This window comes from Lewinella sp. IMCC34183 (assembly GCF_003390915.1).
Taxonomy (GTDB): Bacteria; Bacteroidota; Bacteroidia; order Chitinophagales; family Saprospiraceae; genus Neolewinella.
Genome location: NZ_QMEM01000008.1, coordinates 57,672 through 113,734, shown reverse-complemented (window position 1 = coordinate 113,734; position 56,063 = coordinate 57,672). Strand labels below are relative to the sequence as shown.

Genomic DNA, 56,063 nt, shown 5'->3' with positions numbered 1-56,063 from the left:
GTACGTTCCCGGCCGCATCGCGTTGGTAGCCGGTACCCACCAGCGTACCGTACGGCATGCCGGGGGCAGCAACGAACTGTACTCCGTAGCCGTCCAGCTCAATTGCGGCCTGCTCTCCGCCCAGGGAGGTTACCGTGTTCCTGTTCATGGCCAGGCTCAGCCGGGTACGCCAACTCACGCTGGCCGTCCGCACCGGCACGAGCGAAAGCGCGACTTCCACCCCCTGGTTCTGCATCTCGCCGCCGTTGACGGTGATGAAGGAGTAGCCACTCGCGCCACTAAGGGGCTGGGTGTGTACCAGATCGCGGGAGTTGATCGTATAGTAGGTCAGTCCCAGGCCGATGCGGTCGCGGAAAAAACCCAGGTCGAGCCCCAGTTCGGTCGTTGAGACGGTCTCGGTCAACAGTCCGGCGTTGGCCTGCAGCGCCGGTAAGCCCGCCCCGTAAAGGCCGTCGTATTCCTGCGTGGCGAGGTAGCTCTGGCGGGTGCGGTACGGTACCGGATCGCTGGCTACCCGCGCTACACTGGTGCGTAGTTTACCGTAGGTAAGCAGTCGGCTGTCGAGCAACTCGCTGAATACGAAGGAGGCCGAGAGTGCCGGTGAGAGATGACTGTTGTAGCCTGCCTCCAGGGCGGAGGTACGGTCGTTGCGCAGAGAAGCGTCCAGAAACAGCGTGTTGCGCCAGCCGATGCCCGCGTAGCCGTACACCGACTGCATATCGACGTTTTGCACGAGGTCGGTGCGCATCGAATCGATGTACCACAGGTTTATGGTATCCACTCCCGTCAGGTCCATTTCCGGGTTCACCTTGCGCCGCTCGGAGGTGTAGCGGTCCATCCGCAGGTTTCCGCCCAGTCCGGCCCGCAGGGCCAGGTTGTGCTTCAGGTCGGTGGTATAGTCAACTCGCAGGGAAAAGTTGTCGTTGCTGCGGTCCACCCGGATCATCTGCCGGTAACCGATGTGCGCCGTGGAGTAGGTGGCGATCTGATCGTCCACCGAGAAGTGGTAGCGGTCGGTATTCACGCTTCCGGTTACCGTTAGTCCCTGAAGGACCTGGTACTCCAGGCTCAGGTTGCCGTAGCCCCGGTTACGCTTCTCCGTGCTCTGGTTATTGTCGATGGACCAGAAGGGACTTTCCCAGTATACCGCGGAGGGCTTATGCGGGGTGTACAGGTTCCAGGTCTTGTAGCTATTCTGCTCTTCTCCCTGGTAATCTCTTAGTCGGTCAATATCCAGTTGTCGCTGAAACCACTGGTTAAAATTGGTCTGTACGTTTACCGGATCGCCGAAACTGCCGAGTCCGATCGCCGGGCGGCCCTGCCCGCCGACATGGGCCAGCCCGCCGCGTAGCGAGGCCGACAGTCGCCGGCCGATACGTTGGGTAACGTTGGCGTGGACGGTATTCCGGTTGAGGCGGAAGCCAGGATAGACGCCCGAGTTGCTGTTGTTGGACGCCGACAACCGGTACGACCGGGACTTCCCGCCACCGGAGATGGCTACCGTGTTGTTGATCGCGATTCCCGTGGTATAGAAATTACGGACGTTATCGGGTCGCGGTGACCAGGGGCGCAGCTTTCCGAATTCCGCCCCCGGGTACCAGCTGTCCCAGTGCCGCACGGGTTGGCCGGTCATTTCAGGCCCCCAGCTCTGGTCGCTACGGTACTGGGGCATAGGCTGCCCGTCAAAAGCCGACCACGTGGCGGGGTGTACCCCCGGCCGGTACGTGAAGGTGCTGAACTCCTGGCTGTCGCCCCCGCCGTACTGGTTCTGGTACTCCGGCAGCAGGGCAACCTCGCTTACGCTGAGTCCGGAGGTGACAGCTACCCCGAACCCCGCGCCCTCGCGGCCCGACCGGGTGGTGATGAGGACGACGCCGTTGGCGGCACGCATTCCGTACAGCGCCGCGGCGGCACCTCCCCTGAGCACCGATATCGCAGCGATGTCGGCGGGGTTCAAATCCATGATGGTGGTGCCGAAGTCGCGGCCGCCCGCGGCGACTACCGTACTCGGATCGTTATTGTTGTCGTTGGCGAACGGAATGCCATCCACCACGAAGAGCGGCTGCTGATCGGCGGTAAACGAGGTATTCGCCCGCAGCAACAGGTGGGCCGAGCCACCTTGCCCGCTGTTGTCGTTGATTACCCGCAGGCCCGCCACGCGACCGGTGAGGGCGGCAATCGAATTGAGTTCCTGCGCGGCGGCGACCTTCCCCCCCTTCACCCGGGGCACGTCAAAGGTCAGCGAATAGGGGTCCCGCAGGATTCCGAGCGCGGTCACTACCGGCTCCTCCGGGCGTGGCTCTGCTTCCAGGGCTATCTGGTAGGTGTGCGTGGAATCCAGCCGGATGGTCCGCTTCTGGAAGCCCGGGCGACGCACGTATATCCGCTTCGTGCCTTCAGGTACCGTGAGGGTAAAGGTGCCGTCACGGTCGGAAACCGCAGCCTCCTGCCCGGGGGGAAGCTCCACGGAGGCTCCGCCGAGGGGATTGCCGTCCGCACTGGTGATTGTTCCGGAGATGGATTGCTGACCGATGCCATGTCCGGTAAGACCCAGGACCAGCAGGAGAACAGGAATAACGCGCCGCATAAAACGTGGGTTAAGATGGTAGATATCAAGGCAGTAAATACCTGCTTTGATGGCTATTTAACCCTAGGGGACGGCCCGGTAATATGCACCGGTAAAACCTTAACTTTTGTGCAGAATATTATCCGTCGTGCTATTCTCGTACACCGGTCCTGCCGAGGGTCGGAGCATAAAAAAACCGGGGGAGAAGCAACTTGCTTCTCCCCCGGTGCGTCGGTCACCCAGGGGTGACCAGTCGGTAATATATACTACTCTACGTCCCACCAGATGCGGCCGTCGAGGGTATCCTCTCCACCGAACTGCCGTTCGATTGCGGCATTGTAATTCTCGCGGTTCAGGGAGAATTCCGTGACGGTATAGCCGCGACGCCGCGGGATCTGGTCGGTCAGCAGGGCGGCCGGGGCGGGCATCAGGTCGGGGTAGCCGAGGCGGCGGTATTCCGCCCAGCCCTCGAGGCCCTGGAAGTACAGGGACAACCATTTCTGGTTGCCGATGGACATCTCGAAGTTGTCGCTATCGTAGGCCACGTCTTCCTGTGCCAGGTAGCTGTCGATGGCGGTTTGGTTGGTGATCCCCCACTGGTTCATGCTCGCGGTGATGGCGGCGTTGTACAGTTCCTCCGCGTCGCCGTCGATCCAGCCGCGGGCGGCGGCCTCGGCCTGGTTGAAGAGTACCTCGCTGTAGGTGAGGATGACCGCGGGAGCGGTACGACCTACGAAGTCAAGTCCCGGAAAGGAGGTATCGGCGTTTTTCTGCTGCAGGGCAACGGCCTCCGTGACGCCGTACACCTTACCCACGTACTGGGGGTTGGCCGTATTGGCCGTGTTGGCGGTAGGGCGGGCGTACACCATGAGGCGCGGGTCGTTCAGTTCCTGCAGGGTGTTGACCACCGGAGCGCTGACGGCGTAGTCGGAGCGCGTCTGGTAGTTGACGAACCAGGTATTGTCACCCAGACCGCCGGTACCGGCGTAGACCAGCTGGGCGTTGTCGTCGTTGGAGGTGAATACCCCCCGGCTCAGGGCCAGCTTGGTCCATTCCTCGCCGAGTGCCGGCGCAACGTTGGCTACGCGCAGTCCGGCCCGCAGGATCAGGCTGTTAGCGAAGAGGCGGTACGCCTCCATATCGCCGTTGTAAATCAGGTCTCCGGTCACAGTACCCGCTTCGATCATGTCGCCGGCCATCACCAGTTTTTCCACGGCGCTGCGGTAAATCTGCTCCTGCTCGTCGTAGACGGGCGAGAAGTTTTCGGCGCCCTGCAGGGCCTCGCTGTAGGGTACGTCGCCCCAGATGTCCGTAACATTCAGGTAGCCCCACTGGAGCAGGATGGTTGCCAGGGCGATCTGGTTGGCATTGGATCCCGAATCGTCCACCCGGTCGGCGGAAGCGGGGTCGGTGTTCAGGTTGATGATGGTCTGCAGGTCCTGCAGCCCGTCGCTGTATATGCCGTAGAAGGAACTCTCCACGGAGTTGTAGCGGGTGACGTCGGTATACTGCGTCTGGGACAGGTACTGGGCGTAGTGCTGACCGATGGTCGAGAGTCCGCCCTCGCCCACCAGGTCGGCGACGAGGCTGCCCTCCGCCTCCGTAAAGAGGTAGGAGGTAGGTACCTCGGTGGGGGAGTTCGGATTGGTGTTGATCTCGGCGAAGTCATCCGTACAGGAAGACAGTCCGAAAGCAACGAGAGTCGCAAGAAAGATGCGTGTCATTTGGATTATATTTTAGTTGGGGAGGATGCTAGAAGCCTACGTTGAGGCTTACGCCGAAGCTCCGGACACTGGGGTTCTGTCCGTTCTCAAAGCCCTGGACGTTACCGTTCGAAAGCGCGGCCTCGGGGTCGATGTTGGGGGTATTCTTGTGCAGAATAGCCAGGTTACGACCGGTGAGGCTGACGGTGGCGTTGCCGATGAAGTTGTTCTCGAACCACCGGGCGGGCAGCGCCCGGCCGATCGACACCTCGCGGAGCTTGATAAAGCTGGCATCATAGATGAATGCCTCGGGGTAGCCGTAGAGGGTTTCGAAGTAAGGACGAATGTCGATGTACGTCTCATTGGGGGTACCGTCCTCGCGGACACCCTCGACGAGGATTCCGCCACCGTTGGTCGCGGGATCACGTACGGGGTTGCCCTTCGCGTTGTTGCCGGCGGTACTCGCCAGCACGCCGGAGTAGCTGCCGAAGAGGTTAGAAACCGAGTAAAGCGAGCCGCCCTTCCGGAAATCGATCAGGGTCGACAGGTTAAAGCCGTAGATCTGGAAGTCGTTCAGGAAGCCACCGGTGAAGTCGGGGTAGGCGCTGCCGAAATCGAGGTTCGTCTCCCGGATGGGGTATCCTTCTTCGTCCACGAGTACGTCTCCGTCGTCGTTGCGGGCGTAGCCGGCGCCATTCAGCGAGCCGTAGGGTTCGCCCTTTTCGGCCAGGAAGGTCACATTCCAGCTGCCGTCGATCGAGAGGCGGTCTACACCCTCGGCCAGTTCCACGACTTGGTTGCGGTTGCGGGCAAAGTTGACCGAGGTGTTCCAGGTAAAGTTCTCGGTCTGTACCGGGGTACCGTATACCCGCAGCTCGATGCCCTTGTTGGAGAGCAGTCCGGCGTTAAGGTAGGTGCTTCCGTAGCCCGAGGTACCCGAGATACTGACCGGGATGATCAGGTCGCGCGACTCGATGTTATAGTAGGTGAAGTCGAAGCCCGCGCGGTCGTTGAGGAACCGCATGTCCAGACCGACCTCCCAGGTGGTGATGCGCTCCGATACCAGGTCGAAGTTGTTCAGGGTGTTGGACACGCCGAAGCCGGGCCGGCGGCCGAACGGTCCCCGGTTGATGAGGAAGTTGCGGGTGTTGTAGGGGTCGGTATCGTTGCCCACCGTGGCTACGCCGCCGCGAAGTTTACCGAAGCTGATGATGTCGCGGCCGCCGATGAGCTCGCTGAAGACGAAGCTCGAGGATACCGAGGGGTAGAAGTAGCTGTTGTTGCCGGCCTCCAGGGTCGAGGACCAATCGTTACGGGCCGTGGCGTCCACGTAGAACAACGAGCGCCAGCCGAGGCTTACGCGGCCGTAAACCGACTGCACCTCCTTCTCGCTGCGGAAGTTGTCGATGATGGGTCGGGAGATGGACGACTCGATCGTGTACAGTTCGGGTACGTTCAGTCCGCCGTCGGTCTTGCTCCGGTTGAAGTCATAGAAATTCTTCCGGAGGTTGGCTCCCGCCTGGGCGTCAATGGTGAACTCGCTGATCGAAGTGGAGTAGTTGAGCAGTGCCTCGTAGTTGTTCTCGCGGCTGGTGATGTTGCGCGTCTCGTAGTAGTCCAGGGCCGTGGGCGTCCCCGAGGCAATCCGGCTGTTGGTCCGGAAGGTGAAGTAGTCGGTACGCACGAATCCCTGCAGCGAGAGGCCCGGAAGGATATCGTACTGCAGGCTCAGGTTACCGAAAACGCGGTCGCGCTGGTCGCCGCTGAGGTCCTTGTTGATCGTCCAGTAGGGGCTCTCCCAGTACAGGGCATCCAGGTCCTCGGGGCCGTTGATGTTCCAGCTGCGGGGCGAGCCGTCGGCCTGCTGGTAATTTTTCAGCCGGTCGATGTCGAGCTGCCGCTGCCACCACTGGTTGAAGTTGGTCTGCACGTTGACCGCGTAGCCGGTTCCGTAACCGATACCGGGCCGGCCCGCGCCACGGGTATTGACGTAGTTGCCGTTGATGGCGGCCGTCAGCTTGCTGCCCAGTTTCTGGGTGGCGCTCACGTTGATCGTGTTGCGCTTCAGCGTGGAGGTCGGGTACACGCCGCTGTTGTCGTTGTTGGTGTACGAAAGGCGGAAGGTGGTCTGGTCGTTGCCCCCGGCGATCGATACGTTGTTGTTGAACTGCACGCCGGTTTCGTAGAAGTCGCGGACGTTGTCGGGAGACGCTACCCAGGGGCGCAGCTCGCCGAAGTTCTCCCCGGGGAACCAGCTGTCCCAGTGGCGGACGAGGGTGCCGTCCAGCTCGGGGCCCCAGCTGCCGTCGAAGGAGTAGTCGACCAGGGGCTGGCCCTGGAATTCCCGCCACTCCGCCGGGTGAATGTCTTCGTCGAAATCGAAGGTGTTGAAGGTGGGGCGCGTGCCACCGCCGTACTGGTTCTGGTAGTCGGGCAGCAGGGCCACCTGGTTGAACTGTACGCCGGAGCTGATGGTCACGCCGACCCCTTTGCGGTTCTGACCGCTCTTGGTGGTGATCAGGATGACGCCGTTGGACGCCCGCGAACCGTAGAGCGCGGCGGCGGCACCGCCCTTCAGTACGGAGACCGAAGCGATGTCGTTGGGGTTGATGTCCTGGGCGAGGTTACCGTAGTCCTGGCCACCGTCGCCGGAAGCGGCACCACTGCCGTTAAAGGAGCTGTTGTCGATGGGCGTACCGTCGACGACGAACAGCGGCTGGTTGTTGCCGGTGATCGAGGTAGCCCCGCGAAGGAGAATGCTCGACGAGCCGCTGAGGCCGTTGTTCGAGTTGTTGATCTGGGCGCCGGCTACGCGACCGCTCAGGCTGCTGACCAGGTTGGTCTCCTGCGCCTTGTTGAGGTCGGCACCGTCGACCTGGGCCACGGCGTAGCCCAGCGATTTCTCCTCACGGGAGATACCGAGCGCCGTCACGACCACGTCGTTGAGCTGGACGCCCTCGGCGAGGACCACGTCGTAGGTAGACGCCGCGGTCAGCGGAACCCGCTGGGTGGCAAAGCCCGTATAGCTGACGATAAGCTCTTCCCCGCCCTCAGGAACGGAAAGGGAAAAGGTACCGTCGAAGTCGGTGACCGTACCGGTGGTTGTACCTGCTACCAGGATAGATGCTCCGATGAGCGGCTCGCCCGTAGCGTCCGTGATTGTCCCCGAAATCGATTGCTGGGCCAGCAACGATCCAAGGGTCCCGAACACTAACGCGAGAACGGTTAGAAATCTCTGCATTTATGGTTAGTTGAAAGGTTAGGAAGTAGTAAGGCGGACGACGCACCAGGACGGCCGTCGTAAAGATTTGGCGGAAGCACACGGTAAGCCAATGTTACCGTGGCGTGTGTAAAGGATGCACAAAGCTACAAAAGATAGTTTTCGATTTTCCCGAATTATCCATCTACTTTCCCTCATTTGCGTACAACCCCGCACCCGCGCGCCCGCCTCATTTGATCCCCACGCCCCCGCTACTCCCCCGGCAGGCTCTCCGCAAGGTCGGGAAACCCGGGGCCGGGGCGAAAGGGGCCCTTTAGGCAAAATAAGCGCATCTTTGACCCGAAAATTACCCCCATGAACGTCTTCCGAACAGCAGTTTTCTGCCTCACCCTTCTGCCGGTTTCGCTCCTCCACGCTCAGGAGTTCAGCGGCGGGTTCCGCGCCGGACTCAACTTTATCTCCTTCGACGCCGACTCCGAGATGGGAGCCGACGGCATGGACCTGGAGGAATTCAACCGCACCACCGGCTTCCACGTCGGCGCCACTTTCGCCTACGCCATCACCGACCTGTTTGGCCTCAAGGCCGACCTCATGTACAGTCAGAAGGGCGGTGAAGTGCTCTACAACGGGCCGTCCTATTTCTATCTCTACTCCCTCGACCCGTCCGTGAACAACGACCGGCTCACCGGTACGGTGACGAGTGAACGGGACGTACTGAACAGCTACATCGACATTCCCCTGGTCGCCTACCACAAGATCGGCCCCGTCGAACTTGAAGCCGGGGTCTCCGCCGGCTTTTTGGTGAACAGCCGGGCCAGCGGATCGGCCGAGTACACGAACCTGATCAACAACCAGGGTCAGGGCATCGAGCCGATCAGCGTCAACTACGACTTCAACTACTTCAATAACGTTACCCAGCAGCAAGCGGTGATCGAGTCGGACCCGAACAATACCTTTCCCACCGTCATCGATGCCTACTACAACTCAGAGGACGACCGCCCCCTCTACCGGCGCCTCGATTTCGGCCTGGTGGGCGGCGCCTCCTTCTTCCTCAACAGTGGCCTGTACCTGGGTGTACGCTACCAGTTCGGCCTGACGGATGCCACCCGCGGAGAGAACGACTTGCGCCTCACCCGTACCGATGGCGTGAGCGAGCGGGAATACAACGTATCCGACAAGGACTACAACCGCGTGATCCAGGCCAGCGTAGGCTTCCGCTTCTGAGAACGTTCCGTTATGAAAAATTTGCTCAACCAGCTCTATGCCCGCGCGCCCCTGAGCCGCGCCGATGCCTATACTACTCTGAAGCGGATCGCCAACGGCGAGGCGGCCGAACCGGAGATCGCGGCCGTGGTGTCCGCGATCAATATGCGCCCGCCCCACCTCTCCGAGATTCAGGGCTTCCGCGACGCGATGCTGGAGCTGGCCCGCCCCCTGCCGCTCGACGGCCGGGAAACGATCGACATCGTCGGCACCGGCGGCGACGGCAAGAATACCTTCAATATCAGTACCCTGTCGTGCGTGGTCGTGGCCGGCGCCGGCTACCCCGTCACCAAGCACGGCAGCTACGGGGTAAGCAGCAACGTGGGCAGTAGCGATGTGCTCCAGGCCCTGGGCTACACCTTCACCAATGACCGCGACACCCTGATCGGCCACCTGGATCGTGCCGGCATCTGCTTCCTCCACGCTCCCCTGTTCCACCCCGCCATGAAGAACGTGGTGCCCGTGCGTAAATCGCTGCGGGTGCGGACCTTCTTCAACCTGCTGGGGCCGCTCATTAACCCCGCCCGCCCCCGTTACCAGCTCTTCGGTACCTACGACCGCGAGGTCAGCCGCATCTACGATTACCTCCTGCAGGGAGAGGAAACGCGCGATTACCTGATCGTTCACGCCCTGGACGGCTACGACGAGATTAGCCTTACCGGGGGGGCCAGCGTGCGCGGACGCAGGTGCCAGGCCATTTACGAACCCAGCGATTTCGGGCTTCCCGCCCTGCAGCCCGCCGACCTGTACGGTGGCGAGACCGCCGCGGAGGGCAAGGCGATCTTCCTGGCGGTGCTGGACGGCGAGGCTACCCCCGCCCAGACCGACGTGGTGTGCGCCAACGCCGGCCTGGCGATACGGGTGATTCATCCCGACCGGAGCCTGCCGGATTGCGTGGCGGAAGCCCGCGAAAGCCTGCGCAGCGGCGCGGCCCGTGGCGTCCTGCGGAAACTGCTGGACGCGTAGAACCTTGGCCGGGGCGAATGCCTTATCTTCCCGTTTTCTAAGCAATTTATCCATGGCCAACATTCTCGACCGCATCATCGAACGCAAGAAACTTGAGGTGAAGGACCGGCGCGATCGGGTCAGCCTGGATGCGCTGCAGGATTCGGCGGCCTACGAGCACAAGCGCCACAACCTGTGCCAGGCCCTGGAGTCCAATAAGAACTTCGGGCTGATCGCCGAATTCAAGCGCAAATCCCCCTCCCAACAGGACATCAACCTGGCCGCCGACCCCGCCACGGTCGCCCGGGGCTACGCCGCCGCCGGGGCCGCGGCCATCAGCTGCCTGACCGACGAGGAATTCTTCGGCGCACTGCCCGACGATATCCGGCAGGTGCGCGCGGCGGTCGACATTCCCGTTATCCGCAAGGACTTTCTCATTGACCGCTACCAGCTGCACGAATCCCGGGCCCTGGGAGCGGACGCCGTACTCCTCATCGCCGCGGTGCTATCCCCCCAGCAGATCGACGAGCTGGCCGCGGAGGCCGACGAGCTCGGGCTGCAGGTAATCTGCGAAGTGCATAGCGAGGAAGAGGTGGCGCGCATCAGTCCCAACGTGGACATCATCGGCGTCAACAACCGGAACCTGGGTGACTTCTCGGTCAGCATCACCAACAGCCTCGAGCTCGCGGAAATGCTGCCGCCGGGCATCATGCGCATCAGTGAGAGCGGTATCGACGACCCCCAGTCGATCGTCAAGCTGTGGCGGTCGGGTTTCCGGGGATTCCTCATCGGCACCTACTTCATGCGCCAGCCCGACCCGGGGAAGGCCTGCGCCGAGTTCATCCGGAAGACCCGGCAGATCGATGACATTTACAAAGACGCCATAGCATGAGGGTAAAGGTCTGCGGCCTGCGCGAGCCGGAAAATATCGCCGCCGTGAACGGCCTGGGCGTGGATTACCTGGGGTTGATCTTTCATCCGGATTCTCCCCGCTTCGCCGGAACCCCCGCGCTGAGCGAATGGATCGGCAACAACAGCGACCTCTTTACCGATACCGATCTCGTAGGTGTATTCGTGAACGGCGAAGTAGACTACCTGCTGAACAGCGTCCACGATTTTCACCTGGACTGGGTGCAGCTACACGGTGAGGAAAGTCCGGGCTACTGCCAGGAGCTCAAGCTCCTGTGGAGTGTCAACACCCTGCGCAAGGCCTCCATATGCAAGGCCTTTGCCGTCACCGAAGACTTCGATTTTCAGCGTACTGCGCCCTACACCGGCAGTTGCGGACTCTTCGTATTCGATACCGGCGGTCACCGGCTGCCGGGGGGTACCGGTAAGAAGTGGAACTGGGACAAGCTCCGGGAATACAACGGCCCTACCCCCTTCCTGCTGAGCGGAGGCATCGGCCCCGACGACGCGGAGGCCATTCGGGCCATCGATCATCCCCAGTTCCGGGGAATCGACCTGAATAGCCGCTTCGAGGATGCGCCCGGCATCAAGAATGTGGCGCTGCTCAAAGAATTCCTTTCCCGCCTGAGCTAGTTATTGCCTTTCGCCTATGTCGCGTATCGTTATCGTCGGAAACGGTCACCTGGCGTGGCACCTGGGGGGTGTCCTGGGCCCCGAGCGCGCCCGGATAGTGAGCCGCGATCCCGGTTCCGCATCGGAACATCGGCTGGTCGTTTCGGACTACGAGAGTTTGCGGCACGAAGGGCCCGAGGCCGTTTTCCTGGCCGTTCCCGACAACCACATAGCTACAACGAGTGAGCGGCTGACCGGGTACCTGCCCGCGGATATTCCCGTGTTCCACACCAGCGGTGCCACGCCGGCGGCGCGCATCAGCGCGTTTTTTGACCACCGGGGCGTCCTCTGGCCGATCCGCTCGCTCCGGCGGGGCGAGGTGGTGACCGACTGGCGCGACCTGCCGTTGGTGATCTACGGCAGTACGGATACGGCGGCGGAGTACCTGCGGCACTTGGCCGGTCGCCTGAGCGATACGGTGGCCTGGCTTGACGACGGGCAGCGGGCCCAGCTGCACCTGGCGGCGGTCTTCTCCAATAATTTTGTTACCGCGTTGTACGAGGTGGCTTACCAGCTGTGCGCGCAGGAGGATATCCCCTTCGAGCTGCTCCTGCCCATCATTCGGAATACTGCCGGCCAGCAGGACGGCCGCCGCCCCGCCGACCGGCAAACCGGTGCCGCCGCCCGGGGCGATACGGCTACGATGGAACGCCACCTTTCGCTGCTCGACCGGCCGGCGTATCGTCAGTTGTACCGCGAAATCAGTGCGCTAATCCTCCAGTATCGGCTGCCCCAGGACGACCCGGACTTCAGGGGTGATACGGACAATAACCTTCAGGATCAACGGATCCCGTAGCTGGGCGTGGGTTTGCCGCTGGAGGCGGTACGCCGTACGGATCGCGGTGAAGACCGTGGTAAGGGCCGCTTCACCCCGGTGAGCGGACATTCGTTGCTTGATAAGGTCCTCGGTCCAGTTGCTGTGTTTGCCGACCAGCTCCACGTTCAGGGCCGGATTAAGTGCGAGGGTCATGGAAAAGCTGGTGATCTCCAGTCCGTAGCCTTCCAAGATCGGGAAGATCTTCATCCATTCCTCAATGATTTTGTTTGTTTTGTCGCGGGTGCCCTCCCCTACCGTACTGGCCAGACCGGAGAGTGCATTGCGGGCCCCGGATAGAATGTCGTCGATCATCTTTGCTGAATTTGGTCTAAGATCGGGCACGGGAAGCGTACGGTAGCATCTCATCGACGGCCCTTCCCCCCGAACGGACGAATGGCCCGTAGTGACCGTCCGCGGACCAAGTCTGACAGCAGATCATGATCCGAATAGCTCCCCGGAACTCCGGCTACACCGCTCCGGCGTACGCGCCGAAGGAATGTGAACGAAAGGGCATCAGGAATCGAAAGTTTTCCTTACCTTTGCGCCCCGAAATCAATTTTTTCACCAACATCCATTTCAGATGTTCGCAATCGTAACCATAGCCGGTCAGCAATTCAAAGTTGAGGAAGGTCAGGAGATCTTCGTCCACCGGCTAGAAGCCAAAGCCGGCGATTCCGTCAGCTTCGATGCGGTCCACCTGCTCGCCGACGGCGACAACGTGACCGTAGGCACGCCGATGCTCAGTGGCGCCTCCATCGGCGCTACCGTCGTTGAGCCGCTCGTCAAGGGCGACAAAGTAATCGTCTTCAAGAAAAAGCGCCGCAAGGGCTACCGCAAGAAGAACGGTCACCGTCAACAGTACACCAAGCTGAAAATCGACTCCATCGCGGGCTAGTCACGGCCCCTTATTCCTAACTATCCCCTCGGGGAGCCAAAAATTTAGATACCATGGCACACAAAAAAGGTGTAGGTAGTACCGACAACGGCCGCGACAGCAAATCCAAACGCCTCGGCGTGAAGCTGTTCGGCGGGCAAGTAGCCCAGGCCGGCAACATCATCATCCGCCAACGGGGTACCAAGTACCACCCGGGCGAGAACGTCTACATGGGTAAGGACTTCACGATCCATGCCAAAGTAGACGGCAAGGTGAGCTTCCGCAAGAGCCGCCTGAACCGCATGTTCGTCAGCATCGATCCTTCCCTGGAAGGCGAGAACGGCAGCAACGGCAACGGTAGCAGCAGCAACGAGCGCACCGCCGCCCGCCGCTCCAGCGATAGCAACGGCACCCAACCCGCTAACGCCGGCAAGCCCGCCAAGTCGCAGGACGCCAAGGCCGCTCAGGGACCCGTCCACATGGATGATGCCCCTGAAATGCCCGGCGTAGCTCCCGGCATTACCGACGAGGCCGAGCTGGCCGCCGCCAATGCAGACCAGGGCGGTGCCCTGAATACCGCGGAGGTTACCGGCAGCGATCGCCCCGAAGAGGTGGTGACCCCCAGCGGCAAGACCTACAAAGTGAACGACCTGACCGTCATCGAGGGCATCGGCCCCGGTATCGCGGGTATCCTCAGCGCCGCCGGCATCAAGAGCTGGCAGGGACTTGCCGACACCGACGTCGACTTCCTGCAGCAGCAGCTCAACGATGCGGGTGGCAACTACAAGACCCACAGCCCCAAAACCTGGCCCGCCCAGGCCGCACTCGCCGCCACCGGCAAGTGGGGAGAACTGGAGGAAATGCAGGACAAGCTGCAGGGCGGCCGCGAAGAGGAGTAGTCCCCTTCCCCACCCTAGCGAAAACGAAGACGCCCGGCCGAGATGATCTCGGTCGGGCGTTTTGTATTAAATCCACACGTGCCCCCAGGTGGTTTGACTCCTGCTAAGAACATGGTTGGGATAGCTGGCCTGGTTCGGTAATCCCCTTGTCTTCCCCCGGCAGAACCGGGTTCGGAATCCTGACAAGTCGAAGGAGTTGAGGCCCGCCCTAGACAGGCCGAAGTCACTTCCCAATTTAAATAAATTGTAGGGTCAACCAAGTTTTAGGACCCGTGTGGAATAGCTTCAACGCAGCACCCCCCCGGAGGGTTGTCCCGCGGGAGGTCAAACCGGGGCCGGGAAACTATATCTCCCAACCAATTGTTTTTTACTTACCTTTGCGGCGCGAGCCGGGACTCTTTGCTTCTACCGATCCACGCCTCGCCCGATATTCCCGACTGCTCGGGTATCAATCCCATTCGGACGGAAGCATTTATGACCCACCAACCGGCCCCCGCGCCGGCCCTGCTGTGGTACCCCCCGCGACCCGGGGCAACTAATTCCCCTTTTCTTTATGGACAGCAAACGTCCCTCTTCCCGCTCCGGCAAAGGCCGCAGCACTAGCAAACCCCAGCGTTCCGGCGGCAAGCGCCGCAGCAGCGGTGGCGGCGGAAACCGCGACCGTCGCGGATCCGGCGGCGGCCGCTCCAACCACAACTACATTCCCCTTCCCGCCGACATGATGGTGCACGAAGGCGTCGAACTGAAGACCGTCGAGTACCACGCGGAAACCAAATTTGCCGACTGGCCGATCAACGCTAAACTCAAAAGCGCCATTAAGGCGGCCGGTTGGGTGTACCCCACCGAGATCCAGGAGAAATCCTTCGAGCACGTCGCCGCCCTGAAGGACGTGATGGGGATCGCCACCACCGGCACCGGCAAAACCGGCGCCTTTCTGATCCCGCTGATCGACGCCCTGCTCGAAAGCGAAGAACCCTTCCAGACGCTGGTCCTGGCCCCGACCCGGGAGCTGGCCCTCCAGATCGAGGACGAGTTCCGCGCCCTGACGCTCGGCATGAAGTACAATGCGATCACCCTCATCGGTGGCCGTAACATCAACACCGACATCGTCAACCTGAAGAAGCGCAGCTACCACCTCGTGGTGGCCACGCCGGGTCGCCTGAAGGACCTTTACCAACAGGGTAAGATCGACCTGCAGGAAGCCAGCGTACTGGTGCTCGACGAATTCGACCGCATGCTCGACATGGGCTTCCAGAAGGACGTTATGTTCCTTACCGACAAGATGGGCGAGCGTGACCAGACGATGCTCTTCTCCGCTACTCTCGACAAAAGCCAGCAGAAGCTGATCGACCACTTCCTCACCGACTACCAGACCATCAAGGTCAGCAGCGGAGAGGCATCGGCCGAGCACATCAACCAGTCCGTCCACTTCGTCGAGCCCGACAACAAGTTTGACGAACTGATCGAGATGCTGCAACAGCCCGAAATGAAGCGGGTACTTGTCTTCGCCGAAACGAAGCACCGCGTCAAGAAGGTGACCAAGAAGCTCAACCAGGCCGGTATCTCCGCCGACGAGATCCACGGCAACAAGAGCCAGAACTACCGCCAAAAAGCCCTGAACGCCTTTAAGGCGGGTAAGATCAAGGCGCTCTGCGCTACGGATGTCGCCGCCCGTGGACTGGACATCGACGACATCACCCACGTGATCAACTTCGAAGCCCCCACGGACTACGACACCTACATCCACCGCGTCGGCCGTACCGGTCGCGCCGGGAAGGGTGGCGAAGCCATTACCTTTTACGATAAGTAGACCGACCTCCGGGGCCCTGCCGCCCCGTTATTGCACTGCCCCGGTTGCGGACTGATCCTTCAGTACCCGCACCGGGGCATTGTTATGTTAGTGATGCCCCGGACCGCGAAACCGGCGCGTTACACCTCCCCAATGCCGATCGTGTAGCTATAAAAAAAGCGTCGCCCCCCAATGAGGGAGCGACGCATCACAACTAATCGTTCGATCAAAAAATTCGGGCAAGCACATTACCCGTGTCTTTAGCTAAGCAGCTGAATTTGGTTTTTTACGGTAGTGGGGGTACCGGGAGTAGCTTATAGTTGTCAAAGTAACAATTAAAATTTCGGTCGTGCAAGCTTTTCGCGGTTTATTTGTCAAATTGACTAATAAATCGCTGGCAGGACGTCCGTTTACGCAGGCAGGCATCTCTCCTACTCCATACGGGTGAGGATGGAATCGAAGCTGAAAACGATGTTGATGATGGTGATCTGAAAGATGACGGAGTTCAGGGACACGCCGGCCTTCGGGGTCCCGGGGTCGCAATCTACGTGCTCGTCGCTTTCCAGCTTCTGGTGGATCTCGGAAGTCGATTTATAAAGCAGAAAGATGCCTCCGGCGATCAGGATGAGGCTCTGCCCGCTGAAGCCGCCGCTGGCCCACCCCCAATCGAATTCGAACCACGGCTCCTTAAGCGATACTAGCCAGAAAACGCCGAACAGCAGAGCGATACGGAGGACCATGGCCAGCACCAGCCCGATATTTGGTGGCCTTTTTCCGGTCGGCATCCGATTTGAGCTTGCCGCTCGCGATGGAGATAAAGATGATGTTGTTGATAACCAGCACGATCTCGAGAAAGGTGAGGGTGAGGAGGGAAAGCCAGACGGCTCCGCTTCCGAAATCGGGAATTTCAAATATGGACGGGCGAGTAATTGGGCGGCCATAATTTGGCCACTACGGGCAAAACTACGCCCCGGGGCATTTGTTTGTGGTGCCTATGAAGGAAACAAAATTCCGCCGCCTGCGCCGAGATGAGCTCGAAGAGGTCCGGGACCAGTTCGTCAAGTTTCTCAGCGTCAACGGCATCGATGCCGAAAGCTGGGTGCGCATCAAGGCCGAGGATCCGCAGCGGGCCGACGGCCTCATCCTCCAGTTCAGTCAGATCGTCTTCTCCGGGGTGATCGAGCGGGTGGAGTACCTCGTGCAACGCAAACCCCACGACCTGCGCACCTACCGCACCGGGCCCGACAAGATCGAAATGCGTGGCCTGCTCATCAGCGGGGAAACGAGCGTCGACCTGACCGACAGCGACCTTCCCCCGCAGCAGATCTTCGAGCAGCTCAAGGCCGACGGCGCGGCTCCCAAACTGTACTCCGCAGAGCGGGCCTACTTGCCCATCGGCCGCGACCAGGATGTCTTTCTTCGCATGGAGGAGGGGGCCCTTATCGATTCCGGAGAACTCTTTCACTTGCTCGACGGTCTTAGGTAAGGCACGGTACGGTCGCGTGTGCGAAAGTTATTACCTTATCTCTCCGCCCGTCAACCTATTTCTATGCTGCGCTGCCTCCCCCTGCTGGTCACGTTTCTTTTCTGGTCGGCCTGTGATGGTCCGCAGGACAGCACCACCGCACCCACTACGGCCGCCACCGCGGTACCGCGCACCAACACGGAAACGGCGATCTACAAGGAAGCCGACCAACCCGTCGACGATCGCATCGCCGATCTGCTGGGGAGAATGACCGTGGAGGAAAAAGTGGCCCAGGTGATCTCGGTGTGGGCGGCCAAGCACGACATGGAAACCGAAGCCTACGCTTTCGATCCGGAAAAGGCCCGTCAGCTCATTCCCCACGGCATCGGCCACGTCGCCCGACCGAGCGAACTAAGTGGAAACGGGGAACCGGGGCGGACGGCCGCCGAAACGGTAGAGTACGTCAATGCCATCCAGCGCTACCTCGTCGAGGAAACCCGCCTCGGCATTCCCGCCCTCATGCACGAGGAAAGCCTGCACGGACTGGCCGCCCGCGATGCGACCAGCTGGGGCCAACCCATTGCCGTGGCGGCCACCTTCAACCGCAAGCTCACCCGACAGCTTTACGCTACGGCCGCCCGGCAGGCGGCAAGCCGGGGTGCCCACGTGGTCCTGACGCCCGTGGTAGACGTAGCCCGCGATCCCCGCTGGGGCCGCGTCGAGGAAACCCTCGGCGAAGACCCCTACCTCGCCGGTGAACTGGGCCTGCAGGCTGTCCTCGGGTTTCAGGGCGACAACGACCGGTGGGATCCGGGGGAAGTATTTGCTACCCTGAAACACATGGCCGGTCACGGTGAACCCGAAGGCGGCAATAACATCGCGCCCGCCAACATCAGTGAGCGCACCCTCCGGGAGGTGTTTCTCTACCCCTTCAAACATATCGTGGCGAACAGCAACGTCCGCAACATCATGGCCAGCTACAATGAGGTCAACGGCGTCCCCAGCCACGCCAACGGCTGGATGCTTAACGACCTGCTGCGGGGGGAATGGGGGTACCGCGGAGCCGTGGTTTCCGACTACTACGGAATCGAGGAACTGAGTACCCGCCATGCCGTAGCTGTCGACCTCAAACAGGCGGCCATTCTGGCCATCAGCAGCGGCGTGGATATCGAACTGCCCGATGCCAAAGCCTTCCCTCTGCTCGTCGAGGCCGTTAACGACGGGGAGCTCAGCGAGTCCATCCTCGATACCGCCGTTGGCCGGATCCTGCGGCAGAAATTTGACCGCGGACTTTTCGAATCACCCTACCTCGACCCGGCCGCAGCCCTTTCCAACACGGCGGTCGACGACGCGCTCGTCCGGCAGGCCGGAACCGAATCCATGATCCTGCTCAAAAACGACGGCCTGCTGCCGCTGAAGGAAGGACTAACCATCGGCGTGGTCGGCCCCAACGCCGACCTCACACTGCTGGGCGGATACTCCAGCGACCCCCAACACTTCGTCACGGTCCGGCAAGGGTTGGAGGCCTATGCGGGGAAGCACGGCGGAAAAGTGATCTATTCAGAAGGAACGCGGGTAACCGAGGCCGGTAGCTGGTACAAGGACCCCGTGATGGTGGTGCGGGAGGAAGACGACCGGGCCCGCATAAAGAAGGCCGTCTCGGACCTCGCGGAGGTGGACGTGATCGTCCTCGCCGTCGGCGGCAACGAGCTCACCAGCCGCGAAGCCTGGGCCGAATCACACCTGGGCGACCGTCCCTCCCTGGAGCTGATGGGCACCCAGAACGAACTCATCGATGCCCTCGCGGCCCTGGACAAGCCCATGATCGGCCTCGTATTCGGCGGCCGCCCGCTCAACATCAGTAATCTGGTAGAAAAATCCACCGCCGTCTTCCAGTGCTTCTACCTCGGACAGGAAACCGGGCACAGCATATCCGACGTACTCTACGGCAGCGTGGCCCCCAGCGGCAAGCTACCGATCAGCATTCCCCGCTCTGCGGGACACATTCCGGCCTACTACAACTACAAGCCGACGGCCCGCCGGGGGTACCTGCTGGAGGACGTCAACGCCCTCTATCCCTTCGGCTACGGCCTTAGCTATACCACCTTCGAGATCGGTGAACCCCGCCTGGGTGCGGCGCAGATGGTGCCGGACGGCAACACTACCGTGTCAGTGGACGTAACCAATACGGGGAAACTGCGGGGCAAGGAAGTGGTGCAACTTTACATCCGTGACGAGTTCAGCTCGGTCACGCGGCCGGTAAAGGAGCTGAAGGGCTTCCGGAAGGTAGAACTCGCCCCGGGGGAATCGCAAACCGTGACCTTCGAGATCGGGTTTGACCAGTTGAGCTTCCTGACCTCTAGCATGGTGTACGCCGTGGAACCCGGTACCTTTCGCCTGATGGTTGGGAACAGCAGCCGGGACGAGGACCTCAAATCGACCACGCTTGCGGTAGTCACCCAGGCGAGGTAGCCTCTCACTAAGGCACCGGCCCGGCGTGGAGCCGAGCCGGTGCGCAAAACAAAATACAGCAGGATAGCTCGTATACGACAAAGCGGTGGCCCGGCGCCGATTGGCCGGACCACCGCTTGCAAAGGGGATAGCTTAGGTTAGATCATTTAAAGGTCGCTGATGCGCTTCTGCACCTCGTAGAGACGCGTATTCTTATCCACGTCCTCTATCCAGGGATCGTGCTCGAGGTAGTTAGCCGAAATTAGTTTGAGGGAGTGGATACGGCTTTTGCTGTCCTTGATCGGCTGCACGTACTTCACCCAGAGGCTTCCCTTGGAGCGGACGGCGTAGATCTTGTTTTCCTTGATCTCGTGCACTCCGGCGATTTGCCGGCAGATAACGACGTCGCCGTCGTTGATGACCGGCTCCATGGAGTTGCCGTTGATGGGGAAGGCTACGAAGCCGTCTCCAAAGAGATCGGGCAGGGAGAAGAACTGCGCCTCTTCCCGGAGGAAACTGTCACCGTCGACGCTGGCGCCGGCGAAGGCTTCCACGGAGGTGAAAAGGATATTCTGCTTGACGGCCACGCCGCTGATGTCCGCGACCTTGGGCAGGTCCATGCCGAAGGGGGTACCGTTGCCCTCGAGCAGGTACTCCTGGTTGACGTTGTACTCGCTGCACACCCGGCGGGCCTGCTCGTAGTTGATGCAGCGCTTGTCGTCGGGGTTGAGGTAGGCCCGGATGATGTGGCCGTAGGAACGATTGTTGAGGATCCGCTTGGCGAAATCACCCAGTCCACGCCCGTTGCGGTCGTTCTTGATGATCTCGCCGCGATCTTCCAGTATCTGGAAAACCTCGCGGAAACGATCGTTCAATTCGCGGCGATCTTCGGTTATCATATTTCGGTATCAGTTTATTTACGGACAAATTAAAACATTTTCAAACAGCCGCGCAAGTTTTCAACAAGAATTCTTAAATAATTGTAGGTATTTAGGGGCCGTACGGGTGGATTTGTTGGTTTTCCACCGTTCCGCTTTCACCGAAATTTTACTGTTTTCCTTCCCGGAGGTATAGGTCCTATTCTCCCAGCATGGTCCGCGCGCTGAGCCCGGCCACGTAGGTAAGCCCCTCTCCCACCGGCCGGCCCCGTTGCTGTAGCAGGGCGGCCTTGATGCCCGCGATTACGCGGGGGGGCTTTGCCGCTATGGCGTCCGCTGTTTGTCCCACCCGGTAGCGGAGTTGCGCGCCGTTACCGAGCGCTTCGGCCACCAGGCCCATGGCCTCCGCCTCCCGCCCGTCGAAGGTGCGGGCGGTGAAGGCCAACTCGGCGGCTACCCCGGGATTGACGATACCGGGCAACCGCTGCAGCGTCCCCAGGTCCGCCACGATGCCCAGGTCGACCTCCTTTACCGAAAAGCGCGCATCCTTGGTGCAGTAGCGCACGTCGCAGGCCGTGAGGATGTCTACCCCGCCCCCGATGCACGCCCCTTCCACGGCGGCGACGACCGGCTTGCGGCAGCGTTCGATGGCCGTCACGCAGTCCTGCAATCCGGCGATGAACGCCGTCACCCGTTCCCGCAGTTCCCCCCCGGTGCCGCGAAACCGCTCCTGCATCTCCTGCAGTACCGTAATGTCCATGCCCGCGCAGAAGTGCCGGTCATTCCCGCGCAGGACGACTACCCGAACCTCCGGATCCGCGTCCGCCCGCTCGCAAGCGGCGCGCAACGCTTCCCAGCCCGCCAGATCCAGGGCATTGGCCCGGTGCGGACGGTTGAAGGTGAGGTAGGCAATGTGTTGGTGCAGCTGGTAGTCCATAAGGGGGATTGATCAGGTCCGCGCGCCGCGTACCAGGCGCATCCGGTCGCCGTGCAGGTGGTCCATTCCGTCTACGTATAGGGTGGTCCCGCTGGTGTAGCTGGACATAGGTCCCGCCAGGTAGAGCACCGCGGCGGCAACTTCTTCCACGGTGCCGTGACGGCCCATGAGGTTGTCTTCCTCCATGCTGTCCAGCAACTGCCGCACCGGTTCCGCGTAGGTGTCCAGTCCCGAGGAAAGGATAGTGCCGGGGGCCACGCAATTGATCCGTACGTTATGGTGGGCCCACTCCTGTGCCAGGCTCTTGGTCAGGTTCTCCACGCCGGCCCGCGCCGCGCCCGTATGGGCCATACCCGGAAAGCCGCGGAGCATATTCACGATGATGTTGACGATGTTACCGCCGGACTGGGGAAGGAAGAAGCGCTTGGCCATGATGCGGCTCACGTAGAAGGTTCCGTTCAGGTTGGTACTGATGACGGCGTTCCAGCCGTTGTCGCTCAGGTTTTCGGCCAAGCCGGGGAACTGTCCGCCGGCATTATTGACCAGCAGGTCCAGCTGTCCGAACTCGTCGGCGATGAAGTCCGCCAGCACTTCGACCTCCCCGCTGTCGCGTATGTCACAGGGGCGCTGCACGCAGGTGCCGTATTCGCGCAGGGCGGCTGCCGCCGCCGCCAGGGGTTCCGGTTTACGGGAACAGATGCATACGCGGGCCCCGAGCCGCAGCAGGGCCTCCGCAATGGCGTAGCCGATACCGGAGCGGCCACCGGTGACCAGGGCGGTCTTGCCCGCGAAGAGGTCGGGGGCAAAGTAGCGGGCGGGCGAGGTAGCGGGATCCATCAGGCGGGAAATTTATTCAGCAGGGCGGCCTGGGCGGCAATCGCTTCGTGGAGTTCCCGTCGTAGCCGCGCGATCAGCTCGGCGGCGGGAGGATTGTCGCGGATGGACGCCACGCCGTGACCGGCACTCCACAGGTTCTTCCAGGCTTTGGCTTCGTGTTCGGCGCCGAAGTCGGCCTTGGCCTTCTGCTCCCACATGTCTTTCGTGATCCCGGCCGCCTCTAAGCTACTGGCCATCCAGTTGGCGGGAATGCCAGATACCGAAGCGGTATACACGATGTCGCGGGTGCCCGACGCCATGATCATTTTCTTATATTCCTCGTCGGCGATAGCCTCCTGGGTGGAGATGAAGCGCGTGCCCATGTAGGCCAGATCGGCCCCCATTTGCAGGGCGGCGGCTACGTCGCGCCCGGTGCTGATGGCCCCGGCCAGCAGGATCACCCCGTCAAACATCTCGCGGATCTCCGCCACGAAGGGAATCGGGTTGAGGGTACCCGCGTGGCCGCCCGCGCCGGCGCAGACCAGGATCAGTCCGTCGACCCCCGCGTCGATGGCCTTCTGGGCGTGGTAGGTATTCGTCACGTCGTGGAAGACCAGACCGCCGTAGCTGTGTACGGCATCCACCACTTCCTTCACTGCTCCCAGGCTGGTGATGACCAGCGGGACCTGTTGACGAACGATGACCTCCAGGTCGGCCTGTACCCGCGGGTTGGTCTTGTGGACGATCAGGTTGACGCCGAAGGGCGGCAGGGCTTTTTCCCGTCGTTCCGCTTCCGCGGCCAACTCGCCCTTGATTTCGACGACCCACTCCTCGAAGCCTTCCGTACTCCGGTTATTTAGCGCCGGAAAAGTACCCAGCACCCCCGCCTTACAGCACTCCAGGACCAGCCGCTGCTGGGATACGATGAACATGGGCGACACCACCACCGGAATATCCAGGTGGAGGTCCGCCAAAATTTCGGACCGACTTTTCATGCCGGCAAAGTAGCGAATATTCGCTAAGCAGTGAGGTACTCCAGCTGCCGGATTAAGGCTTCCTGGCCGGTACCGTGGGCGGACCGTAGGTACGCCTTCATCCGTGTAATTCCGCGACAGTCCTGCGCGCCTCCGCATCAGTCCTGCAAAAATCTGTGGCCATCTGTGCTCGAGCGTAGCGAATCCGTGCTAGCCGCAGGCGATCTGTGTGAAACCTTCCCCCTACACTGACCCGCTTGCTTTCGTTCTTTTCCCTTGATGGAAAAGAACCAAAAGATCAAGCCGGTGCGCCCGCCTCTTCGGGCCCCGAACCCCAAACCGGCTAAAACCTACAAACTCGCGTCGGCAGCTCCCGCTCCGATGGTGTCCGCGGCCGACTGTTGCCGGCGGGCTTCCCGCAGTGTACCGCCCGGCTCATACAATGTAGGTTTCTTCACGCCGGTTCGCGGCCCGGTCCACGGGCGGTCGCAAGGGCGGGGGGCGCTGACCACCGGTGTCTTCGATCCGCTCGGTGCATGCCGGTCAAACGAATAGTGCCGATCGCTTTCAGAGGTGCGCGTCAGTACCGCGGGCAGACCGCAGGTCAGGCCCCCTCCGTGCAATCCTGCATCAGCCGTACACGCCTCGCGTTAGCCCTGCGCGAATCTGTGAAGATCTGTGCCTAAGCGCAGCGCCTCCGTGCCGCCGCAGGCGATCTGTGTTAAACCCTTTCCCGCCATTGACTTCCGTTCTTTTCCCTTGATAGAAAAGAACCAAAAGATCAAGCCGGTGCGCCCGCCTCTTCGGGCCCCGAACCCCAAACCGGCTAAAACCTACAAACTCGCACCAGCCACGCACCCTTCGATCAACCGCGTACCCGAATAATGCCATCATGCTACCGCGGCACCTTCACCGGCTCATACAGTGTAGGTTTTTTCACGCCCGTTCGCGGCCCGGGCCCCGGGCGTTCGCAAGGGCGGGTTGCACCGTCCACGTGTGGCTTCCGTAGGTTTTGTGGCAATTGGTCACGCGGAGAATGCCGATCGCCTGGGGCAATGTGCTTCAGTACCGTGGACGGACCGCAGGTCTGGCCTGAGCCTTGTAATCCAGCAGCCGCAGGCGATCTGTGTGAAACCTGCCCCCCGGTTAACTCTTCGCCCTTAGTCCATAGTTTCACGAAATGATGCGGAGCAACAACCAGCAGGAAACTGCAGCCAACCAAGTACTCCGCACCCGCGTCCCCGCCCCAAAAAGGTATCTTGCCGCCATGGAAACTTCCCCCCGCGACCAGGCCATCGGCGAGTACGCATACCGGCGTATCCGGGACATCGTGGGCGGCCCCGACGCACCGCCCGCGGAGCGCGCCGACGCCCTCCGTCGCCTGCTGCAGGAGCTCGTCGAGAAAGCAACGGAGGTAGATAATCTGCACTTCAGCACGCTGTACGCCCGCATTTCGTACGCCGCTCATAAGTACCAACTGCCCCGGCAGCTGACCTACCAGGAGCGGCAGTTCCGGCGCACCCACGCCGGCAAACTCACCGCGGAGGGGCTGGAGGACCACCTTAGGCTGGGCACCAAACTGGCCGTCGAGTGGACGCTGGCCCTATTCAGCGTAGCCCCACCCGACGATCTGGCTACCCGGACCGCCGCTCCCTTCCCGCCCTACCGGCAGCCGGAAGTCCGTAAGCGATTTTACCTGCTGCGGGTGCTCGTCACGGAGATCGACGCCGGGACGCAACTGCTCACGGTCTGCGAAGAGCAGCGGCCCGAGGTAACCTACGTGATACCCTACGGCGACGTGGAACTGGCCGACTCCCCGGTGCGCGACGCGGTCGCGATCCTGGAAAAGATCGCCGGACCCTACCTGGTGCTGAACCTGATCAACGCCCAGTTGCGCGACGACGGCCGGCTGTACCCGGCCCAGATCGTCATCGAGCCCGACTTCCTCGTCAACGTCACCGACGTGGCCTACTGCTTCAGCGGGGGCTCGGAGTACCAGCCGTGGTCGTCGCTGCCGGGGCGCCTGCTCCCCTTCGAGAAGAAGCCGCCGCTGGTCCGCGGAAACATCGTCAATACTTTCCTGGACCTCCTCATCCAGGACCCGGAGGCGAAGTTCAAGGACGTCCTGCCGGGCATCTTCGCCATGCAGCCCCTGGAACTCTGCACCTTCAGCGACCGGGAAGTGCGGGACCTGGTCGCCGACGTGAAGCACCACTTTCTGACCGTACAGAAGTTCGTGCGCGAACTGCTGACGGAGCTACAGATCGACCGCGAGAAGGTCATGCTGGAACCCACCTTCCTGTCACCCGATTATGGGTTGCAGGGGCGCCTGGACCTGTTGCAGTCGCAGCGCGACACCGAGGCCGACCTGACCTCCATCGTCGAGCTGAAGACCAGCAAGATCTACCAGCCCAACCAGCACGGCATCCGGCCGGACAACTTCATCCAGACCGTCCTGTACGATCTCATGATCAACCGGGCCCTGGGGCGGGAGGCCAACGTACGCTCCTACATCCTGTACAGCGTCGATTATGCGCGGCCGGTGCGGTACGCGCCGCCGCAGTTCACCCACCAGATGGCCGCGCTTACCGCCCGCAATCAACTCGTAGCCGTGGAGATGATGCTGGCCCAGCTCGGTACGGGCGACCTGCGGCGGCAGACCGACGCCCTCTTCGCGCGGCTGTCACCGGAACGCATCCCGAACCTCGGTCGGTTCACCGCCGAGGACCACCGCCGCACGCTGGCGACCTACGGCGAACTCGACGACCTGGAACGCCGCTACTTCGGTGCCTTCCTGGGCTTCGTGGCGCGCGAGCAGCGGCTGGCCAAGATCGGTGAGCAGCGCACCGACCACGTCAACGGGCTGGCCAGTCTGTGGCTGGACGAACGCCGCGACAAGATCGAGCGCTTCGAGTTGCTCGACGGGCTGCGCTTCGCCGACTACGACGTGAAGGAGAACATCCTGCGCCTCGACCGCCCCCGGGCGGAGGACGTGCTCGTCAAGTTCCGGCAGGGAGATATCGTAGCCCTGTACGGCACGCCCGACGCGGTATCCACGCCGGGTGACGCGGTACGCTCGCAGATATTCAAGTCAACGATCATCGAAGTCACCCCGACTTCTCTGCACCTGCGGCCCCGCAACCCCCAGCTTAACGACGGGGCCTTCCGGCGGGCACCCTACTGGGCCGTGGAGAAGGACGTGCTCGACAGCAGCTTCAAGCTGTACTACCTCGGTCTCTACCTCTGGGCCGCGGCGGAACCAGCCTTCCGGCGGCGGTGGCTGGGCCTGGAGCCCCCCGGGCGGGCAGAGCCCCACCCCACCCCCATCGCAGATGCGCTGACCGAGGAGCAGGACCGCATCCTGCAAAAGGTGGTCACGGCCCCCGACTACTTCCTGCTCTGGGGACCGCCGGGTACCGGCAAGACCAGCATGATGCTGCACCACCTTGTCAAGCACCTGCTCACCCATACGCAGGAAAACGTACTGCTGGTAGCCTACACCAACCGGGCCGTCGACGAGATCTGCGAGAGCCTGGAACGAATACGGGATACGTCGGGAGCGCCCTTCCGTGATTACCTGCGCATCGGCAGCCGCCTGGGTACGAGCGAAAAGTACACCGACCGCCTCCTGCAGGTCCGCAGCCAGGGCATACGCAACCGCAAGGAACTGCGCCAACTCATCGACGCCGCACGTATCGTCGTGGGAACGGTATCGAGCGTGGGGGGCAAAAACGAACTGTTCCAACTGAAGACCTTCGACCGCATCGTCGTGGACGAGGCCAGCCAGATCCTGGAACCGCTGCTTGGCGCCCTGCTGACGCGGGCGCCCCGCAGCCTGCTGATCGGCGACCACCGCCAATTACCGGCCGTGGTACAGCAAGGCCCGGCGGGCACGGGAGTGACCGATACAGCACTCCGGGACATCGGCCTTACCAACCTGGGCACCAGCCTGTTCGAGCGTCTCTACCTAACCGCCAGACGAAACGGCTGGACGTGGGCCTACGACCAACTCATGCACCAGGGCAGGATGCATCGGGAGATCATGCTGTTTCCCGCGCTGGAGTTTTACCAGGGGGACCTGCACATCCTGCCGGAGTCCGTAGTCCACCACGAACGGCAACTTCTCCCGCTCTCGCTGGCAGGGGCCGTTACCCCCCTGGAGCAGCAGCTCGCCGCCCGGCGGCTGGTCTTTGTGGCGACGGCAGCCGACGTGGTGTCGGCCGACCCGAAAGTGAACCGTTACGAAGCCGAGATGATGGTGGAGCTTGTGGAAGCCTACCGCCGGCTGTACGCGGACACCGCCCAGCCCCTCGGGCCCGGGGACGTCGGCATCATCACGCCCTACCGCGCCCAGATCGCCGTCATCCGGCGGGAACTGGTAGCGGCGGGGTTGTCACCCGACGACTATACGGTGGATACCGTAGAGCGGTACCAGGGCAGCGCCAAACGGATCATTCTCATGTCGCTCTGCGCCAACCGGGAGGAACAGCTGGAACGCCTGTCCAACCTGAGCAGCGAGGGCGTGGACCGTAAGCTCAACGTGGCCATGACCCGCGCACGGGAGCACCTGGTGCTGGTCGGTTGCCCCGACGTACTGCGGCAAAGTGAGGTATACGCTAAGCTGCTGGCCCACGTTACAACTACACCGGACGCCAGTTGTATCTTACCGTAGAATTTCCCCGTTCATGACGCTTACTACCCTGCTCCTTTACATCGGCCTGGCCGCCCTGGGCCTGACGGCGCTGACGCACGTCGTGCTGAAGTCGACCCGAAACCTGGCCATGAGCCTGCTGCAGAACTTCGTCGGCGCGCTGTTCCTGTTTTCGGGCTACGTCAAGGCGATCGATCCGCTGGGGACGGCCTACAAGATGGAGCAGTACTTCGCCGAGTTTAGCTCCACGGCCGCGGGGGCAGGTGCCGACTGGCTGGCCCCGCTCTTTCCCTGGCTGGCAAGTTTCTCGGAGGGGTTTTCCGTATTCATGATCGTACTGGAGATCGTGCTCGGCATGATGCTCGTCCTCGGCTCACGGCCGCGGCTCACGGCGGGCCTGCTGTTCGTGATGGTGGCCTTCTTCACGATTTTGACCGGCTTTACCTACCTGACCGGCTACGTGCCCTCGGGGGTCAACTTTTTCGCCTTCGCCGACTGGGCGGACTGGACGGACACCAACATGAAGGTGACGGACTGCGGCTGCTTCGGGGACTTCCTGAAGCTGGAGCCCCGCGTAAGCTTCTTCAAGGACGTGGCCCTGCTCGTCCCCTCCCTGCTCTTTCTGCTGGCCCCCTCCCGGCTCCACCAGATATTTAGCCCCGCGGTCCGCGGCGGCCTGGTGGCCGTGACGGCCGCGGGTGCCCTCCTTTTCTCCCTCAGCAACTTCGTGTGGGATCTCCCCGGGCAGGATTTCCGCCCCTTCAAGATCGGCACCGACGTCGCCGCCGTGAAGCAGGCCGAACAGGATGCGGCCGTCGGGGTAACCGTACTCGGTTACGAGATGACCAATAAGGCGACCGGCGAGGTGGTAGAGATGTCTACCGAAGACTTTATGAAGGTCTACAAAGACTACCCCAAGGAGGAGTGGGACATTGAAAACTTCAAGTCCGAGCCAGCCATCGCGGCCACCAAGATCAGCGAATTCGAGGTGAGCGACGCCGAGGGCTACGACATCGTGCCCGACCTGCTCGCCGACCCCGGCTACACCTTCATTATAGTAGCCTACAAGCTCAAGGGCGAGCCCGGAGACTGGAACGCGGAGTACGTTGCCGACTGGAAAGAAGACATTCAGCCCGTCGTGGAGCAAGCCGAAGCGGCCGGCCACCGGGTGATCGCCATGACCAAGTATGCCGACGACGCTGTCCTGGAAAGCTTCCAGGAGGCCGTCGGCGCCGACTACCCCTTCTACCGGGGCGATGACATCCTGCTGAAGACCATTATCCGGTCGAACCCCGGCGTGGTCCTCATGAAGGAGGGAGTGATCGTCAACAAGTGGCACCACGACCAGCTGCCGGCCTTCGACCTCATTGCCGACCGGGATATTTTGGCCGCCTCCCGTAAGTAGTCGGGCTTTTTTCGTTGCTTTGCGGTTCCCGGAGGGGCAGTTTCGCCCTTCCGAACCTTGAAAACCGGATACCCCCATGTTGAGCCGCCGCAACGTTCGTATCAAGATCATGCAGGTCCTGTACGCCGCCCAGCGGCAGGAGCGCCATGATCTACGGGCGATCCGCAGCCACTATACGCAGATGGTGAAGCGCTCCTTCGAGCTTTACCTCCAGAACCTGCTCATCCTGCAGCGTTGCTGCGAATACGCCAAACAGGACCTGGCCACCCGGAACGCCAAATTTCGCCCGACCGAGGAGGACCTCGCCTTCCGCGCCACCCTGGCGACCAACCCCGCCGTTCGCTCGCTTACCGACAACCACGAGCTGAGCCGCCTGTACGACCGGTACCGCATACGGAGCATGGTCGATGCCGACCAGGTCAAGCAGCTCTACCGCGACTTCCTGGCCTCCGACGCCTACGCCAGCTACGCCGCCCTGGAAGAACCCACCCCCGAAGACACCCGGGACGTGCTGCTCGGACTTTACAAGTGGCTGCAGGGACAGGAACTTTTCCTTACCATGGTAGAGGACCACTTCCCACTATGGACGGAAGACAAGAGCCTGGTCGTGGGCGCCATGAAGAAGACCATCAAGGCCCTGCCTACCGACGGATCCTTTTACCAGGAGTACGAAACCACCTCCGAGGCCGTCAGCGAATTCGGTGAGGTGCTGCTGTCCTTCGTGGTCGACGCCAACGACCAGTTGCTGACCCGCATCAAGTCGGTCCTCCAGAACTGGGACGCCGAACGGGTAGCCATCATCGACATGATCCTCCTCAAGATGGCCATCGGCGAGTTTCTCGAATTCGATTCCATCCCGCCCCAGGTCACCCTCAACGAATACCTCGACATCAGCAAGCTGTACAGCACGGACAAGAGCAAGGACTTCCTGAACGGGGTCCTGGATAAGTTGCTGAAGGAATTGCAGGCGGAGGGATTGGTGAAGTAGCGTTCGCTGCGCTCACGGTAGAGAGCTGCGCCGGTAGAGAGCTGCGCTCAGTAGAAACTTGGCCCGTAAACGTCGCGCCTCTACCGCGAGCAAAAGCGAGTCTCTACCAATCAATCTTCCCCCGGTTCTTTTTGATTTCCCCGCGTTCCTTCTTTCGTTTCAGTCGTTTCCGGTTGTTGGCCTTGAAGCTACCGGCTTTCCGCTTCTTGGGTGGATTCCGGATACCCCGTTCCAGTAGCTGGCGCAGGGCTGCGAGGGCGTTGCGGCGATTGCTGTGCTGGGAGCGGCCCGACTGGTCCGTCACCGACAGGCGGCCCTGCCCATCCAGGCGGTTGCCGAACCAGAAGCGGATGTTGTCTCGCTCGCGGCGGCTTAGCCCCTGGCTGGCGTCGACGTCGAGGACCAGCTCCACGCGGCTCTCGGTCTTGTTGACGTGCTGCCCGCCGGCGCCGGAGGAGCGGGAGGTACGCAGCTCCAGTTCTCGTTCGATCACGTCCCAGTTCATCGGTCGATATTGGGTACGAAGGTGAAGGTGCGGTCGTCTAGGTTCAGGGCGCAGAGGTGGCCCATGCCCGGCTTGGTGTGGAAGCAGCCGGCATCGATGTCAAATACGGGGTACGCCCGGCGGCGGGGGTGGGCCTGGGCCTCCAGCTGCAGGCGGGTCAGGGGGGTATGACCGTGGACGATCTTCCGGTCGCCCAGCCAGTCGTAGTCGATGTGGCGGTACCAGTTGCGGCGGTTGAGCATGGCTTTCTTCCCCTTTAGCGGATTCTTGCGGCGAAAGTTCAGGCCGGCGTGTACCAGGATGTAGTCGTCGAGCAGGTAGTAGTGCGGCAGCTGGTTCAGCCAGGTGATGTGCTGGGGATCGATGCGCCCCTCCGGGTTACCCGGTCCGATGTAGCTCGCACGGGTAGAGGCGGCCCCGGCGCTGCGCCAGGCCGAGCGGGAGCGCTTGTCGGCCAGCAGCAGGGCATCCAGCATGTACTGGTCGTGGTTACCGCGCAGGGCATGGACCCGGTACCCGTCGGACTGCAGCCGCAGGATCATCTCCAGGACCTGGGCACTGCGGGGACCGCGATCGACGAAATCACCCAGCAGGTAAAGGTCGTCGGTGGTGCCGAGGCTGATCCGATCCAGCAGGGATTCAAACGTGCGGGCACACCCGTGGATGTCGGAAATGGCAATTCTGCGGGGCATGAGGGTAGGCTACGAAAGCCGCAAAAGTAGGCTGCGGGTTGGGAACGGCACAAAAAAAGCTCCGCCCGCGGTTTGCGGACGAAGCTTCGTTACGCGGGGCTTTCCGAATTACTGGGTAGCGGCGTTGGGGTCGGATACCACGGTGCCGTCGAGGGAGATGACGGTCTGGGCCGGGTTGGTGTTGGCGGTGATGGTCACGCGCTGGTTGCGCTGGCCCACCTTGTTGTTGGTGTCGAAGCGGACGGTGATCTCGCCGGTCTCACCGGGGGCAATCGGGGCGGTCGGCCGCGAAGGCACGGTACAGCCGCAGCTTCCCTTGGCATCGGTGATGATCAGGGGCTCTTCGCCGGTATTGGTAAAGGCGTAGGTATGGGTGATGATCTCACCCTCGGTCACCTCACCGAAGTTGAAGGAGGTTTCCGCGAAATTCATGGCGGTGGTAGGACCGGCGGGAGCGGCTACGCTGGGCTGCATGGGGGCAGCGGCGTTGGGGTTGGCCGGGGTGACGGTCTCGATGTTCTGGCGGGCGGCGTCGCGCACGTCGTCGTTACCCTGCTGGCAGGAAAATACGCTGAGGGCCAGTACGGCGGCACCAAAGAGTGAAGAACGGAAAGTAAGCATACGGAACAGGTTTAATTCTTGACAAATATCCCTCCTATAACACCCCGATTCTCCTAACGGCTAGTAAATGACTTGTTAACGGCGGCAAGGCGCGGGTGCGGAGGACCTTGGCGTACCTTGCAACGCTCAACGCTACCGCTTATGTATACCTGGCTGCTGTTTGATGCCGATAATACGCTTTGGGATTTCAACGCGGCGGAGGCCAGCGCCCTGGAACGCACCCTGCTGCAGTGCGACCTGAAATGGTCCGAGGAGGTACTGGGCACCTACCGGCTGATCAATCGCGCGGCCTGGACCGACTTCGAAAACGGCATCCTGCCCAAGGAGCAACTCCGCGATATCCGCTTCAAGCGTCTCCTGGAACACTACCGCCACGATCACCCGGTCGAAGAGCTCTCGCTGAGCTACCGTACCTACCTGGCCGCCAGCAATCACCTGCTCGCCGGTGCCCGCGACCTGCTCGATACCGTGCGCAGCCGCTACCGGCTGGGACTGATCACCAACGGACTGCGGGAAGTGCAGCGCCCCCGGCTCGCCAATACCGGCATCGCGCCCTACTTCGAATTCATCGCGATCTCCGACGAGGTCGGCGCCGCCAAACCCGATCCGGCCTTTTTCGAGCACGCCGCGCGGGAGATGGGCCACCCCGATCCCGCGAGCGTACTCGTGGTGGGCGACAACCCCAACGCAGACATTGGCGGAGCCCTCGCCTTCGGCTACGACGCCTGCTGGCTCCGTCACCCGGGCGCCGCCGCCCACCCCAAGCTCGGCGCCACGTTCACCATCCGTGATATCCGGGAACTGACGGAGGTACTGGGCATAAAAAAACCGCTTCCTGGAAAGGGAAACGGCAATCTAAACTTGAGTTAAATGAAGTCTGGTCTTGAAGCGGCAGGTGTGCGGACCGCACAATTGATGCCCTTCGCAGGTTATAACCCAACTTGTCAGCCGTTGTTCGTGACAGATTGCACCCGCGCGTCGCCGCAATCACTGGTTGCCGGGCATACCGCGGGTACTGCGTAGTCCGTTCAATGACAAACGGTTAACTTGTCGCCGTTCCTGCTTACTTCGATGATGCATTTGCGTCCCCACCACGTTAGCTATTAAATCCCCAAAAAACATGAGCCGACTCCGTCTCGCCGTACTCGATCTATATAATGGCATCCCCAACCAGGGCATGCGCTGCATCCGGGAGATCGTAGAGCAGTTCTCCGACAGCGTCGAGTACGAGGTCTTCGACGTGCGCGCCCGGCACCAGCTTCCCGACCTGGACTTCGACATCTACATCAGCTCGGGCGGACCCGGCGATCCCCGCGAGGGCGACGGCGTCTGGGAAGGACTCTGGGGGCAGTGGCTGGACGACGTAATGACCTACAACGCCGCCCACGACCGCAAAAAATTCGTGCTGTTCATCTGTCACAGCTTCCAGATGGCCGTCCACCACTTCGGCCTTGCCGAGGTGACCGCCCGGCGGAGTCTCAGCTTCGGCACCTTTCCGATGCACCTGACCGATGAAGGCGCGGAGGACCCCATTTTCACGGGCCTCGACGACCCCTTCACGGCCGCCGACTTCCGCCGTTTCCAGGTGATCCAGCCCGACCAGGACCGCCTGGAAGAACTGGGAGCTACCATCCTGGCGATCGAAAAAGACCGGCCCCACGTCGACCTGGAGCGCGCCACCATGGCCATCCGCTGGACCCCCGAGATCGTCGGCACCCAGTTTCACCCCGAGGCCGACGCGGACGGCATGCTGGAGCATTTCAGCCGCCCCGACATCAAGACGGAGGTGATCGCCGAGCACGGAAGGCAGAAGTGGATCAGCCTGATGGCCGACCTCAGCGATCCGACCAAGATCTCCCACACCCACGATACGGTTATCCCCGGTTTCCTGCGGCGGGCGATCCGCGTCCTCTGTCCCGAACCGGAGATCGCTCGGGGATAGTTCCCGGTGCGGGGTAGCGCGCTGCACCCGGTACGTAGTACCTTTACCCCATGCGCACACCCCCTTTACGCCCTGCAGAATGGGTACTCATCACCGGTGGAACCCACGGGATTGGCCTGGCCCTTGCCAGGGAATCCCTCCGGCAGGGCCTGGGCGTAGCCGTCGTCGGCCTGCCCGACGCCGACCTGGAACACGCGCGTGAAGTACTCGCTGACGAATCCGGGAATACCGCCCGCGTCCTGGCCCTCGACCTGACGGGCAACGGCGCCATTGATCGTGTAGTGGCGTGGCTCGAGGAGGAGGCACTGACCATTAACTACCTGATCAACAACGCCGGCTTCGGGCGCGGCGGGCTCTTCGAGCACACGGCTTGGCCGGAATACCACAAGATGCTGCAGCTCAACAACCAGGTCATGGTGGAGCTTACCTACCGGATGCTGCCCCGCCTGCGGGCGTGCCGCGGCGGTATTCTTAACCTGAGCAGCATGGAGGCAACCCTCCCCCTTCCTTACAAGACCGTCTACACCGGCACGAAGGCCTTCGTCTATAATTTCTCCCTCGCGCTGCGCGAGGAATTCCGGCACCACGGCGTCAGCGTATCGGTACTGTGTCCGGGGCCGGTGATCACCAACGCCGATGGCCTGCGGCGCGTCCACGCCCAGGGTAAGCGCGCCAAACTGTTGGTAACGCTACCCAAGGACATTGCCCCCGTGGCGATCCACGGCATGCTCGCCGGCAAGGCGGTGATCGTGCCCGGCTGGCTGGTTCGGGTACTGGTGTTCACGAGCTACGTGACGCCCCGCGCGCTGCGGATGCGCATTCTGGAGCGGCTGTTCAGCCGCTACCGCGACGAGCGCCCGCTGGCCGCCGCCCCGGTTTCCGCCCGCGGCTGACCCTTACTGCCGCCCCGCCCCCCAGTCGTAAGTGAAGCCGGTAAGCCGCTCGCTTACTTCCCACAGCCGGCGCGCCTCCACGGGATCGTAGCTGCTGGCGTAGGACTGCTTGGGCCGACAGTCGTCCCAGTACAGTCCGCTGGGCGGGGGTTCCTTTACCGTGGCCAGGAAAACGACCGTGGCGGCTCCCTCCTCTGGCGTCTTGTTGCCGCTCATCCGGCGGCGGACCCGCCACGCCAGGCGGTGCAGCCAGGTATTTCCCTTGATGCCGATGTCGGTCTGTACCAGTCCGGGCTGTACCGCACACACGATGGTATCATCCTGCTTGCGGTGGTCGTATTCGTAGCAGTAGAGCACGTTGGCCAGCTTACTCTGGGCGTAGCTGCGCAGGCCGTGGTAGCTGCCGTCGAGATTGAGGTTGTCGAAGCGCATCCCACGCACCTGCCGGTGGCTGTCGCTGGCTACGCAGATGATGCGCGCGCGGGGGCGCAGGTGGTCGCGCAGCAGGCCGGTGAGAAGGTAGACGGCCAGGTGGTTGACGGCGAAGGTGAGCTCCACCCCTTCGGCGGTCAGTTCCTGGGTGGAATTCCACACGCCTGCGTTGTTGACGAGCACGTCGAGCGGGGGCTGTTCCGCCCGGATACGGTCGGCGAGGGCCACCACCTCCGCCCGGCGGGCGAGGTCGGCGTATACGGGCGTCACCCGGTAGCGGGAAAGCTCGGCGGCGGCCCGGCGAGCCTTTTCTAGGGTCCGGCCGTGCAGCAGGACGTGGAACCCCGCTGCCGCCAGGGCACGGGCGGTAGCCAGACCGATGCCGGTGGTGGCGCCGGTGACGAGGGCGGTTGGGGTAGACTCAGTCATCGGCGGTGCGGCGCAGTTCGGTGATCTCTTCCTCCACGCCGCGCAGGCGGGCCCGGCAGTGGGCGATCAGCTGCTCCGCACGGGCTACGCGGGCGTGGAGCTGGTCGATGTCGGCCGGCACCTCCTGCAACTGGGCGAGGATATGCTCCAACTCGGCCTGGGCCTCGGTGTAGGTCATCAAAGGTATTTTCCGCCAATGTAGGGCGTGTCGCCTGGGAAAAGAACATCCGCGGTAGCAAATCGCGTTTCACTACAAAGAACTCACCGCCATGCGTATCCCTATCCTGTTCCTTTCCGGGCTTTTCTTTACCACCTTGCTATCCGCGCAATCGCCGGTCGACGTCGGTGGTGAGGGTATGCAAACCACCGCCCTGGAGGCCAACACCGGGGCCGACGTCTTCGCTACCAACTTTGACGAGTCCAACGTAGGGTTCATGCACGTGTACGTGGAGCCGGAGATCGACCCCCTGGACGATTATTTCTTCCGGGGCCGCGAACTCACGGATACCGCCATGGCTATGCTGCCGACCCGCTGGCGGCAAATGGCCGACGCAGACGATGCTACGTATTACGGAACGATGGCCATCAAGGGAGTCGACGAAAACCTGTACATCACCCGCCTGTCTACCGCATCCGGCGACCAGATTGACATGTTCGCCATCCGCGACGGCAAGGTCGAGCACCTCAAGACCCTCGCGACCCTCAACTGCAACGGCACGGACTGTACCCAGCTCGACAGCTACATTACCGACGTTAATCTCGATACCCGCTTCGACCTTATCCAGATCGGCCGGAAATATTCAAAGGCGTCCGGCTCAACGGAGGAACGCCGTAGCGTATACGTCATGCGGCCCGAAGACCGGCGGTGGACCCTCACCGAGGAACTGGACGTTCCCTGGGAGGGCATCACCTTCTACGATAAGGCGGTAGAAAAAATGCAGCGGTAGGTCATTCCTCCTCCGCTGCCTCCCGGCGGCTGTTGCGAATCTTTGCGAGCAATTTTTCGGATGCCGGCGTCAGCTCCACACCGGCGGGCGGTACCCGGTACTCGGCCAGGATATCGAGGAGTACGCCCACCCGTCCCTCGGTGTCGTAGAAGCGATTCACGATCGCGATGCGCCGCTGCTCCACCAGGCAGTAGCCGGAAGTGAAGTTGCCCTTTTCGTAGCGGACGGCGTACCCTAGCTCCTTGAGGAGGGTTTCCAGTTTTTTAAGGTTGCGTGTTGTGGCGGTGATCATCGGTCGGCGGGGCGCGGGTGCAAGTAGTAGGCGGCAAAGGTATCATATCGGGCGCCGATCCGTCGTGCCACGCCAATGCCTCAGTACCCCGCAGTACATTTGTCCTATGCGCATCCCCCTGTTGCTGTTGTCGTTTCTCCTTGCGGTCAGCCTGTCGGCCCAGACGTTCCGGGCCTCCATCCTGGGCGGGGTCAACCTCAGTCAGGTCGACGGCGACGACCTCCTCGGTTTCTACCAACCGGGAGTCAACGCCGGCCTGCGCGTCGTGGCCCTGCTGGGTGACCGCTGGCGGGTGGGTCCGGAGTTGCTGTATAGTCAGCAGGGTGCGCACCGTAACCGCAACAGCATCAACGTCAGCGATTTTCGCGACATCCGGCTCAACACCGTGGAGCTGCCCCTGATGGTCTATTACAAGGACTGGCGGCTGGCGGCCGAGGCCGGCGTTAGCTACCAGCGGTTGATCGGGTATACCATCACGGATGCGGCCGGAAACGATATCACCACCTCCTTTCCCCTAAAGAACGACCACGCCGCGGCCAATCTGGGCGTGACCCTATTCCTCACTCCCCGACTGGGCGTGAATTTTAGGTGGTCCAAGCAATTTACCGACCTGCAGCAGGCCGAAGCGCCCCGCCTGCGCGGGCGTACGCTCTCGCTGAGGGCCGTCTACACCCTAGGCGCCGGGGAATCCCTGCCCGCCGCCCCCACCCCACCAACCGGCAACTGATTATGTCCGACACCGACCTACGCGCCGTCATTGACCTCGGCACCAATACCTTTCACCTGCTCATCGCCGCGGTAGGTCCCGACCGCCGCATCACGGAGCACTACCGGGAACGCATCTTCGTCAAACTCGCCAGCGACGGCATAGAAACCATCGGTCCGGCTCCCTTCGCGCGAGGGCTGGAGACGCTGCGGCACTTCCGGGAGGTGATTGACCGGTACGGCGTCACGGAAGTAACCGCCATCGGCACCGCGGCCCTGCGGACCGCCGCCAACGGCGAGGTCTTCGTACGCACCGCGGAGCTGGAATCCGGTATCGTGATTCGCCTGATCCCCGGAGACACCGAGGCCGCCTACATCACGCGGGGCGTACTGGCGGCCCTGCCCCCCCTCGTCGACCGGGTGCTCATCATGGACATCGGCGGCGGCTCCACCGAATACATCCTCGCCTCCGAGCGGGGGGTGCACTGGCGCCGCTCCTTTCCCATCGGGGCCGCCGTGCTGCAGCGCCGTTTTCACCGGGCAGATCCGATAACGGAGACCGAGATCCGTGCCCTCGACGAGTTTCTTACGCGGGAGCTGCTGCCCCTGCGCGACGTACTTCGCGAATACCCCACCACCCACCTGGTTGGTGCGGCGGGCACCTTCGACGTCCTTGCCGACCTGGTCCCCCACCCGGCGCCCGACGACCGCCCCGGCAGTCATCGCCTTTCCCTGACCGCACTGGAGGAGCTGCACTATCGCGTGGTGGCCTCCACGGTGGCCGAACGAATGGAGATGGCCGGCCTGCCCCACGAGCGCGTCGACCTGATCGTGTCCGCGCTCCTGCTGCTGCGCTTTACGATGCAGTTGGCCGGTATCGACCGGATTACGGTCAGCGATTACGCCATGAAGGAGGGCATCCTGCTGGGTCTTGTGGGAACCGACCTGACTAGTGCGTCTGATCGAAGTCCTGAATGACCGTCAGGATCAGCATGATATCCACGTAGAACTGCCGGATCAGCTGAAACGACAGGTTGGAGCGGAAAAAGTGCGGCTCGAGCAGGTCGTAGCCGTGTTCCAGGCCGATGAAGAGGTCCTTGTTGTGTACGGCGAAGTAGAGGTCGCGTTGCTCCCTCCGGTGAAACTCCACCAGGGCGTCCTGCATCGGAGGGGTGAGTATTCCCGCCACCTTCGTGCCCGGGTGAGCGTAGACGGCGAAGGCTTCCTTGAAGTCCGGATTGAGGATCTCTACATCGGCGGAGCGGCCCTGCTGCCCGACGTAGGCGTCGACGGACCGCTTCAGGCGGCGAAGCTTATGTCGGGGCCATACCGCCAGCCGGCCGCTGGTGGGCTCGTTGAAGACGGCGTGTACGAACAATCCGCTGAAGACGAGCTCCAGCCGGTTGCTGGCCGGGCTGATCTCCTGTACGTAGGCCTCCCCCATTTCGAAGGCCATCTCCCCCACCAGGCCACGGATGTAGTCCTCGGCGCGGTAGCTGTCGGGGTGCGGGCGGAACAGGCCGCTGCGTTCGAAGCGGTCCGCCAGGATCGGCCGGCGGGCGTCGTACTCCAGCGAACGGAAGTTGGGCAGGTCGTTGATGAAGTCGAGTAACAGGCGCACGATGGCCGGCTTGAACGACTGCCGGAAGCGCTCGATCCGGAAGTATAGCGAACCGACATAAAAGGCTACCGGTACGACCAGCAGCAAGATTAGGAAGCCGAGATCGTACACCAGGAAAACCACCAGTACGGCCAGGATGCCCACGAGGCTCAGCACCATTCCCCGCAGGATACGCTTGCGCAGTCCCTCGAGCCGGAGCAGCTCGGGGCGGATGGTGGTGTTGTAGTACAGGCGCAGCTCGGCCAGGCGGGGCGGTATCATTTCGTCGGGTCGGGAACGGCCAAAATACAACCTTCCGGGGGAGGTAAGGTGTCTACTTAAAAACCCTTATCTTTGCGCGCTTATGCAGTACAGCATTAAACTTACCCTGCTCCTCCTGTCGGTGGTGCTCTTCGGCTGCCGCTCGGAATTCGAGACCATCCGGACGAGCAACGACCCGGCCATGATCCTGCAGAAGGCCAACGCCTATTACGATGCGGGAGAATACCAGCGTGCGCAGACCCTGTACGAACTGGTGATCGCCCCCTACCGCGGACAAACGGAGGCCGAGCAGATCGCCTACCGCTACGCCTATACCTACTACTACACCGAGCAGTACGTACTGGCCAGCTACTACTTCAAGAACTTTGCCACCACCTACGGCGGCAGCCCCCTGCGGGAAGAAACGGAGTTCATGTCGGCCTATGCCAACTATATGCTCAGTCCTACTTACCGGCTGGACCAGAGCTACAGCGTCAAGGCCATCGAAGGCTTCGAGGAGTTCGCCAACCGGTACCCGGACAGCGAACGGGTCCCCGAGGCCAACCGCCTGATCGACGAGATGCGGGCCAAGATGGAGCTGAAAGACTTTGAATCGGCCAAACTGTACATGGACATCGAACGCTTCGAATCGGCCCTCACCAGTTTCGAGAACGTCCTCAAGGACTACCCCGAAACCCAGCGGGCCGAGGAGATCCGCTACCTGATGGCCCGCGTGCAGTACGAGTACGCCTCCCGCAGCTTTCGCACCCGCAAGCCGGAGCGCCTTCGCGCTACCATCGAGCTGGCGGAAAACTTCCTGAACCGGTACCCCGACAGTGCCTACGTACCCGAGGTCCGCGACTACCTGGATAAATCGAATAAAGAACTTAAAGAACTAGAAAATGTCTGACATCAAAGCCCGCGCCCAGGGACTGAGCCCCGATACTTCCGCCCGCGATATCCAACAGGTCGTCGGCGATACCGGCAACATCTACGAAGCCCTCTCAATCGTGAGCCGCCGCGCCCGGCAGCTCGCCGTCGACCTCAAGCACGAGCTCGACCAGAAGCTGGAGGAATTTGCCGAAGTCACGGACACCATCGAGGAAGTCGTGGAGAACAAAGAGCAGATCGAGATCTCCAAGTTCTACGAGAAACTGCCCAACCCCGTCCTGATCGCCATGCGTGAGTACCTCGACGACGAGCTCTACCACCGCTACAACGAGCGCCGCGAGGAAGACGAGGACGACCTGTAGTCCCTTGGGCCTCGCCGGCAAGAAAATTATCTTGGGCGTCAGCGGCAGTATCGCTGCCTACAAATCCGCCCTCATCGTTCGCGGACTGATCAAGTCAGGCGCCGAAGTCCGGGTACTCATGACCCGTGCGGCGACCGACTTCATCAGTCCGCTTACGTTAGCCACCCTCTCCCGCGCGGAAGTGGTCACCTCCGTGCACAGCGGCGACAGCTGGAACAACCACGTGGAGCTCGGCCTGTGGGCCGACGCCTACCTGATCGCCCCCGCCACGGCTACTACCCTGGGCAAACTGGCCAACGGCATCTGCGACAGTCCCCTGGTGGCGGTCTACCTCTCCGCCCGCTGCCCGGTCTTTTTCGCGCCGGCGATGGACGTGGATATGTGGCTGCACCCGGCTACCCGCCGCAACGTGGAGCGGCTGCGCGGCTACGGCAACCACCTCATCGACGTGGAAAGCGGAGAGCTTGCCAGCGGCCTCACCGGACAGGGACGCCTGGCGGAGCCGGAGCGCATCCTGGCCGTCCTCGACGACCACTTCGCGCGCCATAGAGATCTGGCCGGTCACCGGCTGCTCATCACCGCCGGCCCTACCCACGAGGACCTCGACCCCGTACGCTACCTCGGCAACCGCAGCACCGGCAAGATGGGCATCGCCCTGGCCGAAGCCGCCGCCGCCCGCGGCGCCGAAGTAACGCTTGTCCTCGGCCCCACGGAATTATCCACGTCAGCGGCCGGCATCACGGTCGTGGATGTCCGGTCGGCCCGCGAGATGTATACGGCGGCTACCGAGCGTTGGGCGGACTGTACCGCAGGCATCCTCTGCGCCGCGGTTGCCGATTACCGCCCCGCTACCGTAGCCGCGGAAAAAATTAAGAAACACGGCGAGGAACTTTCGCTTCGGCTGGTCCCCAACCCCGATATTGCGCGGGAGCTAGGCCTACGCAAGCAGCCCGGACAGTACCTGATCGGCTTCGCCCTCGAAACGGAGAACGGCCCGGCCAACGCCCGCGCGAAGCTGGAGCGCAAAAACCTGGACCTCATCGTTTTGAACTCCCCCCGCGATCCCGGTGCGGCCTTTGGTCACGATACGAACCAAATCCAACTCATCGACCGCAATAAGGCGACCGCCTACGAGTTAAAACCCAAACGCGCGGTAGCGGACGACATCCTCGATCGCCTGGCCGTCGAAACTGCTCCGTCATGAGACTGATTATCCTCCTGCTGTTCACCTCCTGCCTGCTGACCGCCCAGAGCGAGATCAACTGGACCGTCAACCTCAATACGCAGCAGATCACGCAGACCGACAAGCGGGTATTCGAAACCCTCGAAAAGGACCTGGTCAACTTCCTCAACGGCCGCACCTGGACCGACGATCGCTTCACCGAGGACGAACGCATCGACGCTACCCTCTTCCTCACCCTCGCCGAAGTCACGCGGGAAACCGGCGGCGGCGAAGAACTGATCCCCAACCGGTACAGCGGGACCCTGGCCATCCAGAGTGCCCGCCCCATTTACGGAATCGGCGAGGTCACCCCGGTCCTCAACTACCAGGACAAGCGGCTGGAATTCAATTACGAGCAGTTCGAGGCCATCCAGCTTTCCGAGCAAAGCTTTACTTCCGAGCTGGCCTCCATCCTCGGCTTCTACGCCTACCTCGTGCTGGGCATGGATTACGACACCTTCTCCCCCCTCGGCGGGCAACCCTACTTCGAAGAGGCCCAGCAGATCTATAACCGCCTACCCAACGGATTGGCCAACAGTGGCGGGTGGACCGCCGCCGGCAAGGCCAATAACCGCTACTTCCTGCTGGAAAACCTGCTGAGCCCCCGGATGATCCCCATGCGCCGCGCGGCCTACACCTACCACCGCCTGGGCCTCGACCAGATGCTGGTCGATCCCGCCGCCGCCCGCGCCAACATCACCCTGGCGATCGAGGACGTCCAGTCCGCCAACCAGACCTACCCCAACAGTGCCCTCGTGCAGTCCTTCGTGGACGCGAAGCGCGAGGAGATCATTGCCATATACCAGGGCGCCACCGGACCGGAGAAGAACGCCGTGATCCAGATGATGTCGCGTATCGACCCCTCCAAGGCGGGCGCCTACCGGGCCATCAGCGCGGGGGGCGGGGGACGCACCGCTATCCGTGGGCAAGCCGGTAAGCGATAATTTCGTCGTGGTCGAACTCCCCCTCGAAGCGTGATTCCTCCTTCGCGGTGACGCTCGACTCCGGGGGTACCCGGCCCTCGGCCACCGCGGCCAGCACGCTGGGGTGGATGTAGTACTTCCGGCATACCGCGGTGGTGTTTCCCAGGAACTCCGCTACGCGCTCGACGACCCGCAGGTCGACCCGCTCGGGCACCTCGCCGTCATTCTCGTCCAGTAGCTCCCAGTAGGCATCGACCGCCGCCGCGGTACCCGCCCAGGTACGGAAGTACTTGCTGCTGAAGCGGGGCCCGACCAGGTCACGGACCATCTCGTTCACGTCGTTGCTGTCCAGGTTATGCATCCGGCCGTCGTCGCCCCGGAAGCGGAATACCTCGTAGCCCGGCAACTCACTCATATTGGTGATGATCTTGACCAGGGAGGGCTCACTCAGGTCCACGGCCCGTTCCTGCCCGCTCTTCCCCACATACTCGAAATGCACCCCGTCGCGGTCAACTTCCACGTGCTTGCGGCGCAGGGTGGTCAGGCCGATGGTGCCGTTGCGCTTCCGGTAGCTGGAGTTACCGACGCGCATGCCGGTCTCGTCCATCATTGCAAGGGCGATGGCCGCTACGCGGTCGTGGCCCCACCCGTGGGAGTCGTCCTGGATGATGCGGCGCAGCGTCTGTCGGGCACCGGGCAGCGCCTCGGCGAATTCCAGCAGGGTGTTAAACTTGTTGAGTTGTTTGAAGGCCAGCCAGTCCGGATGGTAGCGGTACTGTTTGCGGCCGGCCTCGTCGCGGCCCGTACTCAGGAGGTGGCCGTTTTCTAAAGGACAGATCCAGACGTCGGTCCAGGCCGGGGGGATCGCCAGCGAGGCCAGGCGGTCCTGTACGAGCTTATCCTTGATGAGGGTACCGTCTTCCCGAAAGTAGCGGAACGTCTTGCCGTGGGGCTTCCGACTCCAGCCGGGCTGCTCGTCGGAGACGTGGATAAGGTCGGGTACGTTAGGTGAAGTGTCGGGGGATCCCGCCATAGCGCAACTGGATTTCAACCAGTAAAAGCGGAGGTTCCCGATTTAGGTTCTAGGCTTCTTCCCGTAAATCGGCAATACGGGCGCGTATGTCAGCCAGTAGGTCTACCGGCGGCTCTTCGTGGCGGAGGTTACGCTTGAGGAAAACCTTGAGGGCCGCCAGATCGGTGAGGGTGTCTGAGCAGTTCTCCTTGGAAGCCGCTTCGGCCACTTCGGGCAGGCGCGCTTCGGGGGACGTGATATGCTGTTTCTTGAACATGACGTTTTGAAATTTGACGTGCCGCCCCCGAACGATACGGGGGCGGCACGTGAGTTAACCTAAATTGCGGGTATTGACGATGCCGAAATTCTGTTCGGCGTAGCCACTCAGCTGTTTGATGAGAGCGATGCGCGCGCGGCGGGTCACGCTCTTTACGGTATTCAGCGGCATCTCCATGGCCTCGGCGATCTCTTTTTCGGCAAAATCGTAGAGATCGGCCATGAGCACGATGGCCCGCTGCCGGTCGTTAAGCAGGGTCATCGCGCGCAGGATCGGGTCGCTGAAATCGCGGTCAAGCGCCCCGCTGACGCGCAGGTCGGCGAAGCCGGAGAGGGGGTTTTCCGTATCCCGGAGGTGGAAAGCAATCCGCTCGTCGAGCTCTTCCTCCCCCCGGCGCTTCCGCTTCCGGTAGGCGTTGATGAAGAGGTTGCGTGCAAGACAGAACAACCAGGCCCGGCCGTTGGTCCCCGGCGTGAACTGGTCGATCTTGACGTAGGCGCGGACAAAGGTCTCCTGCGTGAGGTCGGCGGCGTCGCTGCCGTGGCCCGTCATGCGCAGTAGGAAGTTATACACCACCCGGTAGTGGATGAGTAGCTCCGCTTCGAAGAGGTGGTCGCGGTCGGTGCGGGCCATGGTGAAGAGTATACGTTAGGTGAACGGTAAGTATGCGCCGGGAGAATGCCCCGGCACTCCCCGAAAGTTCCCCTCTCCGCGTTTTTTTTTTGCGCGAACGCGGGTGCAGGGAACCTCCCCGATATCACAAAAATCGGTTTCTAAAATCATCAAATTAGGAAAATACCATCGGAGTAAAATGCGCCATCGGAAGTCCCAACACTAACTGTTTCACCGTGAAACTACCCCGGCAGGAGTGGTTTGCTTACCTTTGTGCGCGCTTCACTAAATCGTTCCGCATGATCAGCTACTACGCCAGCCGAAACGGGCAGTTGGAACAAGCGGAGCAAGCCGGCCCGGATACCTGGATCCACCTCACGCCCCCCTTTACTTCCGAGGAACTCCCCGGGATTGCCGAACGCTACGAGCTGCCCATCGATTTCCTTACCGACCCCCTCGACATCGACGAACGCTCGCGCTATGAGCGGGAGGACGACGCGCGGCTAATCGTAGTCAATACGCCCGTCCTCAGTCAGGTCGAAACCGAGAACGATAGCATATACATCACCGTTCCGATCGGAATCATCCTCACGCCCGAGGCCCTGATTACCATCACCTCGACCCCGGACCACCCGGTGCTGCAGCTGTTCATCGACAACAAGTTGCGCAATGTCGACCCGGCCCGGCGCAGTCAGTTCGTGCTGCGGATCTTCGAGCATACGGTCTACCGCTTCCTTACCTGCCTGAAACGGCTGAACGTCAAGCGCAACCTCATCGAGCAGGAACTCTACGACAGCAGCCGCAACCGCGAGCTGAAGCAACTGCTCAGTATCGAAAAATCCCTGGTCTACTTCATCAATGCCCTCAACGGCAACGAACTGCTGAAGATGAAGATCAAACGGGCCGACTTCCTGGGCATTCGCCACGACGAAGACGAGTGGGACCTCTTCGAGGACATCATCATCGACAACGGGCAGGCCCTGGAAATGGCTAACATCTACACGAATATCCTGAACGGGACGATGGACGCCTACGGCTCCATCATATCCAACAACCTGAATATCACCATTCAGCGCCTTACACTGATCACCATTATCCTGACGGTACCGACGGTGATCTTCAGTTTCTGGGGGATGAACGTTCCCCTCCCCCTGCAGGATAAGCCCTATGCGTTTCTGCTGCTGATCCTGCTCTCCGTCGTATTCAGCGTGGCCATCACCTTTTACTTCCGGCGCAAGCGCCTGTTCTAGGGGATCACGCGAACGCCTTGTTTTTTATCTACCTTTACCGCATACCTAGCTTTCAAGTTCCCTACATGCCTCACTCCACAATTACCGGTATCGGCCATTACGTACCGAAGAATATTGTTACGAACCAGGACCTTACCGAAGTAATGGAAACTAGCGACGAGTGGATCCGCGAACGCACGGGTATCCAGGAACGCCGCTACATCGACCGAACGAAGGAAACCACCACTACCCTAGCGCTGGAAGCTTCGCTGCGGGCCATTGCTGACGCGGGCATCGATAAGGAAGACATCGACTTCATCGTTTTCGCTACCCTGAGCCCCGACTACTACTTTCCCGGCTCGGGCGTCCTGCTGCAGCGGGAACTTGGCATCGCCAAAACGGAGATCGCGGCCCTCGACATCCGGGCGCAGTGCTCGGGCTTTATCTACGGACTCAGCGTGGCCGACCAGTTCATCCGCGCGGGTACCTACCAGCGTATTCTGCTGGTCGGCGCGGAAGTGCATAGCGTAGGACTCGACTTCAGTACCCGCGGCCGCAACGTCAGCGTGATCTTTGGCGACGGCGCCGGTGCCGTCATCCTGGAAGCCACCGAGGACCGCAATACCTCGGTCCTTTCTACCGTGATGCACAGCGACGGCACTTACGCCGAGAAACTGAGCTACATGTACCCCGGCGCCCACGGCGGCTACTTCATCGAGAAGTACGGCATCGAGGGCTTCGACGTGGATTTCGACCTGGAAAATAACAAGTACGGCGGGGTCTTCTGGAACCAGGACATGCTCGACCAGGGCCGGGTCTACCCCCACATGGAAGGACAGGCCGTGTTCAAGATGGCGGTCCGCAAGTTCCCGGAAGTAATCATGGAAGCCCTGACCAAGGCCGGCCTGTCCATCGAGGACCTCGATATGCTGATCCCCCACCAGGCCAACCTGCGCATCAACCAGTTCGTGGCTCACACGATGAACCTGCGCGACGACCAGGTCTACAACAACATCATGCGCTACGGCAATACTACGGCCGCCAGCATCCCGCTGGCGCTCTCCGAGGCGCGCGACGAGGGTAAGGTCAAGAAGGGCGACGTCGTCACGCTGGCCGCCTTCGGGGCCGGCTTTACCTGGGCGGCGGCGGTGCTGCGGTGGGGATTTTAGGCAGCGGCAGCATAGATCGCTGCCAGAGGCAGCGTTGTACTGGCGCCGCCGGAGGCAGCATCGTACTTCGCTGCCGGAGGCAGCGTTGTACTGGCGCCGCCGGAGGCAGCGTCTTACTGGCCGGGCTGCTCGGGGAGTACCTCGGCCACAGTGAAGATGCTCCCCCCCACGAAGACTACGTCTTCGGGAGCGGCCGCCGCTACCGCGGCCCGGTAGCCCGCCCCCACGCTGTCGTATGCCTCCCCCACCAGGCCGTAGTCCGCGGCGGCGGCGCGTAGGGCTGTCGCGGGCAACCCCCGGGGAATGTCCGCCTTGACGAAGTAGTATATGCCCTCCACGGGAAAAAGCGGGAGGGCCTTGGAAAGGTCCTTGTCGTTGACAACCCCCAGTACGATGTGCAGCCTGCCCGCCCGCTGGCTTATCTCCTCCCGAAGCCGCTCCAGCACCGGCCGTAGTCCCTCGCCGTTGTGGGCACTGTCGGCCAGCACGAGGGGGCCATGGTCGCTGAGGGTTTGCCACCGCCCGACGTAGTACGTCAGGTCATGAACGTGGTTAAAGGCGTAGTCTACCCGATCGGTATCGAGCGAGAGATCCCCGGTTTTCCCTAGTTCCCGCAGGGCGGTCCAGGCGGTCTGCAGGTTTCGGTCGGCGAAGGGGCCGCGCAGGTCGGTCGGAAAAGCTCGCCGCTCCTCCTGGTCGGCAAAGCGAATGGGTGCGCCGCGTTCCCGGGCGACCGAGCGGAAGACCTCCTCGGTCTCCGGCTGTGTTTCCCCGATCACCACGGGGCGGCCGGACTTGATGATACCGGCCTTCTCCCCGGCGATCTCGGGGAGGGTATTGCCGAGGAACTGCATGTGGTCGTACCCGATATTGGTGATGACGGAGAGCACGGGGTCGATCACGTTGGTGCTGTCCAGCCGCCCGCCGAGCCCGACCTCCACGACGACCCATTGCACCTGCGTCCGCGCAAAGTAGTCGAAGGCCATGGCCACCGTGATCTCGAAAAAACTGGGCTGGATACGCGCTATAGCGGGCAGCATCTGTTGCGTGAAGCGCACCACCTCATCTTCGGGGATAAAGGTGCCGTCTACCTTGATGCGCTCGCGGAAGTCCTGGTAGTGGGGGCTGGTGTAGAGTCCGACGGTAAAGCCGTGGGCCCGCAGCGCGGCGGCGATCAGGTGACTGACGGTACCCTTACCGTTGGTACCCGCCACGTGGACGCACCGCAACTGCCGCTCGGGATGAGCCAGTTCGGCGAGTAGCAGGCGGATATTGGTGAGGTCCTTCTTCATGGCGCTGTCGCCCACGCGCTGGTACATCGGCAGGCGGGTGAAGAGGAAGTCGAGGGTCTCGGTATAGGTCATGACGGTGTGCGGTACGGACCGGCAAAGCTAGCTCCCTGTCGCGTAGCGTACCTTCGCGGGATGACGCGAAAAGAGCAAATTTTGCAACTGCTGGAGGCGGCGCCCCAGGACGCGTTCCTGCGCTTTGCCCTGGCGAAGGAGTGGGAAAAAGAGGGCAACGACCCCGCCGCCCTCAACATTTACCACAGCCTGGTCAACGACCAACCGGACTACGTAGGTACCTACTACCACCTCGGCAAGACGCTGGAACGGATGGAGCGCCCCCGGGAGGCGTGGAAGATCTACACCCGGGGCATGGAGGTCACCGGCCGGCTGCAGGAGCAGCACGCCAAGCGGGAGCTGGCGGGTGCCCGCCTTGAGCTGGGCGACGAGGAAGACTTCGCCTAGAGGCGGTACTTGGGGGCCACGGCCAGGCGGCCGCGGGGCTCGCTGCGCGATAGCAGTTGCCCATCCGGGCGCCCCTCCTCTACGGGAGCGTAATCCGGGATCCGCTGCTGACGGGCCCCGGGGGCGGTCAGCTCCTCGACCGACTCGGCGCGCTGGGCGAGTGCCGTTTCGCCGGACGGAAGCGCGAGGTGGGTCAGGGCGGCTACCCCGGCCACCAGGACGATCACCGCGGCGATGACCCAGGGGCGAACTCCCAGCCAGCGGGGACCGCGGGTGCGGCGGTCGAGCCGTGCCTCGATGCGGTCCCAGGTACGGGGGGCAGGGCGGCGACGCAGGCCGAGGGCCGTACGGCGAAACTGGCGATCGAAGGAATCTTGAGTAGGCATGCGGTTGGCGGTTAGCGGGCGGGGTAGCCCAGTTTTTCTAGTAGTTCCCGGAGCCGTTTCTTGGCCAGGATGAGTTGTGATTTGCTGGTATTGATGCTTATATCCAGCTTATCGGCGATCTCGCGGTGTTTGTAGCCCTCCACCACGTAGAGGTTGAAGACGGTGCGGTAGCCGACCGGCATCTGGTCGAGGAGGTCCAGAATGTCGCGCTCCGCCAGGTACTCGGCGGCGGCGGCCGGAACGGAGTAGTCGGCGGGGTTCACGTCGGATAGCTCGCTGGCCCGCCGGAGCGCATGCTTCTTGCGAAGTTGCATCAACGCTTCGTTGACCACGATCCGCCGGATCCACCCTTCGAAACTGCCGGCCTCCGAAAAGGTATCGATCTTGTCGAAGACCTTGAAGAAGGCCGACACCAGCACGTCGTCGGCGTCCGAATCGCGGCGGCAGTAGCGTCGGGCCACGGCCCCCATCAGGGGGGCGTAGCGTTCGTACACCGCCCGCTGGGCCCTTCGGTCGTTTGCTCTGCAGCCGGCGATCAGTTCCTGCTCGGTCAAGGGGTCGATTTACATTGATTACGCCGGTAAGATGCCGTCGGCGGCCCGTTTGGTGGATTCGTAATCAAATACCGCGGCAAAGTGGCGCTCCACGACCGGTGTGACCTCTTCCAGCTCGACGGGGCGGCGCAGTTCTACGCTCAGGCTGGTGACCGACCGGTCGGCCTCGGCGATGCCGCAGGGAACGATGTGGCCGAAGTGCGTGAGGTTGGGCCGTACGTTGAGGGCGAGTCCGTGCATGGTCGTCCAACGGCTCAGGTGAACGCCGATCGCGCAGATCTTGCGGCGCGGCTGCCGCCGCGCCGCGTCGCCGGGAAGCCAGACGCCCGTGTAGCCGGGGTCCCGCTCGGCGTACAGCCCAAACTCCGCGAGGGTGCGGATCACGACCTCCTCCAGGCTGCGTACGTACCGGTGCACATCGGTAAAGAATTCGTCCAGGTCGAAGATAGGATACACCACCAGCTGGCCGGGGCCGTGGTAGGTAATGTCGCCGCCCCGGTTGATCTTCAGGAAGGTGAAGCCCCGTTCTTCCAGCTCCGCCGGGGAAAGCAGCAGGTTGTCCGCCGAGCCTGACTTTCCGAGGGTGAAGACCGGAGGGTGCTCTACGAAGAGCAGGTGGTGGTGCTGGGGCCCCGGCTGCCGGCCGTCCCGGCGGGCCTCGCGTTGGGCCAGCTTCCGCTCGACCGTTTCCCGGTGCAGGCGGGTTTGCAGGTCCCAGGCCGCGGGGTAATCCATGCGGCCGAGGTGGTGTACGTGTACATCAGGCATACCCGGTAAACGCCCCGCCCCCCGCTGCGGGTTGCCCGCGGGTCAGTCGAGGCCGATGGTGAGGACGATCTTCCCTACGTTTCCGTTGCTGGCCATGTACCGGTGGGCCTCGGCGACGTCTTCCCAGTCGTAAATGGTATCGACCACGGCGGTGAGGGTTCCGTCGGAAAAGCGCGGCCAGATTTCCCGGCGGAAGTCGGCGGTGAGGCGCTGACGGTAGGCATCGGTGCGGCTGCGCATGGTGCTTCCGGTAAGCTGAATACGCTTGCGCAGGAAGGGGGCCATGGAGAAATCCGCCACCCGCGCGCCGCCGAGGGCGGCCAGGCTGACGATGCGTGCGTCGGTAGCGCAGCAGGCCAAGTTCTGGTTGAGGTAGGGGCCGCCGACGAAGTCGATGATGATGTCCGCCCCCTTCCCGGCGGTGAAGTCCATCACGGCTTCCTGAAATTCCTCGGCGTGGTAATCGATGGAGCGGGCGGCCCCCAGCTCGTCCACGGCCTCGTGCTTGTGGCCGCTGGCGGTGACGATGGGTAGGGCGCCGGCCAGCTTGGCAAGCTGGATCGCGGCGGTCCCTACTCCGCTGGCACCGGCGTGGATCAGCACCGTATCGGAGGGTTGTACGCGCGCGATCCAGTGCAGCGCCTGGTAGGCCGTGAGGAATACCTCGGGGATGGCCGCCGCCTTGGTGAAGGAAAGGTTTTCGGGGAGCTTCAGCAGCATCCGGTAGTCCACGGCGATCTGCTGGGCGTAGCCCCCGCCGTTGACGAGTGCGCATACGTTGTCTCCGACCTCGAATCCCTTGACGTCCGAGCCCACCTCGATAACGGTACCGGCTACTTCCAGGCCCAGGATGGGGTTGGCGCCGGGGGGGACGGGGTACTTCCCCTCCCGCTGCAGCAGGTCGGCACGGTTAAGGGCGGTGGCGGCCACGTGGAGGACCACCTGCGAGGGCGTGGGCCGGGGATTGTCGACCTCGTCGATATAGAGTTGGCCGGCGTCGCCGGCGGGTTCGTACAGGATGGCCTTCATAAGGAAGTAGGAGATGAGGGAAAGAAAATGGAGTCTACGACCGGCCGAGTTCGATCGCCCGGTCGAGGGCGGCGCGGGCGCCGCTTTTGATGTCATCGAATACACTGGTGGTACGGAAGGTGTTCATCGCCGCCTCCGTGGTACCTCCCTTACTCGAGACCCGCTCGATCCACTGACGGCACGTGAGGTCGTTCTTCATCTGCAGCTCGACGGCACCCCGGAAGGTTTGGGCGACCAGCAGTTCGGCCTGGCTTTCGTTGAAGCCCATCTCCGTGGCCGCCTCGATCATGGCCTCCATGAAGTAAAGCACGTAGGCCGGTCCGCTGCCGCTAATGGCCGTGGTGGCGTCAATGCTGTATTCATCGTCGACGTAGATGGCCTTGCCCGTGGTGTTCAGGAGATTTTGCACCAGGACGAGCTCGATGCGGGTGACGGCTTCGCTGGCCGTGTAGCTGGTCATACCGAGACCGATCTGGGCCGGCAGGTTGGGCATCGCCCGGATGACCTTTTCCACGCCCAGCCCCGCCTGGATGGAGCGGATGGTCACCCCAGCCATGATCGAGAGGTACACCTGCTGGGGGTCGGTCTGCGGACGCAGGGCGGCGAAAAGGGCCACGCTGTCCTGGGGCTTAACCGCCAGGATGATCAGGTCGGCCGCGGCCAGGCAGGTATCAGGGGAGGTGAATACCGTACCGATCTTCGCCTCCCGCAGTTCGGCGAGCTTGTCGGACTCCCGCTCGAGGATCATCAGGTCCTCCTGCTGTACCAGGTGGGCCCGCAGCAGGCTCCGCGCGTAGGTCCTACCCATATTACCACCGCCAATCACCAGAATCTTCATCGTTTAAATTTTTGCCGAAGATAGATCATCGTGCCAAGGGTACGGGTTGTCCCTACATTGAAACCTGACCCAGAACCGGTGCCAACCTTTGGCGGGACACCGGTGTATAATTTGTAAGCACATGAAACCTATGCCATCCATAGAAGAGGAGATCCAGCAAACTGCCTTCCGCTCGCCCGCCCACCGTACCCAGGTGAACATCATATACACCGCGGCCTGGATCAATCAACAGACTACTCAGGCGCTGCGCCCCTTCGGTCTCAGCATCCAGCAATTCAACATTTTGCGCATCCTGCGTGGCCGCAACGGCCAGCCCGCTACGGTGAAGCTGCTCACCGAGCGTATGCTGGATAAGATGAGCAATGCCAGTCGGCTGGTGGACAAACTGAAAGAAAAGGGGTACGTACGCCGGCAAGAGTGCGAGACCGACCGCCGCCGCGTCGACATCGTGATTACCGACGCCGGGCTCAAGATTATTAACCAGGCCACCGAAGCCGTGGAGGCGAATATGCTTGAGCACTTCCGTAACCTCGACGATCAGGATTTTAATGAGTTGAGCAATATGCTCGACCGCCTCCGGGGCTAGTAATTCCCGCGGATATTTATTTCTCCCCGTAGTATGTTTGGGAGGGCAAGGCCGTATTTAGGCCTCCCGTCCGGCCCCGGCCACGTGAGGTCCGGTTCTCCTAACCCGAATGCACTACTAGTATGAAACAGCTCCTTACCCTTCTCCTCGCCCTGTCCGTAACCTCCGGATTGCTGGCCCAACGCACCCTTACCGGTACCGTGTCCGAAGAGGACGGAGGTCCGCTGCCCGGCGCCTACGTCACTGTGAAGGGGTCTACCCTGGGTACGTCCACAGACATCGACGGCACCTACACGATCGCGGTTCCTGAGGCGGCCAACACCCTGGTTTTTTCCTTCCTCGGCTTCGGTACCGTGGAGGTAGAGATTGGAGAAAGCGACCGAATCGATGCCATTCTGTCCGCGGGTACCGTCCTGGACGAAGTCGTCCTGATCGGTTCCCGGTCCGCCGGCCGGACCAAGCTCACGACGGCCGTTCCCGTTGACGTGGTAGACGTTACGGCGGTGGCTACTGCTTCGGCCCAGACCAACGTCAACCAGCTGCTGAACTACGTGGCCCCGAGCTTCAGCTCCAATACCCAAACGATTTCCGACGGTACCGACCACATCGACCCGGCCTCACTTCGGGGCCTGGGTCCCGACCAAGTGCTCGTGCTCATCAACGGCAAGCGCCGCCACAACACCTCTCTGGTAAACGTCAACGGCACCTTTGGCCGGGGTAACGTGGGTACCGACCTCAACTCAATTCCGGTGGCGGCCATCGAGCGCATCGAGATCCTGCGCGACGGTGCCTCCGCCCAGTACGGCTCGGACGCGATCGCCGGGGTGATCAACATCATCCTGAAGGAAAAGACCGGACTGAGCCTCAACGCGGAGACCGGAGCCTACATGAGTTCCGAAATCCCCGACTACCAGGGAAGCACCGACGGTGAGTTTAACCAGATCAGCGCCAACTACGGCATTCAGCTCAACGAAAACGGAGGCGTACTCAATTTCACCGGCGTATTTGACGACCGCAACTACACCAACCGGATGAAGGAATTCACCGGCTCCATCTTCAGCGGCTACAACAACCCAACCTCCGGCGCGGCGCCCAACGCCGACATCACGGAGGCGGAACTCGAGCGCCGCGGGCTGGAGCGCAGCGACTTCAACATGCGCGTGGGCCAGTCAGCCCTCCGCAACGGCGGCGTGATGTACAACTTCAAACTGCCCGTAGGTGCGGCTACGGAGGTATACAGCTTCGGTGGCCTCAACTACCGCCGCGGTAACGCCACCGGCTTCTACCGCCTGCCCAACCAGGAGCGGACCGTCACCGACATCTACCCCAACGGCTTCCTGCCGGCCATCAACTCCAACATCGGCGACGCCAGCCTGGCCGTGGGCATTCTGAGCGTGTATAATAAGTGGGAAGTGGACTTCAGCAACGTCTACGGCCGCAACAGCTTCAATTACCTCATCAACAATACCCTCAACGCCAGCCTGGGCTCGGCCAGCCCTACCTCCTTCGACGCGGGGGGCTTCGCGTTCTCGCAGAATACGTCCAACCTCGACATTCGCCGGTACTTCGATGATGCCCTCTCGGGCCTCAACATCGCCTTCGGTGCCGAGTACCGCCTGGAGAACTACCAGATCAACGCCGGTGAGCAGGCCAGCTACTACGACTACGGCGCGTCCAGTGCCTACACCACTACCGGTGGCGATACGGTGCTGATCCGCGACGGCGTGGGACCGATCGCTACGGTCTTCGACCCGCTGGGCCGCAGCCGCCCGGGTGGAGCACAGGTATTCCCCGGCTTCCGGCCAGACAACGAGGTGAACGCCTTCCGCAACAGCATTGGCGCCTACGCCGACGTGGAGGCCGACGTGACCGATGCCTTCCTGTTGGGCGTCGCGGCCCGCTTCGAAAACTACTCCGACTTCGGTTCTACCGTAAACGGTAAACTGACTACCCGCCTGAAGCTGTCCGACGACTGGACCTTCCGCGCCGGTGCCAGTACCGGTTTCCGCGCGCCCAGCCTGCACCAGCTGAACTTCAACTCCACCTCTACCCTCTTCGTCGACGGCGTACCCTTCGAGGTAGGGGTATTCAGCAACGACAGCCGGCCGGCCCAGTTGCTGGGCATCCCCCAGCTGAAGCAGGAGCGGAGCGTCAACTACAGCGCCGGCTTCACGGGCCGTATTCCGAATGCCAACCTGAGCATCACACTGGACGGCTACCTCATCGACATTAACGACCGTGTGGTCCTGACCGGTCAGTTCCAGGGCGGAACGGAGACCGAGCAGCTCCGCGAGATCAGCCGGCTGCTCCAGCAGGCCAACGCCAACCGCGCCGCTTTCTTCGCCAACGCCATCGACAGCCGGACCCGCGGCATCGACCTCGTGGTCACCCATAACGGCCGGATCGGTTCCAACGGGCGACTAACGTCCAGCCTGGCGGCCACCTTCGCCCAGACCACCCTCCAAGAGGTCAATACCAGCTCGGTGCTCGAGGGCTTCGAGGATACCTACTTCGACCGTACCAGCCAGGTGTTCCTGGAGAGCGCCGTACCCCGGACCAAGGCCAACCTGACTCTCGACTACAACGTGGGCAACTTCGGCGTCTTCCTGCGCAACGTCTACTTCGGTCCCGTCAACGAGGCCACCAATAGCCTGGACAACGACCAGACCTTCAGCGGGAAGGTCATCACCGACCTCAGTCTGAGCTACCAGCTCAGCGACCGCCTGCGGTTCATCATTGGCTCCAATAACCTGCTGGACATCTACCCCGACCTGAACATCCCCGCCAATCAGTCGGACGGACGCTTCCTGTACAGCCGCCGCAGCCAGCAATTCGGCTCCAACGGACGCTACCTGTTCGCCCGGGTACGCTTCACCCTCTAGTACGATGCGGTCTCCGACCGCGCAAGTAAAA

The 56,063-nt window shown here is 62.1% G+C and carries 52 protein-coding genes and 1 pseudogene (1 of these 53 only partly in view); 28 read left to right on the top strand and 25 right to left on the bottom strand.

Annotated elements, in window-relative coordinates; genetic code table 11:
- The 3 genes from DQG19_RS16635 to DQG19_RS16625 all read right to left on the bottom strand — a co-directional run.
- Positions 1-2,587: the 5' portion of a SusC/RagA family TonB-linked outer membrane protein gene (locus DQG19_RS16635; RefSeq protein ID WP_116127422.1), read on the bottom strand. 608 nt of this gene lie to the left of the window's left edge; the window shows 2,587 of its 3,195 coding nt (coding positions 1-2,587); the start codon lies at positions 2,585-2,587; its stop codon lies off the left edge, out of view.
- Positions 2,588-2,832: 245 nt separating this feature from the next.
- The gene (locus DQG19_RS16630; RefSeq protein WP_116127421.1) at positions 2,833-4,290 is read right to left on the bottom strand and encodes a SusD/RagB family nutrient-binding outer membrane lipoprotein; all 1,458 of its coding nucleotides are present in this window, start codon (positions 4,288-4,290) and stop codon (positions 2,833-2,835) included.
- A gap of 28 nt (positions 4,291-4,318) precedes the next feature.
- Positions 4,319-7,510 (bottom strand): SusC/RagA family TonB-linked outer membrane protein, encoded by a 3,192-nt coding sequence (locus DQG19_RS16625; protein WP_116127420.1) that lies wholly within the window; start codon positions 7,508-7,510, stop codon positions 4,319-4,321.
- A 333-nt stretch (positions 7,511-7,843) separates the two neighbouring features.
- Between DQG19_RS16625 and DQG19_RS16620 the strand changes: the two genes are divergently transcribed.
- From DQG19_RS16620 to DQG19_RS16600, 5 genes are read left to right on the top strand one after another with little or no spacing between them, the layout of a single operon-like run.
- A complete protein-coding gene (locus tag DQG19_RS16620) occupies positions 7,844-8,713 on the top strand; it encodes an outer membrane beta-barrel protein (protein ID WP_116127419.1) in 870 nt (289 codons plus the stop codon).
- Between the two features lie 12 nt (positions 8,714-8,725).
- A complete protein-coding gene (gene trpD, locus DQG19_RS16615) occupies positions 8,726-9,718 on the top strand; it encodes an anthranilate phosphoribosyltransferase (RefSeq protein ID WP_116127418.1) in 993 nt (330 codons plus the stop codon).
- 52 nt (positions 9,719-9,770) lie between these two features.
- The gene (gene trpC / locus DQG19_RS16610; protein ID WP_116127417.1) at positions 9,771-10,589 is read left to right on the top strand and encodes an indole-3-glycerol phosphate synthase TrpC; all 819 of its coding nucleotides are present in this window, start codon (positions 9,771-9,773) and stop codon (positions 10,587-10,589) included.
- A complete protein-coding gene (locus DQG19_RS16605) occupies positions 10,586-11,239 on the top strand; it encodes a phosphoribosylanthranilate isomerase (protein WP_116127416.1) in 654 nt (217 codons plus the stop codon). The genes trpC and DQG19_RS16605 overlap by 4 nt, the downstream gene beginning before the upstream one ends.
- Positions 11,240-11,255: 16 nt before the next feature.
- The gene (locus DQG19_RS16600; protein WP_116127415.1) at positions 11,256-12,074 is read left to right on the top strand and encodes a DUF2520 domain-containing protein; all 819 of its coding nucleotides are present in this window, start codon (positions 11,256-11,258) and stop codon (positions 12,072-12,074) included.
- On the opposite strand, the gene DQG19_RS16595 is transcribed toward DQG19_RS16600, so the two are convergent.
- Positions 11,988-12,407, bottom strand: a complete 420-nt coding sequence (locus DQG19_RS16595; RefSeq protein WP_116127414.1) for a hypothetical protein — start codon at positions 12,405-12,407, stop codon at positions 11,988-11,990. The genes DQG19_RS16600 and DQG19_RS16595 overlap by 87 nt on opposite strands.
- Before the next feature lie 268 nt (positions 12,408-12,675).
- Between DQG19_RS16595 and rplU the strand changes: the two genes are divergently transcribed.
- The 3 genes and pseudogenes from rplU (at position 12,676) to DQG19_RS16580 (ending at position 15,678) form a co-directional block, all read left to right on the top strand.
- The gene (gene rplU / locus DQG19_RS16590) at positions 12,676-12,990 is read left to right on the top strand and encodes a 50S ribosomal protein L21 (RefSeq protein WP_116127413.1); all 315 of its coding nucleotides are present in this window, start codon (positions 12,676-12,678) and stop codon (positions 12,988-12,990) included.
- Positions 12,991-13,043: 53 nt separating this feature from the next.
- Positions 13,044-13,295: pseudogene (gene rpmA, locus DQG19_RS16585) on the top strand (50S ribosomal protein L27); the annotation flags it as partial.
- A gap of 1,126 nt (positions 13,296-14,421) precedes the next feature.
- On the top strand, positions 14,422-15,678 hold the full coding sequence (locus DQG19_RS16580) for a DEAD/DEAH box helicase (RefSeq protein ID WP_116127412.1): 1,257 nt from the start codon (positions 14,422-14,424) through the stop codon (positions 15,676-15,678).
- A 410-nt stretch (positions 15,679-16,088) separates the two neighbouring features.
- Here DQG19_RS16580 and DQG19_RS16575 read toward each other — a convergent pair whose 3' ends face one another.
- On the bottom strand, positions 16,089-16,442 hold the full coding sequence (locus tag DQG19_RS16575; RefSeq protein ID WP_232826546.1) for a TerC family protein: 354 nt from the start codon (positions 16,440-16,442) through the stop codon (positions 16,089-16,091).
- 209 nt (positions 16,443-16,651) lie between these two features.
- On the opposite strand from DQG19_RS16575, the gene DQG19_RS16570 reads away from it, so the two are divergent.
- Together DQG19_RS16570 and DQG19_RS16565 are read left to right on the top strand one after the other, a co-directional pair.
- Positions 16,652-17,143, top strand: a complete 492-nt coding sequence (locus DQG19_RS16570; protein ID WP_116127411.1) for a DUF6495 family protein — start codon at positions 16,652-16,654, stop codon at positions 17,141-17,143.
- Between the two features lie 63 nt (positions 17,144-17,206).
- Positions 17,207-19,594 carry a glycoside hydrolase family 3 N-terminal domain-containing protein gene (locus DQG19_RS16565; RefSeq protein WP_116127410.1) on the top strand — a complete coding sequence of 796 codons (2,388 nt, stop codon included), beginning with the start codon at positions 17,207-17,209 and terminating at the stop codon, positions 19,592-19,594.
- Between the two features lie 146 nt (positions 19,595-19,740).
- Here DQG19_RS16565 and DQG19_RS16560 read toward each other — a convergent pair whose 3' ends face one another.
- From DQG19_RS16560 to DQG19_RS16545, 4 genes are all read right to left on the bottom strand, one after another.
- Entirely contained in the window at positions 19,741-20,472 is a 732-nt protein-coding gene (locus DQG19_RS16560) for a helix-turn-helix transcriptional regulator (RefSeq protein WP_116127409.1), read from the bottom strand.
- A gap of 178 nt (positions 20,473-20,650) precedes the next feature.
- Complete coding sequence (locus DQG19_RS16555; RefSeq protein WP_116127408.1) at positions 20,651-21,388, bottom strand: enoyl-CoA hydratase-related protein; 738 nt, start codon at positions 21,386-21,388, stop codon at positions 20,651-20,653.
- 12 nt (positions 21,389-21,400) lie between these two features.
- Entirely contained in the window at positions 21,401-22,225 is an 825-nt protein-coding gene (locus DQG19_RS16550) for an SDR family oxidoreductase (RefSeq protein WP_116127407.1), read from the bottom strand.
- Entirely contained in the window at positions 22,225-23,199 is a 975-nt protein-coding gene (locus tag DQG19_RS16545) for an NAD(P)H-dependent flavin oxidoreductase (protein ID WP_116127406.1), read from the bottom strand. The genes DQG19_RS16550 and DQG19_RS16545 overlap by 1 nt, the downstream gene beginning before the upstream one ends.
- A gap of 1,246 nt (positions 23,200-24,445) precedes the next feature.
- Here DQG19_RS16545 and DQG19_RS16540 point away from each other — a divergent pair.
- The 3 genes from DQG19_RS16540 to DQG19_RS16530 all read left to right on the top strand — a co-directional run bounded on the left by DQG19_RS16540 (position 24,446) and on the right by DQG19_RS16530 (position 30,222).
- Positions 24,446-27,850, top strand: a complete 3,405-nt coding sequence (locus DQG19_RS16540) for a DEAD/DEAH box helicase (RefSeq protein WP_198661778.1) — start codon at positions 24,446-24,448, stop codon at positions 27,848-27,850.
- A 13-nt stretch (positions 27,851-27,863) separates the two neighbouring features.
- A complete protein-coding gene (locus DQG19_RS16535) occupies positions 27,864-29,234 on the top strand; it encodes a DoxX family protein (RefSeq protein ID WP_116127404.1) in 1,371 nt (456 codons plus the stop codon).
- A gap of 76 nt (positions 29,235-29,310) precedes the next feature.
- Entirely contained in the window at positions 29,311-30,222 is a 912-nt protein-coding gene (locus DQG19_RS16530) for a transcription antitermination protein NusB (RefSeq protein ID WP_116127403.1), read from the top strand.
- 103 nt (positions 30,223-30,325) lie between these two features.
- On the opposite strand, the gene arfB is transcribed toward DQG19_RS16530, so the two are convergent.
- From arfB to DQG19_RS16515, 3 genes are all read right to left on the bottom strand, one after another.
- Positions 30,326-30,727, bottom strand: coding sequence for an alternative ribosome rescue aminoacyl-tRNA hydrolase ArfB (gene arfB, locus DQG19_RS16525; RefSeq protein ID WP_116127402.1), 402 nt, complete (start codon positions 30,725-30,727; stop codon positions 30,326-30,328).
- Positions 30,724-31,419, bottom strand: coding sequence for a metallophosphoesterase family protein (locus DQG19_RS16520; protein ID WP_116127401.1), 696 nt, complete (start codon positions 31,417-31,419; stop codon positions 30,724-30,726). The genes arfB and DQG19_RS16520 overlap by 4 nt, the downstream gene beginning before the upstream one ends.
- Positions 31,420-31,527: 108 nt before the next feature.
- Positions 31,528-32,040, bottom strand: coding sequence for a DUF1573 domain-containing protein (locus DQG19_RS16515; RefSeq protein WP_116127400.1), 513 nt, complete (start codon positions 32,038-32,040; stop codon positions 31,528-31,530).
- Positions 32,041-32,181: 141 nt separating this feature from the next.
- Here DQG19_RS16515 and DQG19_RS16510 point away from each other — a divergent pair, with 141 nt between their 5' ends.
- The 3 genes from DQG19_RS16510 (at position 32,182) to DQG19_RS16500 (ending at position 34,875) form a co-directional block, all read left to right on the top strand.
- A complete protein-coding gene (locus DQG19_RS16510) occupies positions 32,182-32,910 on the top strand; it encodes a YjjG family noncanonical pyrimidine nucleotidase (RefSeq protein WP_116127399.1) in 729 nt (242 codons plus the stop codon).
- 250 nt (positions 32,911-33,160) lie between these two features.
- Positions 33,161-33,982, top strand: a complete 822-nt coding sequence (locus tag DQG19_RS16505; protein WP_232826545.1) for a type 1 glutamine amidotransferase — start codon at positions 33,161-33,163, stop codon at positions 33,980-33,982.
- 50 nt (positions 33,983-34,032) lie between these two features.
- Positions 34,033-34,875: an SDR family NAD(P)-dependent oxidoreductase gene (locus tag DQG19_RS16500; protein ID WP_116127397.1), complete on the top strand. Its 843-nt coding sequence runs from the start codon at positions 34,033-34,035 to the stop codon at positions 34,873-34,875.
- Between the two features lie 3 nt (positions 34,876-34,878).
- On the opposite strand, the gene DQG19_RS16495 is transcribed toward DQG19_RS16500, so the two are convergent.
- Both DQG19_RS16495 and xseB read right to left on the bottom strand, forming a co-directional pair.
- Positions 34,879-35,736, bottom strand: coding sequence for an SDR family NAD(P)-dependent oxidoreductase (locus DQG19_RS16495; RefSeq protein WP_116127396.1), 858 nt, complete (start codon positions 35,734-35,736; stop codon positions 34,879-34,881).
- Positions 35,729-35,914: an exodeoxyribonuclease VII small subunit gene (gene xseB, locus DQG19_RS16490; protein WP_116127395.1), complete on the bottom strand. Its 186-nt coding sequence runs from the start codon at positions 35,912-35,914 to the stop codon at positions 35,729-35,731. The genes DQG19_RS16495 and xseB overlap by 8 nt, the downstream gene beginning before the upstream one ends.
- A 91-nt stretch (positions 35,915-36,005) precedes the next feature.
- On the opposite strand from xseB, the gene DQG19_RS16485 reads away from it, so the two are divergent.
- On the top strand, positions 36,006-36,683 hold the full coding sequence (locus tag DQG19_RS16485; RefSeq protein WP_116127394.1) for a hypothetical protein: 678 nt from the start codon (positions 36,006-36,008) through the stop codon (positions 36,681-36,683).
- A gap of 1 nt (position 36,684) precedes the next feature.
- Here DQG19_RS16485 and DQG19_RS16480 read toward each other — a convergent pair whose 3' ends face one another.
- Positions 36,685-36,975 carry a hypothetical protein gene (locus DQG19_RS16480; RefSeq protein WP_116127393.1) on the bottom strand — a complete coding sequence of 97 codons (291 nt, stop codon included), beginning with the start codon at positions 36,973-36,975 and terminating at the stop codon, positions 36,685-36,687.
- Positions 36,976-37,081: 106 nt separating this feature from the next.
- Here DQG19_RS16480 and DQG19_RS16475 point away from each other — a divergent pair, with 106 nt between their 5' ends.
- On the top strand, positions 37,082-37,702 hold the full coding sequence (locus DQG19_RS16475) for an outer membrane beta-barrel protein (protein WP_116127392.1): 621 nt from the start codon (positions 37,082-37,084) through the stop codon (positions 37,700-37,702).
- Positions 37,703-37,704: 2 nt separating this feature from the next.
- Positions 37,705-38,658 (top strand): exopolyphosphatase, encoded by a 954-nt coding sequence (locus DQG19_RS16470; RefSeq protein ID WP_116127391.1) that lies wholly within the window; start codon positions 37,705-37,707, stop codon positions 38,656-38,658.
- On the opposite strand, the gene DQG19_RS16465 is transcribed toward DQG19_RS16470, so the two are convergent.
- Positions 38,630-39,562 carry a DUF3137 domain-containing protein gene (locus DQG19_RS16465; RefSeq protein WP_116127390.1) on the bottom strand — a complete coding sequence of 311 codons (933 nt, stop codon included), beginning with the start codon at positions 39,560-39,562 and terminating at the stop codon, positions 38,630-38,632. The genes DQG19_RS16470 and DQG19_RS16465 overlap by 29 nt on opposite strands.
- Before the next feature lie 82 nt (positions 39,563-39,644).
- Here DQG19_RS16465 and DQG19_RS16460 point away from each other — a divergent pair, with 82 nt between their 5' ends.
- Genes DQG19_RS16460 through DQG19_RS16445 form a run of 4 tightly spaced genes read left to right on the top strand, consistent with a single transcriptional unit; the run spans position 39,645 to position 42,960 of the window.
- Complete coding sequence (locus tag DQG19_RS16460) at positions 39,645-40,451, top strand: outer membrane protein assembly factor BamD (RefSeq protein WP_116127389.1); 807 nt, start codon at positions 39,645-39,647, stop codon at positions 40,449-40,451.
- Positions 40,444-40,794: a DNA-directed RNA polymerase subunit omega gene (locus DQG19_RS16455; RefSeq protein ID WP_116127388.1), complete on the top strand. Its 351-nt coding sequence runs from the start codon at positions 40,444-40,446 to the stop codon at positions 40,792-40,794. The genes DQG19_RS16460 and DQG19_RS16455 overlap by 8 nt, the downstream gene beginning before the upstream one ends.
- 4 nt (positions 40,795-40,798) lie before the next feature.
- A complete protein-coding gene (gene coaBC, locus DQG19_RS16450) occupies positions 40,799-41,998 on the top strand; it encodes a bifunctional phosphopantothenoylcysteine decarboxylase/phosphopantothenate--cysteine ligase CoaBC (protein WP_116127387.1) in 1,200 nt (399 codons plus the stop codon).
- Positions 41,995-42,960 carry a DUF4835 family protein gene (locus DQG19_RS16445; RefSeq protein ID WP_116127386.1) on the top strand — a complete coding sequence of 322 codons (966 nt, stop codon included), beginning with the start codon at positions 41,995-41,997 and terminating at the stop codon, positions 42,958-42,960. Before coaBC ends, DQG19_RS16445 begins: the two co-directional genes overlap by 4 nt.
- Here the strand turns inward: DQG19_RS16445 and DQG19_RS16440 are convergent.
- Genes DQG19_RS16440 through DQG19_RS16430 form a run of 3 tightly spaced genes read right to left on the bottom strand, consistent with a single transcriptional unit; the run spans position 42,932 to position 44,861 of the window.
- The gene (locus DQG19_RS16440; RefSeq protein ID WP_116127385.1) at positions 42,932-43,972 is read right to left on the bottom strand and encodes a DNA topoisomerase IB; all 1,041 of its coding nucleotides are present in this window, start codon (positions 43,970-43,972) and stop codon (positions 42,932-42,934) included. The genes DQG19_RS16445 and DQG19_RS16440 overlap by 29 nt on opposite strands.
- Before the next feature lie 49 nt (positions 43,973-44,021).
- Positions 44,022-44,228, bottom strand: coding sequence for a hypothetical protein (locus tag DQG19_RS16435; protein WP_116127384.1), 207 nt, complete (start codon positions 44,226-44,228; stop codon positions 44,022-44,024).
- Positions 44,229-44,282: 54 nt separating this feature from the next.
- Entirely contained in the window at positions 44,283-44,861 is a 579-nt protein-coding gene (locus tag DQG19_RS16430; RefSeq protein WP_116127383.1) for a sigma-70 family RNA polymerase sigma factor, read from the bottom strand.
- A gap of 215 nt (positions 44,862-45,076) precedes the next feature.
- Between DQG19_RS16430 and DQG19_RS16425 the strand changes: the two genes are divergently transcribed.
- A complete protein-coding gene (locus DQG19_RS16425) occupies positions 45,077-46,090 on the top strand; it encodes a magnesium transporter CorA family protein (protein ID WP_232826544.1) in 1,014 nt (337 codons plus the stop codon).
- Between the two features lie 65 nt (positions 46,091-46,155).
- Positions 46,156-47,238: a beta-ketoacyl-ACP synthase III gene (locus tag DQG19_RS16420; protein ID WP_116127381.1), complete on the top strand. Its 1,083-nt coding sequence runs from the start codon at positions 46,156-46,158 to the stop codon at positions 47,236-47,238.
- Between the two features lie 113 nt (positions 47,239-47,351).
- Here DQG19_RS16420 and DQG19_RS16415 read toward each other — a convergent pair whose 3' ends face one another.
- Positions 47,352-48,602 carry a bifunctional folylpolyglutamate synthase/dihydrofolate synthase gene (locus DQG19_RS16415; protein WP_116127380.1) on the bottom strand — a complete coding sequence of 417 codons (1,251 nt, stop codon included), beginning with the start codon at positions 48,600-48,602 and terminating at the stop codon, positions 47,352-47,354.
- A gap of 60 nt (positions 48,603-48,662) precedes the next feature.
- Between DQG19_RS16415 and DQG19_RS16410 the strand changes: the two genes are divergently transcribed.
- Complete coding sequence (locus DQG19_RS16410) at positions 48,663-48,989, top strand: tetratricopeptide repeat protein (protein WP_116127379.1); 327 nt, start codon at positions 48,663-48,665, stop codon at positions 48,987-48,989.
- Here the strand turns inward: DQG19_RS16410 and DQG19_RS16405 are convergent.
- The 5 genes from DQG19_RS16405 to proC are packed head-to-tail and all read right to left on the bottom strand — an operon-like array spanning position 48,986 to position 52,564.
- On the bottom strand, positions 48,986-49,375 hold the full coding sequence (locus DQG19_RS16405; protein WP_116127378.1) for a hypothetical protein: 390 nt from the start codon (positions 49,373-49,375) through the stop codon (positions 48,986-48,988). The genes DQG19_RS16410 and DQG19_RS16405 overlap by 4 nt on opposite strands.
- An 11-nt stretch (positions 49,376-49,386) precedes the next feature.
- Positions 49,387-49,929 carry an RNA polymerase sigma factor gene (locus DQG19_RS16400; RefSeq protein WP_116127377.1) on the bottom strand — a complete coding sequence of 181 codons (543 nt, stop codon included), beginning with the start codon at positions 49,927-49,929 and terminating at the stop codon, positions 49,387-49,389.
- 18 nt (positions 49,930-49,947) lie between these two features.
- Positions 49,948-50,697 carry a lipoyl(octanoyl) transferase LipB gene (lipB, locus tag DQG19_RS16395; protein ID WP_116127376.1) on the bottom strand — a complete coding sequence of 250 codons (750 nt, stop codon included), beginning with the start codon at positions 50,695-50,697 and terminating at the stop codon, positions 49,948-49,950.
- Positions 50,698-50,739: 42 nt separating this feature from the next.
- Positions 50,740-51,726, bottom strand: a complete 987-nt coding sequence (locus DQG19_RS16390) for an NAD(P)H-quinone oxidoreductase (protein ID WP_116127375.1) — start codon at positions 51,724-51,726, stop codon at positions 50,740-50,742.
- Between the two features lie 34 nt (positions 51,727-51,760).
- Complete coding sequence (gene proC / locus DQG19_RS16385) at positions 51,761-52,564, bottom strand: pyrroline-5-carboxylate reductase (protein ID WP_116127374.1); 804 nt, start codon at positions 52,562-52,564, stop codon at positions 51,761-51,763.
- A 130-nt stretch (positions 52,565-52,694) separates the two neighbouring features.
- On the opposite strand from proC, the gene DQG19_RS16380 reads away from it, so the two are divergent.
- Both DQG19_RS16380 and DQG19_RS16375 read left to right on the top strand, forming a co-directional pair.
- A complete protein-coding gene (locus tag DQG19_RS16380) occupies positions 52,695-53,150 on the top strand; it encodes a MarR family winged helix-turn-helix transcriptional regulator (protein ID WP_116127373.1) in 456 nt (151 codons plus the stop codon).
- A gap of 122 nt (positions 53,151-53,272) precedes the next feature.
- A complete protein-coding gene (locus DQG19_RS16375; protein WP_116127372.1) occupies positions 53,273-56,032 on the top strand; it encodes a TonB-dependent receptor in 2,760 nt (919 codons plus the stop codon).
- The last annotated feature ends 31 nt before the right edge of the window (positions 56,033-56,063 follow it).

What these genes read in the sequence shown, in the direction of transcription:
- DQG19_RS16420 (WP_116127381.1), top strand. Translation starts at nt 46,156, where the DNA reads ATGCCTCACTCCACAATTACCGGTATCGGCCATTACGTACCGAAGAAT.
- DQG19_RS16570 (WP_116127411.1), top strand. Translation starts at nt 16,652, where the DNA reads ATGAAGGAAACAAAATTCCGCCGCCTGCGCCGAGATGAGCTCGAAGAG.
- lipB (WP_116127376.1), bottom strand. Translation starts at nt 50,697, where the DNA reads ATGCCTGATGTACACGTACACCACCTCGGCCGCATGGATTACCCCGCG.
- DQG19_RS16460 (WP_116127389.1), top strand. Translation starts at nt 39,645, where the DNA reads ATGCAGTACAGCATTAAACTTACCCTGCTCCTCCTGTCGGTGGTGCTC.
- DQG19_RS16540 (WP_198661778.1), top strand. Translation starts at nt 24,446, where the DNA reads ATGGAAACTTCCCCCCGCGACCAGGCCATCGGCGAGTACGCATACCGG.
- DQG19_RS16515 (WP_116127400.1), bottom strand. Translation starts at nt 32,040, where the DNA reads ATGCTTACTTTCCGTTCTTCACTCTTTGGTGCCGCCGTACTGGCCCTC.
- DQG19_RS16625 (WP_116127420.1), bottom strand. Translation starts at nt 7,510, where the DNA reads ATGCAGAGATTTCTAACCGTTCTCGCGTTAGTGTTCGGGACCCTTGGA.
- DQG19_RS16440 (WP_116127385.1), bottom strand. Translation starts at nt 43,972, where the DNA reads ATGGCGGGATCCCCCGACACTTCACCTAACGTACCCGACCTTATCCAC.
- DQG19_RS16605 (WP_116127416.1), top strand. Translation starts at nt 10,586, where the DNA reads ATGAGGGTAAAGGTCTGCGGCCTGCGCGAGCCGGAAAATATCGCCGCC.
- DQG19_RS16465 (WP_116127390.1), bottom strand. Translation starts at nt 39,562, where the DNA reads ATGATACCGCCCCGCCTGGCCGAGCTGCGCCTGTACTACAACACCACC.
- arfB (WP_116127402.1), bottom strand. Translation starts at nt 30,727, where the DNA reads ATGAACTGGGACGTGATCGAACGAGAACTGGAGCTGCGTACCTCCCGC.
- DQG19_RS16630 (WP_116127421.1), bottom strand. Translation starts at nt 4,290, where the DNA reads ATGACACGCATCTTTCTTGCGACTCTCGTTGCTTTCGGACTGTCTTCC.
- DQG19_RS16575 (WP_232826546.1), bottom strand. Translation starts at nt 16,442, where the DNA reads ATGCCGACCGGAAAAAGGCCACCAAATATCGGGCTGGTGCTGGCCATG.
- DQG19_RS16480 (WP_116127393.1), bottom strand. Translation starts at nt 36,975, where the DNA reads ATGATCACCGCCACAACACGCAACCTTAAAAAACTGGAAACCCTCCTC.
- DQG19_RS16595 (WP_116127414.1), bottom strand. Translation starts at nt 12,407, where the DNA reads ATGATCGACGACATTCTATCCGGGGCCCGCAATGCACTCTCCGGTCTG.
- DQG19_RS16485 (WP_116127394.1), top strand. Translation starts at nt 36,006, where the DNA reads ATGCGTATCCCTATCCTGTTCCTTTCCGGGCTTTTCTTTACCACCTTG.
- DQG19_RS16535 (WP_116127404.1), top strand. Translation starts at nt 27,864, where the DNA reads ATGACGCTTACTACCCTGCTCCTTTACATCGGCCTGGCCGCCCTGGGC.
- xseB (WP_116127395.1), bottom strand. Translation starts at nt 35,914, where the DNA reads ATGACCTACACCGAGGCCCAGGCCGAGTTGGAGCATATCCTCGCCCAG.
- DQG19_RS16530 (WP_116127403.1), top strand. Translation starts at nt 29,311, where the DNA reads ATGTTGAGCCGCCGCAACGTTCGTATCAAGATCATGCAGGTCCTGTAC.
- DQG19_RS16415 (WP_116127380.1), bottom strand. Translation starts at nt 48,602, where the DNA reads ATGACCTATACCGAGACCCTCGACTTCCTCTTCACCCGCCTGCCGATG.
- DQG19_RS16410 (WP_116127379.1), top strand. Translation starts at nt 48,663, where the DNA reads ATGACGCGAAAAGAGCAAATTTTGCAACTGCTGGAGGCGGCGCCCCAG.
- DQG19_RS16475 (WP_116127392.1), top strand. Translation starts at nt 37,082, where the DNA reads ATGCGCATCCCCCTGTTGCTGTTGTCGTTTCTCCTTGCGGTCAGCCTG.
- DQG19_RS16560 (WP_116127409.1), bottom strand. Translation starts at nt 20,472, where the DNA reads ATGATAACCGAAGATCGCCGCGAATTGAACGATCGTTTCCGCGAGGTT.
- DQG19_RS16565 (WP_116127410.1), top strand. Translation starts at nt 17,207, where the DNA reads ATGCTGCGCTGCCTCCCCCTGCTGGTCACGTTTCTTTTCTGGTCGGCC.
- DQG19_RS16430 (WP_116127383.1), bottom strand. Translation starts at nt 44,861, where the DNA reads ATGGCCCGCACCGACCGCGACCACCTCTTCGAAGCGGAGCTACTCATC.
- DQG19_RS16550 (WP_116127407.1), bottom strand. Translation starts at nt 22,225, where the DNA reads ATGGATCCCGCTACCTCGCCCGCCCGCTACTTTGCCCCCGACCTCTTC.
- DQG19_RS16375 (WP_116127372.1), top strand. Translation starts at nt 53,273, where the DNA reads ATGAAACAGCTCCTTACCCTTCTCCTCGCCCTGTCCGTAACCTCCGGA.
- DQG19_RS16600 (WP_116127415.1), top strand. Translation starts at nt 11,256, where the DNA reads ATGTCGCGTATCGTTATCGTCGGAAACGGTCACCTGGCGTGGCACCTG.
- DQG19_RS16520 (WP_116127401.1), bottom strand. Translation starts at nt 31,419, where the DNA reads ATGCCCCGCAGAATTGCCATTTCCGACATCCACGGGTGTGCCCGCACG.
- DQG19_RS16455 (WP_116127388.1), top strand. Translation starts at nt 40,444, where the DNA reads ATGTCTGACATCAAAGCCCGCGCCCAGGGACTGAGCCCCGATACTTCC.
- trpD (WP_116127418.1), top strand. Translation starts at nt 8,726, where the DNA reads ATGAAAAATTTGCTCAACCAGCTCTATGCCCGCGCGCCCCTGAGCCGC.
- DQG19_RS16505 (WP_232826545.1), top strand. Translation starts at nt 33,161, where the DNA reads ATGAGCCGACTCCGTCTCGCCGTACTCGATCTATATAATGGCATCCCC.
- DQG19_RS16500 (WP_116127397.1), top strand. Translation starts at nt 34,033, where the DNA reads ATGCGCACACCCCCTTTACGCCCTGCAGAATGGGTACTCATCACCGGT.
- DQG19_RS16435 (WP_116127384.1), bottom strand. Translation starts at nt 44,228, where the DNA reads ATGTTCAAGAAACAGCATATCACGTCCCCCGAAGCGCGCCTGCCCGAA.
- DQG19_RS16555 (WP_116127408.1), bottom strand. Translation starts at nt 21,388, where the DNA reads ATGGACTACCAGCTGCACCAACACATTGCCTACCTCACCTTCAACCGT.
- DQG19_RS16510 (WP_116127399.1), top strand. Translation starts at nt 32,182, where the DNA reads ATGTATACCTGGCTGCTGTTTGATGCCGATAATACGCTTTGGGATTTC.
- DQG19_RS16445 (WP_116127386.1), top strand. Translation starts at nt 41,995, where the DNA reads ATGAGACTGATTATCCTCCTGCTGTTCACCTCCTGCCTGCTGACCGCC.
- trpC (WP_116127417.1), top strand. Translation starts at nt 9,771, where the DNA reads ATGGCCAACATTCTCGACCGCATCATCGAACGCAAGAAACTTGAGGTG.
- DQG19_RS16380 (WP_116127373.1), top strand. Translation starts at nt 52,695, where the DNA reads ATGCCATCCATAGAAGAGGAGATCCAGCAAACTGCCTTCCGCTCGCCC.
- DQG19_RS16545 (WP_116127406.1), bottom strand. Translation starts at nt 23,199, where the DNA reads ATGAAAAGTCGGTCCGAAATTTTGGCGGACCTCCACCTGGATATTCCG.
- proC (WP_116127374.1), bottom strand. Translation starts at nt 52,564, where the DNA reads ATGAAGATTCTGGTGATTGGCGGTGGTAATATGGGTAGGACCTACGCG.
- DQG19_RS16580 (WP_116127412.1), top strand. Translation starts at nt 14,422, where the DNA reads ATGGACAGCAAACGTCCCTCTTCCCGCTCCGGCAAAGGCCGCAGCACT.
- DQG19_RS16620 (WP_116127419.1), top strand. Translation starts at nt 7,844, where the DNA reads ATGAACGTCTTCCGAACAGCAGTTTTCTGCCTCACCCTTCTGCCGGTT.
- rplU (WP_116127413.1), top strand. Translation starts at nt 12,676, where the DNA reads ATGTTCGCAATCGTAACCATAGCCGGTCAGCAATTCAAAGTTGAGGAA.
- DQG19_RS16495 (WP_116127396.1), bottom strand. Translation starts at nt 35,736, where the DNA reads ATGACTGAGTCTACCCCAACCGCCCTCGTCACCGGCGCCACCACCGGC.
- DQG19_RS16470 (WP_116127391.1), top strand. Translation starts at nt 37,705, where the DNA reads ATGTCCGACACCGACCTACGCGCCGTCATTGACCTCGGCACCAATACC.
- DQG19_RS16390 (WP_116127375.1), bottom strand. Translation starts at nt 51,726, where the DNA reads ATGAAGGCCATCCTGTACGAACCCGCCGGCGACGCCGGCCAACTCTAT.
- DQG19_RS16405 (WP_116127378.1), bottom strand. Translation starts at nt 49,375, where the DNA reads ATGCCTACTCAAGATTCCTTCGATCGCCAGTTTCGCCGTACGGCCCTC.